40 protein-coding genes and 5 pseudogenes are annotated in these 49,818 nt (G+C 70.2%); 13 read left to right on the top strand and 32 right to left on the bottom strand.

From position 1 onward, the window contains the following. Positions 1 to 348 (bottom strand): DinB family protein (locus ABB07_RS39425; RefSeq protein WP_208903188.1); only part of this gene is annotated, 348 nt, incomplete at its 3' end. Between the two features lie 205 nt (positions 349 to 553). Between ABB07_RS39425 and ABB07_RS42160 the strand changes: the two are divergent. Continuing rightward, a pseudogene (locus tag ABB07_RS42160) lies at positions 554 to 1,622 on the top strand (IS630 family transposase). A 142-nt stretch (positions 1,623 to 1,764) separates the two neighbouring features. On the opposite strand, the gene ABB07_RS39410 reads toward ABB07_RS42160, so the two are convergent. The 21 genes and pseudogenes from ABB07_RS39410 to ABB07_RS39315 form a co-directional block, all read right to left on the bottom strand. Then, entirely contained in the window at positions 1,765 to 2,319 is a 555-nt protein-coding gene (locus ABB07_RS39410; RefSeq protein ID WP_244189705.1) for a hypothetical protein, read from the bottom strand. After that, the gene (locus ABB07_RS41400) at positions 2,316 to 2,489 is read right to left on the bottom strand and encodes a phosphoenolpyruvate carboxykinase (ATP) (RefSeq protein WP_244189704.1); all 174 of its coding nucleotides are present in this window, start codon (positions 2,487 to 2,489) and stop codon (positions 2,316 to 2,318) included. Before ABB07_RS41400 ends, ABB07_RS39410 begins: the two co-directional genes overlap by 4 nt. A gap of 48 nt (positions 2,490 to 2,537) precedes the next feature. Next, positions 2,538 to 2,657: pseudogene (locus ABB07_RS42155) on the bottom strand (IS5/IS1182 family transposase); the annotation flags it as partial. Positions 2,658 to 2,810: 153 nt separating this feature from the next. Further along, positions 2,811 to 5,300: a DUF6519 domain-containing protein gene (locus tag ABB07_RS39400; RefSeq protein WP_208903186.1), complete on the bottom strand. Its 2,490-nt coding sequence runs from the start codon at positions 5,298 to 5,300 to the stop codon at positions 2,811 to 2,813. Next, entirely contained in the window at positions 5,297 to 7,798 is a 2,502-nt protein-coding gene (locus ABB07_RS39395; RefSeq protein ID WP_208903185.1) for a hypothetical protein, read from the bottom strand. The genes ABB07_RS39400 and ABB07_RS39395 overlap by 4 nt, the downstream gene beginning before the upstream one ends. After that, entirely contained in the window at positions 7,795 to 10,422 is a 2,628-nt protein-coding gene (locus ABB07_RS39390) for a baseplate J/gp47 family protein (protein WP_208903184.1), read from the bottom strand. The genes ABB07_RS39395 and ABB07_RS39390 overlap by 4 nt, the downstream gene beginning before the upstream one ends. Next, complete coding sequence (locus tag ABB07_RS39385) at positions 10,419 to 12,923, bottom strand: baseplate J/gp47 family protein (protein WP_208903183.1); 2,505 nt, start codon at positions 12,921 to 12,923, stop codon at positions 10,419 to 10,421. The genes ABB07_RS39390 and ABB07_RS39385 overlap by 4 nt, the downstream gene beginning before the upstream one ends. Then, positions 12,920 to 13,291 carry a GPW/gp25 family protein gene (locus ABB07_RS39380; RefSeq protein WP_208903182.1) on the bottom strand — a complete coding sequence of 124 codons (372 nt, stop codon included), beginning with the start codon at positions 13,289 to 13,291 and terminating at the stop codon, positions 12,920 to 12,922. The genes ABB07_RS39385 and ABB07_RS39380 overlap by 4 nt, the downstream gene beginning before the upstream one ends. Beyond that, on the bottom strand, positions 13,288 to 13,623 hold the full coding sequence (locus tag ABB07_RS39375) for a hypothetical protein (RefSeq protein ID WP_208903181.1): 336 nt from the start codon (positions 13,621 to 13,623) through the stop codon (positions 13,288 to 13,290). The genes ABB07_RS39380 and ABB07_RS39375 overlap by 4 nt, the downstream gene beginning before the upstream one ends. A gap of 54 nt (positions 13,624 to 13,677) precedes the next feature. After that, positions 13,678 to 14,187, bottom strand: coding sequence for a phage baseplate assembly protein V (locus tag ABB07_RS39370; protein ID WP_208903180.1), 510 nt, complete (start codon positions 14,185 to 14,187; stop codon positions 13,678 to 13,680). Continuing rightward, positions 14,184 to 15,302: a hypothetical protein gene (locus tag ABB07_RS39365; protein ID WP_208903179.1), complete on the bottom strand. Its 1,119-nt coding sequence runs from the start codon at positions 15,300 to 15,302 to the stop codon at positions 14,184 to 14,186. The genes ABB07_RS39370 and ABB07_RS39365 overlap by 4 nt, the downstream gene beginning before the upstream one ends. Next, on the bottom strand, positions 15,289 to 15,612 hold the full coding sequence (locus ABB07_RS39360) for a hypothetical protein (protein ID WP_208903178.1): 324 nt from the start codon (positions 15,610 to 15,612) through the stop codon (positions 15,289 to 15,291). The genes ABB07_RS39365 and ABB07_RS39360 overlap by 14 nt, the downstream gene beginning before the upstream one ends. Beyond that, positions 15,609 to 16,265 (bottom strand): hypothetical protein, encoded by a 657-nt coding sequence (locus ABB07_RS39355; RefSeq protein ID WP_208903177.1) that lies wholly within the window; start codon positions 16,263 to 16,265, stop codon positions 15,609 to 15,611. The genes ABB07_RS39360 and ABB07_RS39355 overlap by 4 nt, the downstream gene beginning before the upstream one ends. Before the next feature lie 25 nt (positions 16,266 to 16,290). Then, on the bottom strand, positions 16,291 to 19,581 hold the full coding sequence (locus tag ABB07_RS39350) for an eCIS core domain-containing protein (RefSeq protein WP_208903176.1): 3,291 nt from the start codon (positions 19,579 to 19,581) through the stop codon (positions 16,291 to 16,293). A 317-nt stretch (positions 19,582 to 19,898) separates the two neighbouring features. Then, positions 19,899 to 20,147 carry a hypothetical protein gene (locus tag ABB07_RS39345; protein WP_208903175.1) on the bottom strand — a complete coding sequence of 83 codons (249 nt, stop codon included), beginning with the start codon at positions 20,145 to 20,147 and terminating at the stop codon, positions 19,899 to 19,901. Further along, positions 20,144 to 22,150, bottom strand: a complete 2,007-nt coding sequence (locus ABB07_RS41395; protein ID WP_244189703.1) for an ATP-binding protein — start codon at positions 22,148 to 22,150, stop codon at positions 20,144 to 20,146. The genes ABB07_RS39345 and ABB07_RS41395 overlap by 4 nt, the downstream gene beginning before the upstream one ends. Continuing rightward, positions 22,150 to 22,902: a Pvc16 family protein gene (locus ABB07_RS39335; protein ID WP_208903174.1), complete on the bottom strand. Its 753-nt coding sequence runs from the start codon at positions 22,900 to 22,902 to the stop codon at positions 22,150 to 22,152. The genes ABB07_RS41395 and ABB07_RS39335 overlap by 1 nt, the downstream gene beginning before the upstream one ends. Next, positions 22,899 to 23,717 carry a hypothetical protein gene (locus ABB07_RS39330; RefSeq protein WP_208903173.1) on the bottom strand — a complete coding sequence of 273 codons (819 nt, stop codon included), beginning with the start codon at positions 23,715 to 23,717 and terminating at the stop codon, positions 22,899 to 22,901. The genes ABB07_RS39335 and ABB07_RS39330 overlap by 4 nt, the downstream gene beginning before the upstream one ends. A gap of 47 nt (positions 23,718 to 23,764) precedes the next feature. Then, positions 23,765 to 24,532, bottom strand: coding sequence for a hypothetical protein (locus ABB07_RS39325; protein ID WP_208903172.1), 768 nt, complete (start codon positions 24,530 to 24,532; stop codon positions 23,765 to 23,767). Beyond that, entirely contained in the window at positions 24,529 to 25,050 is a 522-nt protein-coding gene (locus ABB07_RS39320) for a phage tail protein (protein WP_208903171.1), read from the bottom strand. The genes ABB07_RS39325 and ABB07_RS39320 overlap by 4 nt, the downstream gene beginning before the upstream one ends. Positions 25,051 to 25,064: 14 nt before the next feature. Further along, positions 25,065 to 27,119: a phage tail sheath family protein gene (locus ABB07_RS39315; RefSeq protein WP_208903170.1), complete on the bottom strand. Its 2,055-nt coding sequence runs from the start codon at positions 27,117 to 27,119 to the stop codon at positions 25,065 to 25,067. A 722-nt stretch (positions 27,120 to 27,841) separates the two neighbouring features. On the opposite strand from ABB07_RS39315, the gene ABB07_RS41390 reads away from it, so the two are divergent. The 4 genes from ABB07_RS41390 (at position 27,842) to ABB07_RS41640 (ending at position 33,503) form a co-directional block, all read left to right on the top strand. Then, positions 27,842 to 28,612, top strand: coding sequence for an amidohydrolase family protein (locus ABB07_RS41390; protein ID WP_244189702.1), 771 nt, complete (start codon positions 27,842 to 27,844; stop codon positions 28,610 to 28,612). 6 nt (positions 28,613 to 28,618) lie between these two features. After that, a complete protein-coding gene (locus ABB07_RS41385) occupies positions 28,619 to 29,203 on the top strand; it encodes an amidohydrolase family protein (protein WP_425264837.1) in 585 nt (194 codons plus the stop codon). Positions 29,204 to 29,316: 113 nt separating this feature from the next. Then, on the top strand, positions 29,317 to 33,138 hold the full coding sequence (locus ABB07_RS39305; protein WP_208903169.1) for an NACHT domain-containing protein: 3,822 nt from the start codon (positions 29,317 to 29,319) through the stop codon (positions 33,136 to 33,138). Further along, on the top strand, positions 33,030 to 33,503 hold the full coding sequence (locus ABB07_RS41640; RefSeq protein ID WP_208903828.1) for a WD40 repeat domain-containing protein: 474 nt from the start codon (positions 33,030 to 33,032) through the stop codon (positions 33,501 to 33,503). Before ABB07_RS39305 ends, ABB07_RS41640 begins: the two co-directional genes overlap by 109 nt. A 96-nt stretch (positions 33,504 to 33,599) precedes the next feature. Here the strand turns inward: ABB07_RS41640 and ABB07_RS39295 are convergent, their stop codons facing one another. Continuing rightward, on the bottom strand, positions 33,600 to 33,938 hold the full coding sequence (locus ABB07_RS39295) for a hypothetical protein (RefSeq protein ID WP_208903168.1): 339 nt from the start codon (positions 33,936 to 33,938) through the stop codon (positions 33,600 to 33,602). 645 nt (positions 33,939 to 34,583) lie between these two features. Here ABB07_RS39295 and ABB07_RS39290 point away from each other — a divergent pair. Both ABB07_RS39290 and ABB07_RS39285 read left to right on the top strand, forming a co-directional pair. Further along, on the top strand, positions 34,584 to 35,786 hold the full coding sequence (locus tag ABB07_RS39290) for an IS110 family RNA-guided transposase (RefSeq protein WP_208903167.1): 1,203 nt from the start codon (positions 34,584 to 34,586) through the stop codon (positions 35,784 to 35,786). 731 nt (positions 35,787 to 36,517) lie between these two features. Further along, positions 36,518 to 38,359 carry a hypothetical protein gene (locus tag ABB07_RS39285; RefSeq protein ID WP_208903166.1) on the top strand — a complete coding sequence of 614 codons (1,842 nt, stop codon included), beginning with the start codon at positions 36,518 to 36,520 and terminating at the stop codon, positions 38,357 to 38,359. 485 nt (positions 38,360 to 38,844) lie between these two features. Here the strand turns inward: ABB07_RS39285 and ABB07_RS39280 are convergent, their stop codons facing one another. From ABB07_RS39280 to ABB07_RS39255, 6 genes and pseudogenes are all read right to left on the bottom strand, one after another. After that, complete coding sequence (locus tag ABB07_RS39280) at positions 38,845 to 39,009, bottom strand: hypothetical protein (RefSeq protein ID WP_208903855.1); 165 nt, start codon at positions 39,007 to 39,009, stop codon at positions 38,845 to 38,847. Between the two features lie 743 nt (positions 39,010 to 39,752). After that, positions 39,753 to 40,067: pseudogene (locus ABB07_RS39270) on the bottom strand (MFS transporter); the annotation flags it as partial. Positions 40,068 to 40,736: 669 nt separating this feature from the next. Then, positions 40,737 to 40,859, bottom strand: coding sequence for a hypothetical protein (locus ABB07_RS41635; protein WP_279617437.1), 123 nt, complete (start codon positions 40,857 to 40,859; stop codon positions 40,737 to 40,739). Positions 40,860 to 41,312: 453 nt separating this feature from the next. After that, positions 41,313 to 41,537 (bottom strand): glutamine amidotransferase-related protein, encoded by a 225-nt coding sequence (locus tag ABB07_RS41370; protein WP_425264796.1) that lies wholly within the window; start codon positions 41,535 to 41,537, stop codon positions 41,313 to 41,315. Beyond that, complete coding sequence (locus ABB07_RS41365) at positions 41,513 to 41,953, bottom strand: hypothetical protein (protein WP_244189841.1); 441 nt, start codon at positions 41,951 to 41,953, stop codon at positions 41,513 to 41,515. Before ABB07_RS41365 ends, ABB07_RS41370 begins: the two co-directional genes overlap by 25 nt. A gap of 493 nt (positions 41,954 to 42,446) precedes the next feature. After that, entirely contained in the window at positions 42,447 to 42,881 is a 435-nt protein-coding gene (locus ABB07_RS39255; RefSeq protein WP_208903165.1) for a hypothetical protein, read from the bottom strand. 14 nt (positions 42,882 to 42,895) lie between these two features. On the opposite strand from ABB07_RS39255, the gene ABB07_RS42150 reads away from it, so the two are divergent. The 5 genes from ABB07_RS42150 to ABB07_RS39230 all read left to right on the top strand — a co-directional run bounded on the left by ABB07_RS42150 (position 42,896) and on the right by ABB07_RS39230 (position 47,908). Beyond that, complete coding sequence (locus tag ABB07_RS42150) at positions 42,896 to 43,240, top strand: hypothetical protein (protein ID WP_425264795.1); 345 nt, start codon at positions 42,896 to 42,898, stop codon at positions 43,238 to 43,240. Positions 43,241 to 43,496: 256 nt separating this feature from the next. Further along, positions 43,497 to 43,700, top strand: coding sequence for a hypothetical protein (locus tag ABB07_RS39245; RefSeq protein ID WP_208903826.1), 204 nt, complete (start codon positions 43,497 to 43,499; stop codon positions 43,698 to 43,700). 280 nt (positions 43,701 to 43,980) lie between these two features. Further along, on the top strand, positions 43,981 to 44,205 hold the full coding sequence (locus tag ABB07_RS39240) for a hypothetical protein (protein WP_244189840.1): 225 nt from the start codon (positions 43,981 to 43,983) through the stop codon (positions 44,203 to 44,205). 949 nt (positions 44,206 to 45,154) lie between these two features. Further along, positions 45,155 to 45,610 (top strand): DUF4232 domain-containing protein, encoded by a 456-nt coding sequence (locus tag ABB07_RS39235; protein WP_208903164.1) that lies wholly within the window; start codon positions 45,155 to 45,157, stop codon positions 45,608 to 45,610. Between the two features lie 531 nt (positions 45,611 to 46,141). Continuing rightward, positions 46,142 to 47,908: a trypsin-like serine peptidase gene (locus ABB07_RS39230; RefSeq protein WP_244189699.1), complete on the top strand. Its 1,767-nt coding sequence runs from the start codon at positions 46,142 to 46,144 to the stop codon at positions 47,906 to 47,908. Positions 47,909 to 48,113: 205 nt separating this feature from the next. Here the strand turns inward: ABB07_RS39230 and ABB07_RS39225 are convergent, their stop codons facing one another. The 3 genes and pseudogenes from ABB07_RS39225 to ABB07_RS39215 all read right to left on the bottom strand — a co-directional run bounded on the left by ABB07_RS39225 (position 48,114) and on the right by ABB07_RS39215 (position 49,484). After that, complete coding sequence (locus ABB07_RS39225) at positions 48,114 to 48,458, bottom strand: MerR family transcriptional regulator (protein WP_208903163.1); 345 nt, start codon at positions 48,456 to 48,458, stop codon at positions 48,114 to 48,116. A gap of 470 nt (positions 48,459 to 48,928) precedes the next feature. Continuing rightward, positions 48,929 to 49,096, bottom strand: coding sequence for a hypothetical protein (locus ABB07_RS39220; RefSeq protein WP_208903162.1), 168 nt, complete (start codon positions 49,094 to 49,096; stop codon positions 48,929 to 48,931). A gap of 113 nt (positions 49,097 to 49,209) precedes the next feature. Beyond that, positions 49,210 to 49,484 (bottom strand): annotated as a pseudogene (locus ABB07_RS39215) (hypothetical protein). 3 nt (positions 49,485 to 49,487) lie between these two features. Between ABB07_RS39215 and ABB07_RS39210 the strand changes: the two are divergent. Then, positions 49,488 to 49,610: pseudogene (locus ABB07_RS39210) on the top strand (GMC oxidoreductase); the annotation flags it as partial. Positions 49,611 to 49,818: the final 208 nt, after the last annotated feature.

Here is a 49,818-nt window from a genome sequence, read left to right as displayed (position 1 = left end):
CAGCGCCTCGTCAGCGGTCCCCGCGTAGGCGAAGGTCTGGGAGTCGACGTCCTGGCCGCCGAAGTACCATCCGACCCGATAGCCCAGGCACGAGACGATGATGTGCGCCAGCCGCCAGGCAATCGTGGTCACCGGCGCCGGCACCGGGTCAGGGGACGCGAAGTCCATCGTCCACTCCCCCGAACCTGCCGACATCGGTGTGGCCGAAGTGCCACGTGAGCGGATGCTCCAGCAGCCGCGCACCGGCTCCCAGAAGTACTCCTCATCGGTAAGACCGTCCAGCCGCGGCCGCAGGTTCGTGCGCCAGTGCCAGTCCAACTGCTCTGCGAGCCGCTCGCTTCTTGTCATTTCCGCACACTACATAACCGCCCACCTGTGGGCCGACCAGTAACCCCGCCCCGTGCCCCAACCGTCGGGCGTAGCCAGTGCCGAGGCCGTACAGCCGGCCATCACCGCGCACGCCAAAGCCACCGACACCAGCCGCTAGAGATCTTTAACGGTGCGGGTTACGTAGAGTCGTGACGGCTGTCGTGGGCTGCGCTATGCCGGGAGGATGAGGTATCCCGATGGCGGCGGCTTGACGGCTGAGGAAAGGGCTCGGCGTGAGCAAGTCCGGCTCGCGGCCGCCGATCTGATCGAGGCCGGGGCCAGTGACCGGGAGGTGGCCCGGCGGTCAGGGTGACCCGGATGTCGGCGAACCGCTGGCGGCGGGCGTTGGCCTCAGGGGGTCGGCAGGCCCTGGCATCCAAGGGCCCGGGCGGCGCCCGCTGCAAGCTCGACTCAGGTCAACTGCGCGTGTTAGAGACGGTGTTGGATGCCGGTCCGGCCGCCTCCGGCTGGCCTGACCAGTGCTGGACGCTGGCGCGGATCGCCGAGGTCGTGCGCCGTCGGTTCGGTGTCGAGTACACCCTGGCTGGGCTGGACCTGCTGCTGCACCGCATCGGCTGGAGTGTTCAGGTCCCCTCCCGTAAGGCCGCCGAGCGGGACGAGGAGAGGATCGCCGCCTGGAAGGACGAGCAGTGGCCCGTCATAAATAGAGGGCGGCGGACTTGAGCGCCTGGCTCTGCTTCGAGGACGAAGCCGGCCAGGGCCTGAGGCCGCCCAAGGGCCGTACCTGGGGCCGACGGGGTCACACCCCGGTGGTGCGGGTCACCGCCGCAGGCACCAAACGTGTCTCGATGGCGGCGCTGATCTGCACCAAAGCCGGCCACCGGCCCCGGCTGATCTACCGCATCCACCTCGACCGCGGCCCCTCCAAAGGCCGCCGCAAGGGCTTCACCGAGACCGACTACGCCTGCCTGCTCGATGCCGCCCACCAGCAGCTCGGCGGCCCCATCGTTCTTGTCTGGGACAACCTGAACACGCACGTCAGCCGCACCATGCGTGAGCTGATCGCCGCCCGATTATGGCTGACCGTCTACCAGCTGCCGCCGTACGCTCCCGAGCTCAACCCCGTCGAGGGCGTGTGGTCGCACCTGAAGAGGTCGCTGGCCAACCTCACCAAACACGGACTGGACCAGCTCACCGCGTTGGTGAAGACGAGGCTGAAACGCATGCAGTACCGGCCCCGCCTCATCGACGGTCTCATCGCCAAGACCGGGCTCGACTTCCAACCGCCGTAACCTCAGCCGTTAAAGATCTCTAGAGGTGGAGCAGGCCGTGAAGTAGGCCGTGCGGCACGCCCCGAAGGACCCAGCCGACGAGTAGCCGTCGCCGGCCACGACGATCCGCCCGGTTGGTCCGGTCAGCGGGTGGTGGCTCGGTTCACAGATCGGCCGCGAGTTTGGCGAGGAATTCGGCGTTGGCGGGGATGTCAGCACGACCTGGTGGTGCGGGAGGGCGGCGAGCCGGTCGGCGACGGTCGCGCTTGCCACGTCGCTTTCCGCCGCCGTTGATGCCATGGGCGAGACCGAAGTGGTCCGGGTAGCGGTCCTCGGTGCTCCCCCTCATGAAGTCGTCTTCGCCGAGGGTCCGGTCGCCGTCGACCACGGCCGGGACCGAGGCGGGGTCGATGCGAGGGAACAGCAGTGCTGCCGCATGTCCGCCCGTCGCGAGTTCCATGCCGAACCAGGTGGCGAGCTGGTCGGGGAAGACCTGCACCTTCTTCTCCCGCTTGCCGTCCGACTCCCAAGTGGCTTGCGGTGGCCGACCAGGAGCGCCCCGGTGACGTCCTGGTGCTGGGTGGGGTGGAGCTGCTCGCCCGCCTGGAGCCCGGTCGCGGACGACGCCGTACCAGCCGAGCGCGTCGAGCAGGCCCAGTCCGATGGCGGCCGCCGACGGCCAGGGGAGAACGTGCAGCTCGTCACCGACGACCTTCACGAACACCCGGTGTTGGCGAGCAGTTGGGCGCCGCGGCTGGCCAGCAGCAGGGCCGTGGTGGTCTTGCCCGCGCCCTTGGAGCCAAAGGTAAGCAGGGCCCGGTCGTCGCGGACGACGCCGGAGGCCTGCAGGAGTGTCCAGCCGTCACGCAGCAGGGACGCACGGATCATCTCCCGGGCGAACACCGCCGACCAGGCCGGAAAGTCATGGGGCAGCTAGCGCCACTGGCAGCCCGTCCGTTTCTGATAGAAGATCGCGTTCACTACCTTCCGCAGATCGCAGGACCCGGGATCTCCGGTCGCTGACCGCGCCACCCTCTCCTGCTTCCAGGCCGAGATCGATTCGTCCTATCCGGGGGCTCAGCGAGGCGTGCTCGGTCACCGCGGCGAGCCCGGTCGCCACGGCGGCGAGCACGCCGTACTTCGGGTGAGGCCGCTGCCGCGCTGGATGTGACCCTGGACAGGCCCCGTACCTGGCGGGTGGGACGCGGGCTATTGGTCGAGATTCAGGTAGAAGAACAGGTCGAGATCGGCCGCCCGTTGCGGATCCGGCTCGCGGACGAGCAGCTCGCGTCTCGTCGCGCCGGCGCTCACCCCCAGGTGCTCGGCGTTCAGGTACACCGGGCGGCCGGTCTCGGGATCGCGGACCCACACATGGGCGGAGCGGACCCGCAGGCGACACAGGACCGGCACCGTCTCGTCGCTGACCCACCCGCTGGCCTTGACCGCCTCCGCATCGACGACGCGCTGCCCCCAGCGATGCAGCGGCGCGGTCGCCAGGAACGTGCTCGCCATGTTCGACGGCTTCCACAGCAGACCGGGCTCCGGCTCGTGGGGCACGGTCACCTCTCCCGCGAGGCGCACTCGGTGGAAACCGAACGGAGCGGTGATCCCTTTGCCCTGATTGCGCGACGCGCGTGCCCAGTACACCTTGTCGTAGTCCGTCCCCGGGTACGGCAGGTCCAGCTCGACCTCGACAATCGGGTCGCGCGGCTGCGGTGTGGACTCCAGGGGCACGTTGTCCTTCCCCAGGGCCGCGTTCAGGGTGATTCCGGCGGCGAAGGCGTTGTAGGCCACGTCGAGCCCGTTGAGGATGAAGTCGTCCCTCACCAGCTCGACGGCCGTCCCCCGGGGGTCGGTCAGCCGGATCGAGGTGAGCCGCAGAGCCAGGGGTTCCGCCGGGCCGCCTTCATGGGCGCACAGGACGTCGAGCGCCTGCTGCACCGTGGTGGCCTGCTGGAGCAGGGCGCAGTCACCGGGCTGGTAACTGGTGGCCGCGGCCGTCCGGAAGCCTGCCGTGAACATCAGCGGTGGGCCCTCAGGGGTGCCCGTGGCCGATGTGAGGGCTGCCTGCACCTGGTGCTCCTTGTCGGTGCGGCCGGCGTCGATGGCCCACGCGACCTCGCACAGCCCCTGTGCGTCGGTCGTCGTCGTGACGGCGCCGGCCCCGCTCACCGCGGATCCGCCGACCTGGCTCGGGACGCCGCCCGCAGGCATGCTCCAGGTCAGCGAGGCCCCGGCTACCGGGGTACGCCCGCGCATCACCGCGACCCGCAGCCTGCCGGGCAGGGTGACGAAGCCGCCGCCGACAGGTGCCGGAACCTCCTGGCCGTCACCGCCCCGGTACAGGAGCGTGCGGTCGGTCAGCGTGGCGGCGGGCACGCGGCAGTCCTGGGCGGTCGACGGGCCGGTCAGGGCTGCGAGCGGTGCGTACCGGATCTGCGGGCCGTGAGGCGGCTCCTCCCGTCCCGGCGGCCAGTCCACCGATCCGTCGGCGCGGGCGGAGAACGTCCAGTAGTCGCCACGACGGAAGACGTCGTCGCCGCCCTGGCCGAGCCGGATCCGCAGACCGTCGCCCAGGTCGAGGAGCTCCGAGTGCTGTGGGTCCTCGGCGGACGGCTTGGCGGTCGCGACCCCGTTGCCCTCCGGGAAGGCGTCCCACAGCCGAAGGAACCAGCCCGCGGGATTGTCCTTGATCGAACCGGCCATGCCCGCCGCGGCGGTCTCCAGTGTCACGACGACGTCCGTCGCCCGTGCGACCTGGAACAGCCGCTCCCGGGCGGCCGCGTCCCGGGGGTCGACGTCGTCGTGCTTCGACACGAACTCGGCGTAGGCACCTGCGCTGAACCAGTTCAGCAGGTCGAGCGCCGGCGGCTCGACGGTGATGTCAGTACCGTCCACCTTCACCACGCCGGCCAGGACCGAGGCGTTGCGCCTGGACAGCTTGAGGGTGAGCCCGTCCATGCCGAACCGCGGGCCGTCCGCGGTCGGATGGTCCGGGCGCGGGACGCCGCCGTGCACCTCGATCCGGAACAGCAGGTTCTCGGGCCGCGAGTAGCCGCCCTGCGGCATGAGCGAGCAGGGGTCGGTCGTCGGGGGCGCCGTGTCCGGCACCACGGCCAGCGTGCCGGAGGACGGCTTCGCCAGCTTGACCCAGTCCGGGTGCGTCGTCGCCGTGGCGCAGCCGAAGTCCGTGCCCCAGCCGCCGGCCGGAGCGAAGGGGAACACCTGCCAGTCGATCAGCGCGCGACCGGCCGCCTGGGCGTCGCCGAGCGCCGGGTCGGCAAAGGCCTTCTCCTCGACGGGGTCGACGTAGCGGACCAGCGTCTTGAGGGTGAGGAGTACCGGGGCCGTCGGGGTGGTGTCCGTGCGGGGATGCGGCTGGGTGCGCAGCAGGCAGCCCTTGGTGGCGTTCTCCACCAGCCAGCCGCCCTGGAAACCGTGGCCGGTCCCGAGCCCGCAGGCGTCCGGTGTCGGAGCCGGCGTCACCGAGAAGGCGTTCGAGCTGGCCGGGACCACCAGGCGGCCGCCGGCGCCGAGCATGTCGTCGGTCGCCGTCTCGACCCGGTGGAGCAGATGCCGGCTCTGTTGGTCGAGGTCGGCGTCCAGCAGCACCTGCCCCTGCCGGCCGACTACCGAGCGCGGGTGCCGCTCGTCCTCCGCCCGGATCGTCAGGCGTGTGGCGTCGTTGCGGATGGTCATGGTCTGTTCCTCCGGGCTGCGACGGCGCTGGAGCGCGTGTCGTCGATGATTCCGGCCTCCAGGGCGACCGGCAGGTACTCGTCCAACAGAGCCCGTACGTTGGCCGTGGCGATGCCGTACGCGGCGCGGGCGAAGGCGCCCATCTCGACCTCGCCTTCGCCTCCCGAGCGCACGCTGTCGGGGCACAGCGGGTGCAGCATGGCCAGCGTCGGTTCCTCGGCGAAGGTGTCCAGGAAGACGGGCTCGTTCGCGAGCCGGATCGCGTCGGCCTCCTCTGCCGTCAACGGTCGTCGCGCGGCCTCCTCGGCTGCGGCCAGGGCGAGCGCCGGCTGGCACCGGAATGTGCGCGGTGTCGCCGAGCCCGGGGGTACGAAGCTGTACCGTACGCACCCGGTCTGACGACGAGTCACCGCCACCGTCTCGGCGAACACGGTGTTCGTCGCCGTCAGGGAGCGCAGCGACGAGGCCCCGAGCACGGTGACGTCGCCCAGGGTGACGTCGAGGTCCGGGGCGTCGAGGGCGGCGCCCGGCGCACCATCAGCGGTCACGACGCTGTCGGTGACCACAAGCGCGCCGCTCACAGAGATGTTCGTGTCCCCGATCCGCAACGGGCCGCAGATCGCGCGGTCGACCTGGATGCGGGTCGCCACGAGCGGACCGTCCGCGCGCACCGCGACCTCGCCCGGGGCGCGCACGGTGACGTAGCGCAGGTCCAGCTCGGCCACGGCGTCCGCGTGGAGCCGCAGGCCGCGGGTGAGTTCCAGGCCGTCGAGCACGAGGCGGCCGGCGCGTGCGGTGCCGTCTCCGCTCCCCCGCAGCACCCGCATCGGGACGTCCACCGTGTAGCGCCGTTCCCGGCGGACGACGAACCCGCGGAGGGCGGGGTCCGTGTCCGCACCCGGTGCGGTCCGCGGGGGTCGCCACTGGGCGGCGACGAGGTGCACCTCGGACGCGGGAGGCACCGTCACGTCGAGCGTCGCCGAGGCGGCGGGCGCCGCTTCCAGGTCGCAGCGGGCCAGGACGACGAGGCTGCGCCGTCCTGCCCCCAGGGTGGCGACTTCGGCGAGGGCGGCCGCGAGCGTGGGGACCGTCCGGCCGGCCATCTCCGCGGAGCCGCCGGTCGTGGTGGTGGGGTCGACGACCCAGACGAGGTCCTTCGGGCCGCCGGTGTCCCGGATGTCGAACGGCTGGTCCGGGGCGTTGCGGTCCTGGGCACCGGCTCCGACGGCCAGGCCGGCGGCCGTGGCACAGGCCACCCGGACCTCAACGACATCGGGGAGACCGGAGGCCTCGGGCACGACGATCCGGCCGGTCACCGGATCGACGGCGCAGGCGATGGCATGGGTGCCGCTCCTGCGCTGTGGAGCCGTGGTCCCCGGCTCGTACCAGGTGTGGGACACCTGGGCGGCGGGCCGTGCACCTGGCGGAGTCGGTGGCGACTCCAGGTTCACGATGCGGATCTCCTCGGGCGGCACCCGCCGGAAGGCGCTCTCGCCGTCCCGTCGCAGAAAGACGGTGAACGGTGCACCGGTCCGCTGGTCGAACCAGCGCCGGTCGGGCAGCCGGGGCGGCCGCTTCTCCAGCTTGGCGGCGCGCAGTTCCGTGGTCTCCTCGTGCAGGGGCAGGCGGCGCAGCCGGTCGGGCAGGTCGACCTCCCGGAGCCGGGTCCCGGCGGCGTCGGCCCGGCGATCCGGATTGAACAGGCGCAGTGCTTCATTTGGCTGCTGGGCCAGCTGGAAGTACCCCGGCAGCGCCGTCCCGTCGGCCTCCCACGGCCGCGCCAGGGGGACGCCCGCCAGGTCCGCCGCCGGGACGGTGGCGGGCGCCGACACGGTCTGGGCGGCCGGGGCGGGGAACCCCACCACCAACGGCCGCACCAGGTGGACACCCACCGAGGTCGGCGCGTGCCGCCCGGCGGGCCGGCCCGGGCGGGTCCGGTCGACGCGGCGGACGTCGAGAAGGCGGGGCAGCCGGTCGAAGGCGCCGCCGACCGACGACGCGGTCCGCCCCGGGACGAGACAGGCGGTGGCGGGGCGGTCCTGACGCACGTTCAGCAGGTGGGCGCAGCCGGCCAGCCGCTGGTAGTACTCGACCGCGACCGCGGCCAGACCGGTGACGTCGCCGGCCATCGCCTCGATGACGCGGGCCGTCCCCTTGCCGCGCCGGTAGCGGATCGTGTTGGCCACGAAGGCACGACGGCCGATTCCGGTGTCTCCGGGGACGGGGTGCAGCGTGGGCGCGGCGACCAGGGCGGCGATCGCGTCGAGTGCCGCGTCCCCGGCCGTCTCGACGAAGAGCGCGTCGTACCACGCGTCGATCTCGGCGTCGATCTCGGCGCTCGCCCGGCCCAGCACCCCGAACAGGGCCCGCAGGGAGCCGGTGGCGGCCAGATCGGCCTGACGCACATGGGCGGGCAGCAGGCCGTACAGGGACGCGGCTACCGCCTCGATGCGGGACTCCGGCAGTTCGGCCCCGCTGTCCGTCGTCGGGAAGCTCATGCGGTCAGCTCCGTGAACGTGATGTCCGACGCGGCGACGGACAGGAGCCGGGCCGGCTCCAGACGGGTCAGGCCGGTGTTCCGGTCGGTCACCAGGGTCGGCCCGGGGCAGGGGAGTCGTCCTTCGGCGTCCTGTGTCACGCCCGGCGCGGAGAAGCCGGTGAGCACGACGGCCGTGACGCCTGGGACGTGCTGCGCCGTGGCGATGACCTGTGAGCGGTGCACGGCGGTGCCGAAGGGCCGGGCCGACTTGCCGAAGTCGCGGACAAGCGCGGCCCGGACGGCGGCCTCCACGTCCGGCCTGGGCAGGTCCGGGTCGGACGCGAGGGCCAGGGTCACGGTCATCGGCAGGTCGACGAAGCCCTCGATCCGCACATGGGTCCCCGGGGGCGCCGCCGCGACGAGCGCCGCGTGCAGTCCGGTGACCAGGTCCGAGCCCGCCGCGGGCGGCTCGAACGAGGTGCTGGCGACGGTGACGCACACGATCCGCCGCAGCCCCGCCCGCAGTTCGACGGCCGAGGCCCTGCCGACTCCGCGATATCCCTCGGCGAACGCCTCGAAGTCCGCCAGGGACACGGCTCGGTCCAGGGTCCGGATCGCCTTCGGCGCGCCGGTACGCATCTCCTCGATCGTCTCGGCATCGCTGCCCCCGTCCGCGGCCAGGGGGTTCGTCACCGAGGCGACTCCCATCACCGGGGTGACGATCTGGGTCAGCCGGCCGCCCGGGACGTTCCCTGTCGCTCCACCACCGGTGCGGTACAGGGCGACGACGTTCCCGCTCCCGCTCGGCAATCGCCCCGCGAACTGCACTTCGGACCCACCGTCGGGCCGCTCGGTGACCCGGAACCGGCGGCTGTCGGATCCTTCGCCGTACAGGGTGTCGGCATCCTCGTAGCGGCGGTCGTCGACCCGGACCTCGATCGCCGGGGCGTAACCACGCGGCCCCGGTGCGGCGACATGGGCCAGCGGTGACTGCTTGAGCGGGAAGCGTGGCAGTGCGGTCGCCGGATCGCCGGACCCCAGGGTCTCGGCGCCCGAGGCAGGTGTCTGCGCGTGCGAGGACGGGACGACGTTGGCGAGCACGGTCAGCGTCGCGCTGGTCCATCGGCCGGACAGGGGCCGGTCGAACACGACGAGCGTCGCCCGGTGCGCGTGGCCGGTGCGTGTTCCGGTGCGTGTTTCGGTGCGCAGCACCGTCGCCGCCTCGGACACCGTCTCGCCGTCGGCCGTCCGCCCGGTGAGGATCACGCGCCGCCCCGGTGGCAGGGCGGTCTGTCCAGCCAGATAGAACCGGTCGGGAAGGTTCTCCGGCTCGAAGTCGGGGTGCTGCGGTGGCGCCGGCCGGCCGTCGGGTCCCGGGTCGGTGACCGGCAGGACGCGCTCCTCGGGGCGGGCGACGAGCGTTCCCCGGGCGGTCTCGAGGTGGATCGTCGTCTGACGGACCATGTTGTTGAAGCCATCGGCGAGCGCGGGCCCGAGGGTGACCAGGGTGCAGCGGGCGGACAGGCCGTAGTCCGAGCGTGCGGTCTCCCGGGCCGCGGTGATGCGTGCGGCGCCGGGCGTGGAACTTGCGGATCCGGTCTCGAGTACGACGACACGGCCGGGCGCGGCCTCCGGGTGCACGGCCTCGAGGTGGATGTTCCAGGTGTCGCTGGAGACGGCGCCCATCACGAAGTTGTCCCATTCGGTGGGCAGTTCGGTGCCCACGTGCTTGCCGTGCGCGTTGCGCACCGCGTCCGGCATGAACGTGATGTCCGGTGCCGTCGCGCCGAACGCCTGCCCACGCTGCCCCAGCAGGATCACCGCGCCCGGACCGGCCGGCGCCGTCAGGGTGTCGTCCACGGTCAGCAACTGCCCGCCGGAGACGTCGAGCACGGTATGCGCCGGCTCGGCGGAGGCGGCGACGTCCACGGCCGTGACACGGGCCAGAAGCCAGCAGGACTTCCCCGCTTCGGCCGTACCGGCGTGTACGAGCACCCGGTCACCGACCCGGGCACCCAAATCGACGCCCGCGACCTCGACACTCGGGGTCGCGGCCGAGACGTGCGGCAGGGCCAGCGCTCGCAACGGCCGGAGCGCGTTCCACGCGGTACGGGCCTCGACGGCGCCGTCCGTCTCGAAGGTCACCGGCTCTCCGCCCTGTTCGGGCACCGAAGCCACCTTGAGTCCCTGGGGGATCGTCACGACGTCCGGCAGGCCCGGCAGCGCGGTGCCGTCCGGTGCGCCGGGGAGCGTGCCGACCCGGAAGGCCAGCAGGGCGTCGGCGGCGATCGCCGGCCGGGGCACGTGCCCCAGCATGGCGGTCAGCCGGGCCAGGGCCGCGCGGTCCTCGGTGCCGGGCAGTGTGGAGTCGACCGCGAGCCGGTGGAGCGTCCAGGCCAGCACGTGGTGCGCTCCGGCCGCCGCCGCGAGCAGGGCGACGGCGGGATCGTCGGGCGAGCGTCCGAGCGCCGCCAGTGGCCGGCTGTCGAGGGCCTCGGCCCGCGCGATCCTGTCGAGCAGACGCTCCAGGATCGCGCCGTAGCGGAAGCGGACCGGATCGCCGGGGAGCTGCCCGGAGGTGCCCGGGCCGGTTCCCGCGCACGATGCGGCGTCACCCGCGCCGCAGCCGCACGTGCAGCTCATCGGCCACCTCCGGTACTGATCCGAAGACGTCCTCGCTCCGGGAAGCTCGGATCGTCGCGCAGTTCCAGTACCTCGGTCGGCGCCGGGCGGATCACCCCGCGGTCGAGCTCTCCCAGGGCGAGGCGCCCGAAGCGCTGGAACACCAGGGGCGTGACGCTCTGCACCCCGGGCACGGCCAGCACGGCGGCGAGGAGCACCGACAGGTACAGGGCGGTGCCGAAGCCGAACCGGTCGGGATGGAAGAACCCCGGAGTGCCGTGGCTCCCGGCGGGCGACAGGGCGGCGCGCACCCGTCGCCCCACCTCGCTGCGCAGCTCGCCGGGTTCGGCGCACACCGCGAGGCTGATGTCGAGAGGGATGGCACGGGCCTCGCGTACCGCGACGTCGAAGCCGGCCAGCCGGAACGACTCGAGGTGGGCCAGCAGGCCTGTGCGGAAGGCCGCGTCGACGCCGGCTCCGCCCTGCCGGTCGACATGGACGATCACGGTCTGCCATGCGCCGGTCCAGCGCGACACGGCGACGGCGTCGGCGACGCCCGGGAACCGGCGCGCCGCCTCTGCGTAGTCCGCGGGCGTGACGGCGCGCTCCTGACGGCGGAACGCCTCCGGGGCGGCAACCCGGACCGCGGCGTCCTCCTCCGGCGCCGCGCCTCCCGACGCCGCGACCGGGTTGGTCACCGACGAGACGGGCACCCTCCGGTCGGCATCCGGCAGGACGACATGGCCCAGCGCGTCCGGGCCGAGGTTGCCGACCGGGCCGGTGCCGAACCGTCCGCTCACACCGAGCGAGTCACCCACGGTCGGGGCCAGCCCGTGCGTGCCGTCGCCGAACCGCAGCTGCGGACGCCCGTCCGGCCCGGTCTCCACGACGAAGTCCCGGGCGAACCGACCGCTGGCCAGCAGATCGCGCCGGACGGTCCAGCTCGCGAACGCGTCGTGGAGGGTGATCTCCGGAAGGCACCGGGCCGCGTCGACGGCGGTGAGGGCGCGAGCGGACGGCGGCCCGGGGTCGGCCGGGCCGTGCTGCGCGATCCGCGACAGCGGACCGATGCCGCCGCTCACGACGGGACGCCAGGCCGCCCCGGGCTGCGGGGCGGGCGGGGACAGCCGCGGGGCGAGCGCCTCGCCGGCCGACGGCGGCAGGTTCAGGTGCGACGGCGGCGGCAGGGTGGCGCCGTGCTCGGCGAGTACGACATTGCCGCGCGCCGCGGCACAGACGACGCGCTGCGCCGGGCCGGACGGCTGCGGCACCTGGGCGGAGACCGGCAGGTCGAAAGGCAGCGCGTCGGACGCGTCCCACTCGATGTCCAGCAGTGCGCCCGGCGCGAGGACGTCCTGCACCGGTGTCACCCGGGTCAGCCGGACGACGTGCCGGTGCCCCGGATCGACGTCCTGGGCACGGCCGGTGTCGGGAGCCGCCGTTTCCACCAGCAGGAGGAAGTCGCCCGGTTGGAGCGGCCCGGATCCCTCACTCCCGTCGACGAGCGTGGCCGCCGTCGACCCGGCCGGCAGCGTGCAGCGCTCGTCGCCCCAGGTGTGCAGTGCGATGTCGTTGCGCCACCGCCACAGCCACAGGTCGGCGAGCGTTTCGAAGACCACCGGCTTGGACGCGAGCACGGCCGGGTAGTCCGCGGCCGGCACGACGGGGGCCAGCGCCTCCGAGCGGGGCAGGACCGGCGTGCCCGCCGGCAGCCGGTAGCCGTCCTTGCTCGCGGCACCCGGCGTGAGGGAGAGGCTGACGAATGTGCGTGCGGAGGCGCCCTCGCCGGGCGTGTAGTCGAGCAGCCGGGCATGGCGGGTCACCGACGCGCGGGTGCGCGCGGTGTCCAGGAACGCCTCGGTCCCGATCCAGTCGAGGGTGTAGCTCTGCTGGTCGGCGCGGAAGGCGAGCGCCTCGACGATCGTCGTGGTCAGGTCGACCGGGTCGTCCTCGCGGAAACCTGGAACGAGCACCGACATCCGGTCAAGCATCAGGCGCCTGAAGCCCTCCCAGTCGCGGGTCCGGTAGTCGAAGTGCGGGTCCGGCGGCGCCGCCTCGGGCAGGCCCGGGCAGCTGGGGGCGCAGTCGCCGTCCGCGGCACAGTCCACGGCGAACGAGAAGTCGACCGCGGACAGACGTGGATCGATGAAGTCGGGCGGAGTGTCCGACCCCGGCCCCTCGACGATCGCGAGCCGGTACGTCGAGAAATCGGTCGGCTGGCCGCCGGGCACCGTGACCGTGTACCGCGACACCTGTGTTCCGCCTGGCTCCGCACCCACGACGGGTTCCACCCCGGGCGCCGGGAACCGCACGCCTCCGGTGAGGGCGATGTTGTCGCCGGTGAGCGCGGCGTGGGGCAGCGGAAGCGGTTTGACGAGCACGATGTCGATCCGGGTCGGCTGGGCGACCGTGCCTCCTCGGTGGACCTCCACGTAGTCGATCCCGGAGACATCCGCCGGCCCGGACGAGGCCAGCGCGGCTCGGCGGCGCTCGTCGCAGCAGTGGTAGCGGGCGCCGGTCACGGGAGGTCCTTCCGTACGCGTAGCTCGTCGGTGGTGCCGGTGGAGCGGACCTCGTAGGTGACGACGATCTCGAGCACTCCGCTACCGGTGACCTCCACCGCGACGTCCAGCAGGGTGAGCACGTCGCCGAGCCACTGCTGGATCGCCGACTGCAGGGCGGCGCCGAGTGCGACCGTGGCGGGACCGTCCTGCGGGCCGAACACCAACTGGCGTGCGGGGCTGCCGAGTTCCGGGCGCATCACCCGTTCTCCGGGCAGGGTGAGTACCAGCAGTTCGAGCATCTGCCGTACGTGCTCGTCGCTGCCATAGGTCACCTGGGCCGAGCGACCCAGTGCGGTGACGGTGAACGGGAAGGCGAGCCTGCTCATGTCGCCACCACCCTGGTCTGGCTACCCGAGACGATCGGCGGACCAGCAGGGAGCTGGTCCGCGGACAGGCAGACCGCCCCGACGGGGTTGATCAGCAGCGGCTGTCCGGAGGCGGTCACGCGGGTGGCTCCCGCGAGCCACTTCGTGCTGACGCAGGGCTGGGGCTTCGAGGGCGGCACGGTGAAAGGGCATCCCGTGACGAGTCCCTGGTCGGTGAGGACGGCTGCCTGGGCGCCGGACACGGTGACCCGGGGACCGGCGGCTACGACGTTCAAGGGCGCGCCGTGCGGGCAGGTCACGGTCGCTCCGGTGTGCAGGACGGGCCCCGGCATCGAGGGCTCCTTCCGCGGTACGTGGGGACGGCGGGCTGTGCGGGGGCGGGCGGCTCAAGTCACCACGAGCGCACCCCCGTTGATGATCACCGAGGGTCCGGAGAGCACGATGGACGCCTGCCCGTTGCTGATGCTGATGCCGGCGGAGCCGATGACGACCGACGCCCCCGTGGGCGTGAGCACCTGCACCTGGGCCGCCGGGAGATCGGAAAGCGTGACCGAGACGCCGGTCGTGGTCTGGAGGTGGATGTTGGGTGTGGCGGGGGTACCGGCCATGGCGAGGGCCGGGACGCCCGCCGGGTCGGGCCAGAAGGCGCCGGTCCAGATGGGGCAGTCGGGATCGCCCGCCTCGAACTCGACCCAGACCGCGCTGCCGGTCTGGGGCAGCGCGATGACACCTGCCGCGCCCTTGGCGGCGAACGGGACCGCTGGAAGGGCCCACGTCGAGGGGAACAGGCCGTAGCGATCCGACAGTTGGACCTGGATCCGGCCCTGCACGAGGGGGTCGGTGGTGCTGAGCACGGTCGCCCGGTACTTCCCGAAGTACTTGGGTCCAGCCGTCATGGCGCCACCTCCGTGACGTTCGATACGAAACCGTCCCGTGCCAGCTGGAACGCCTGCTTCCAGCTCCCCCGCCCGAGCGTGTGGGTCACCGAGCGCACGAACCACAGTCCGTCGTGCGCCCGCCCCGCGCCGCGCACCCCGACCAGGGACCGGGCGTCGAGCGGCTGCCCGTAGCGCACCAGGTCCATCGACCCGGTCGCGGTCAGCGGATCCGCCGTGCCGCGTGCGGCGAGCAGGGTCATCAGAACCTCCGGCAGAGGCATCCGGTCGGTCTCCAGCAGTTTCGTGCGGGTCGGCACCAACGGCCTTGCGGCGAGCAGCGGTTTGAGCAGCGTCACCTCCGGCGCCGGAACCGGCACGGAGACGTTCGCGACCTTGACGTGCGCGTAGGGCAGGACCGCGGCGTTGCCGTCGGCGGAGAAACTCAGGCCGTCGAGGTTGGCCGCGGCGTCCATGTCGACGGTGAGGGCGGGCTGCACGGCGCCGACGCGCACCTGCGGTCCCCAGTAGGCGGTGTTCGTGCCGGGCGCCGGTCCGGGGATCACGTAGAACTCGTGACCGGCGTCCTTGGCCAGCTTCGTGGCGTACTCGAAATCGGTCCCCTGCTGATGGGCGTACTTCTCCACCGCAGCCGTCACGGGCTGGAAGGGCGGAGGGATCGTCACCGGTACGACGCCGAACGGGGCGTACTTGGCCATCATCGCCGCCACCCGGGCGAACGGCGGCATCCCCAGGAACGGGAAACCGGTGAGGTCGGCCACGTCCATGTAGCCGGAGACGTCGTCGCCGGTGACGACCAGCCGGTGTTCGCCGGGGCGGCCGGTGGCGGTGACGTCCTGGCGTTTGATCGGCCCGTCGGCGAGCACCTTGGGCACTCCGCGCAGCGTCGCCACGAGCACGACGCGCACCATCGGGTCGAAGAAGCCCATGGGGAGCAGGGACGTCGCGATCGGCGATGTCTTGGAGTAGGTGAAGCTCAGCTGGAACCCCGAGCGCGTCCCGACCGCATGCGTCACCGTGGCGCCGTCCAGGGCGTCGACGACCGCCTTCGGCGCGGGGGCGACGGCGACCGGCCCCATCAGGACGGTCAGCGTGACGGTGCTAAGCGCGGCCATGGTCGGCGATCTCCAGGGGGAGCGGAATCATGACGAGCCGGCCCTCCGAGCCGGTCAGTCGGGCCGGGTCGGCTTCGCCGCTGGCGTCGACGATGCGCCACCAGAGCGCGGGGTCGCCGTAGGCGTCATGGGCGAGGGTGTCGGGCCGTTCCGCACCGCCCAGCCGGCGGTACCCGAGCGGGACGTGGCGATCGGGCGCCGGCAGGATGCGGCGAGCCAGGTAGACCTCGGTGGTTCCGTCGTCGCGGGTGCGGCTGACGACGGGCACCGAGTGGTAGCGGCTGTTCGGCGGGAACGGTACGGCGGTCATGGCACCCTCGACAGTCCGACGCTCTGGAGGCCGGCTCCCCGACGGGCGGCGAGCCGCTCGCGGCGGCGGGCAGCGGTGAGAAAGAGCTCGGCCCCCTTGGACCCCGGTGGCAGGTCGTCGAACGACAGCACGCGCACCCCCAGCCCGAGACGGGCGAGGATCGGGTTGAGCCGCGTGTCGAAGGCCTCCTCGGTGACGGTGAACTCGGTGATCCGCACCGGCAGCGTGCGGTTGACCCCGAGGACGAGCAGCAGCAGCGGGGAGGGAAGCGGGAGGATCTCCAGCGTTCCCCGCCCGGCGAGCGCCTCGGCGGCCACCAGGTCGTCGGTGGCCGGTGAGATCATCGTCTCCAGCTCGGCGAGGTCCGCGGCAAGGCCCTCGGCGACCGTGGTCGGGTTCTGGTCGGGCTTCTCCAGCCGGTCGGTGGCGTCCAGGACGATCTCGAGTTTCATGGTCTCCACCGGCGGCCCGACGAGCCGGAGCGCCTCGAGGCGGTCGCCCGTGTCCGTGGCCGCGCCCCGCGGGGTGAGGGTCCGGGTCAGGGTCTCGGGGTTGTACTGGAACGGGATGGTGCGCACGACCGCGCGCCCGTCGCCGTCCATGACGACGAAACCGCCTCGCACCGTCCGCGGCGAGCCGGGGAACGTGGTCATCGCGGTCCTCCTCTCCGCATGCGGGTCATTTCTCGACCGCCTTCCCGCGCCCGAGCATGTCCTTGATGACCTGCACGGGGTCGATGGACTCTGGTTCGACCTTGATCTGGGACAGGCTGGGCCAGGTGATCTCGCCGTTCTTGGCGTACGCGATCCGGCCCAGGGTGAGTTTGAGCTCGGGTCCGATCCGCGCCGACACGGAGGCCACCTCATAGGTCCAGCGATGGGAGAACAGCCCCCAGGCGGCGTAGAGTTCGGCGGCGAGGAGTACCTTCGCGCTCGCCGTCAACTGCCCCTTGGCGTAGGCCTCGGCGTCGAACGAGAAGCCGTCCTTGTCGTAGTCGGCGGCGATCGTGACGCCGCCTTCACCGTCGATGCGCAGCGACGGCGTGATGTCGATCCCGCCCTTGGCGCCGACGGCACCGAGGGCGACCTCGGCCCCGATATAGGCACCGAACGTGCCGGACAGTTCGGCGTAGGCGGGCACCGCGAAGGCGCCGGTGAGTTTCGCCGCCACCTTCGGGTCGTCCTCGAACGGGTAGAGCTCGCCCTTGAACACGACGGCTTTCAGCACGACCGGGCCCACGCCGTAGCCCAGTTGCAGCGAGCCCCGCAGTTCGAGGTAGGCGGTCACGGCCGGGACCGGTGTGGGGAAGGAGAACTTCGCCCCGATCCCCTTCAGCAGCGGCACCGTCCCGCCTTCGGGGGACGGCCACTTGCGCACCAGGACGATGTTGCCGACGGTGACCTCGCCGGAGAGCTTGATCCGCTGGTCCTTGGTGATCTCGACGCCCAGCACCGGACGCAGGTCCTTGGTGACCTGGTAGCCGATGCTGCCCTTGCCCCAATAGCGGCCCTTCTCGTCGAAGTTCAGGCTCAGGGAGCCGTCCGCCTTCTGGGTCTTGACGGCGATCGTGGCCGCGCCCGAGAACCGCCCCTCCTCTTCCTCCTCGGTCCGGTTGTACTCGACCTTCATCGTGGCCCTGAACTGCTTCCAGACGATGTCGGCATCGCCCTGCAGGAACAGGCCGCGTTCGCCGTACCGGCCGGCCAGCTTCACCGAGTTCACCAACGGCAGGGGTTTCTCGACCGTCACCGATCCGTGGTAGGTGAGGGCGCGCCCCTCCCAGAGGGCGCCGAGCCTCAGCTGGGAGTTGCGGATGGTCGTGGTGATCGCACCGGTCGCGTACGGGTCGAATCTGCCGGACTTGGTCGTGAAGCCGATCTCGACGTTGGCGGTGGACTGCGGGCGGATGGAGGCCGAGTCGGCCGTGAGCTTGCCGGACCACCCGGTCTCCGAGTTCCACTCCACGTGCCCGGCCGCCGCGTTGACGCCGGGCAGCTTCCCCGCCGGGGTCAGGTCACCTGCGGCGACCAGCGCGCCGTTGCGCAACGTCACCCTGAGGGTGCCGAGCATCACGGGCTTGGCGGCGGGGCCGACCGAGAACGTCAGGGTTCCGTTCGGCACCAGCGCCGGGGAGAGCTGCAGGGCCAGTTCACCGCCGGTGAACCGGAACGCTCCGGGCAGGGGCGAGGCCAGTTGGGCGGCGGGGAGGGGTGCGACCAGCTTCAACTCGTCCTTGGTGTAGACGACGTTGAGGTTGCCCAGGAACGGCACCGAGGAGTGGATGATCCCTTCTCCGGTGAGGTTGCCGTGCTCGTCGAGGGCGACCTTGGTCAGCTCGCCGGGGCTCAGGTACGGGTAGAAGAAGGCGATCTTGGGGTTCTTCGCCTTGTCGAGCCTCAGCTGCCGCACCTCGCCCGGAGGCGCCGCGGTCGGGTCCGCCGTGGTCTCGGGGCCGGCGGCGGTGGCGGGGGCAGGAGCGGCCTCAGGCACCAGTTCGGCCTCGAGGGTGACCGTCGAGCCGGCCTTGGTGCTCGACACGGCGCGGCTGTCGAGCGTGCCCAGGACGGTGTCCCGTGTGGACTTGGCCCCTGCGGCGGCGCGCTTGTAGGTCTCGATGCGCATGCCCGGCACGATGCGTCGGGCGAGGGTGTCCAGCGGCGTCTCGCCGGTGTCCCGCACCAGCACCGTCTCCCCCTGGCCGCCGGCCATGAGTCTGACGGGCTTTCCGGCGGCCTTGGCCTTCTCCGCCTCCGAGCCACGCACGGCACCGGAGCGCAGCAGGTTCTCGATCTCATAGCTGGGGTCGGGCTGCCCGGTGGGGACGGTCGCCTTGGCGATGCGGATCTGAAGCTTGCGGACGCCCGGGCCGCGCATGGCCGGGTCGCGGATCTGCTTCACGACCTCGACGAGGGCCTGGTAGGTCTCCCGGCCCGAGGCCTGGTTCTTGGTGCTCGTGAGCAGTTGGAGGTTCGAGGGGATCGAGGTCCCGCCCAGCTGCTTCTCGACGATGTGGTCGATGTCGCACTTCGACTGCTTGAGGCTCTTGCCCAGACCTTTCACGACCTCCTTGACAGCCGGATCGGCCAGTTTGGTGCGCACCGTCTCGTCGCTCGCCGCCGCTGCGGTGATCGCGTCGGCGAGCTTCGTCGTGTTGGCGAAGCCGAAGGCCCCGAGCCATACGTCCTTGTACTTCTCGCCGCCTTCCTTGTACGCGGCGACCGAGTCGTAGTTCGCGGTCGAGTTGCCCTCGATGAGGGGGGTGAAGACCAGGCGGCCGCCGGCCGCGGCGTCGTCGTACGCCTTCTGCACCCAGGGACCGGCTCCCTTTTCCAGGGGGAGGGTGAAAGCCGGGAGTTCGACGACCAGTTCGGTGGTGCCGAGACCTGCCGGCTCGTCGGTGATCACCGTCAGTCCGGGGGGCAGCCGAAGCGCTGGGCCCGCGGCCGTGCCGGGCTGGGCCGCGGCCTCCTTGGGCGCGGCGACGGTGCCCGGGGCGGACGCGGGCGAGGTCGCCGGGACGGCCGGCGGCGCGGTCCCGCCCTTGCCGGCCCGGCGGATGACCGGTGGGCCGGGCCGCGGCTCGATCACCGGGCGCCCGCCGTCCGCCAGCGCCTGCACGGCCCGGTCGGCCTCCGCCTCCAGCCGGGGATCGTCCACCACGGCGGCGTGCGGCCGGCTATCGGCGTGGGCCTGGAGCACGTGCGCCAGTTCGTGCGCGATGAGGCCGCGTCCGCCGGGAGTGTCCGGGCGGTACTCCCCGGCTCCGAAGACCAGATGCGGTCCCAGGGAGAAGGCCCGGGCGTCGAGCAGGGACGCCGCACGCGCGGCCGACGGGCCGTCGTGCACCCGGACGTGGGAGAGGTCACGACCGAACCCGGTCTCCATCTGACCGCGCAGGGACGGCGGGAGGGGACGGCCGGGCTGATCGATCGCCGAGTGCACGTGTTCGGTGCCGCGTCGCCGGGTCACTGGGACCGGTGGTGGCGAGCTGGATGACGGAGCAGGCGGTGCGGGCGTGGGTCGCGGGGCGGTCGTGGCCGGGGGCGCTGCGGCGGCCGACGAGGTGAACGCGGGTGCGGACCCGGGCGCGGGACCGATCCGTGCCGGCGCCGGCTCGGCGACGGGGTTCGCCGACGGTACGGACGACGGTGTCGACCTCGTCGCAGCGAAGGACGGCGCCGACGTACGCGTACCGGCGATGTGCCCGCCGACGCCCTGCCGGGTCCCCGCCCCGGAAGGCGTCGCGTGTGCGCGCCGGGCAGGGCGCACGGCCTGTGCCAGTCGCCTCATCGTGGCCCGCCACCGCCGAGCCGGGTCCGCATCGTTTCGACGATCGCCGCGGCCACCTGATCCGCCCTGCGGGCCCCGGTGTCGGAGCGCCCCAGGACAGGTGCCGCCGGGGCCGGCCACGACCACAACGCCCGCTCGAGCGCCGCGGGCAGGGCGTCGGCGAGCAGCCGCGCCTCGGTCGCCGAGCCGGCGGTCACCCGGAGGGTGCCCACCCGGATCCGGACCGCTGGAGGGAGTGCGCTCATGCCGTCTCCTCCCAGGTCACGTGAGGGACCGGAAGGTTGTGTTTGCGCAGTTCCTCGGCGAGTTCGGCTTCGAGCATCGTCCTGTCCACCGGACGTCCCCCCGCCGCGGCGAGGAAGGCGGCACCGAGCGCGACGTTGCGGATCGAGCCGCCGGTGAGCGGGAGCGAGGCCAGGGCGTCCCAGCGCAGGGGTTCGACGGGGGTCTGCGGCGGGAACGCAGACCGCCACAGGCGGCGCCGTTCGGCCTCCGACGGCAGCGGGAAGTCCACCACGAACCGGAAGCGGCGCAGGAACGCGTGATCGATGGCCTGCCGGAGGTTCGTGGTGATGACGGTGAAGCCGGAGAAGGTCTCGATGCGTTGGAGGAGGTCCCCCACCTCGGCGTTGACGTGCCGGTCCGTTGCCGTGGCCACGCCACCGCGGGTGCCCCAGACGGCGTCTCCCTCGTTCCAGACCATCATCGACCCGGAGCGCTCGGCCGCTTCGAACACGGCCGCGACGTTCTTGGACGTCTCGCCCACCCACTTGGAGATGATCTGGCTCAGGTCGATCACCATGACCCGCAGGTCGAGCGCCGAGGCGAGCACCTCGGCCGCCATCGTCTTCCCCGTACCGGACGGGCCGCAGAAGAGCGCCGCCACACCTCGCCCGCGCCAGCTGCCGCGCCCGCCCACGCGCGCGGCGAAGCCCCAGTCGTCGAACACCTGGGCCGCGTGGCGCACATGCGACTCCACCCGGCGCAGCGCGGCCTCCGTGGCGGGTGGGAGCACGATGTCGTCCCAGTCGTAGGCCGGCTCGACAAGGCTGACGCCGGGCAGCGGGGACGGGGTGAAGGAGCGAGCAGCGACGTGCCAGAGCGCGGCCGTCGCGCTCGTGGAGTCCGGGGCGGCGTCGACAGCCGCGGCGGCCCGGGCGGCCGCGGTGGCGATGCCCTTGGCGTCGAGCCGGAACTGCGCGGCAACTCGGTTCACTCCGCGCCCGAGCCGGGCCGCGCGGTCGGGCCCCAGCGCTTCGGCCCACCGTCGGACGGCGGCGGCGGGACTGTCCCCCTGGGCCGGCACGACGTGGAACCCGCGCGTGAGCCCATCGGGCACCTGATGCCCGGTCAGCAGCACATGACCGAGCACCCGGTCGGCGAAGGACGCGACCGGTGTTCCCGGCGGGCACCCGGCGGTGTCGATCACCAGGGCCGCGGAGTCCAGCATCGCCTCGCGGCTCCACCGTGCGGCGAGGCGATCACGCGATTCGGCGTCCTCCGGGATGTCGCTCCCCGCGATGCGCCACGGCGTCAGCCCCAGACGGGACAGGGCCCGTGCGATGTCGTCGAGCGCAACGTCGGGCAACAGTACGGCCGGCGGCAGGCCGAGTGGGCCCTGGGAGGCGAGGGATCGTGCCAGGGCGGTCGGCAGGTCGCCTTCGTCGCCAAAAGCGGCCGCGGGCGCCGTGACCGGTCCCATACGGTCGGCCACGAGCGGATCCCGGACGGGCTGGCCCAGAAGTCGGTCCAGCACCGGCGCGGTCAGCGTCAGCCGGGCCTCCACCCGCGGCGTGGGCGGATCCACCTCCACGATGTCGAACCGCATCAGCGGCAGCGCCGCCGCCAGTATCGAGGGATCCAGGTCTCGGACGGCGCGGCAGGCGAGCCACACCGCCAGACCGCCGCCCCCCACACCGCCGTTCGCGGTCGCCGCATCGGCCGCGGCGCGTGCGACCGGCTCCGAGGTGCTCGCTGCCAGCAGCAGTACGATCAGCTGGAGTTCGGCGGCAGACAGGTCGAAGCCCTCGGCCATGCGCCGCAGCGGGGATGCGGGTTCGGCCCGCTCCAACCACTGCCGCAACGGGGCGAACGCGTCCGCCGGCCGCTCCCCGCGGGCGAGGCAGCCCAGGGCGGACAACGACATCGACTCGGCAAGTGCGGCCAGGTCCGGCTCGTCGGCGCGGGTGGAGGCGTCCTGGTGATCGGGGCCGGCTGTGGCGGTGGTGCCGGCCGACGGCGTCGGCATCAGGCACCGCCCGTAATCGTCACAGTGTCACCCGGCGGCAGTGTGTTCGACCTGTGCGGGTCCGGCCGCACGCCGACCTGAGCCTTTTCCACTTCCTTCGTGGTGGAAGGGCTGTCGCCGAGGTCGAGGAACACGGTCGTCACCAGGAAGTGCGCACAGGGTCGCATCGGTGACTGCAGTGACGACCAGATCTTCGTCGACAGGTCGACGTCGACCGGCATCTGCGACACGGTGATCTGCTGCGGTTGACTGTCGGGATCGTGCAGCGGCTCGGCAGTGAGTTGGTCGAGCAGGCGGGTGGCTGGGTGCGGTACCGCGATCCCGCTGAGGATCGACCGAATGAGCGAGCGGGGGACAATTCCGCGCCGGTTCAGTGCCGTGATCCCGAGGCCGAGCAGCACCTCGCGCTCGAGGTCGGCGCCCGTCGCCGCGAGCATGTAGTGCAGGTCGACGGCCAGCGGGGAAGGACCAACCCGTGGCCCCTCCGTCGTCCCCGGCTCCTCCGGCTCCAGGCGCACCTCGTGCATATTGCGCCAGGCCGCGTTGAGTGCCACGTGATGGAGAAACAGGTAGAGGCCCGCCGGTTCCGGCTGGGAAGTGGGGGCTGTGTTCGCAGGCGTCGCGGGCGGGCGTGGCGGAGGCTCGACGGAGACGGTCGGTGCAGGGAAGTTGTTGTAGGCAGCCGTGACGCGACGCTGGATGATGTCGCGCAGCACGAAGGTGGTCGCCGGAATGGCGAAGTGCGCGGTCATGATGCCCCCCGTCCTGCGGCACTGCCCAGGTACTCGTCCAGGGTCGGGCCGGTCCTGGGCCGGGTCCTTCGCTCGCGTGGCGGCTCCGAGGGCCGGTCGGGAACCACCCTCACCTCGACCCGCCCGATCTCGACGACCACCGGGGTGAACTCCGCCTGGAATTCGGCCTGGGGCTCCCTCGGCTGCGATTCCACGGGCACGGGCTCGGCACGCACCACGTCGGACGCCGTTGCAGCCGGTGCGAACGACGCGTCGTCGGCGGGGACGGCGGCCGTACGGGCCGGCGCGGCACCATCGCCGTCGACGTGGGGCGGCGGCACGTGCACAGGGGCAGGTGGTCGAGGAGTGTCCACGGGCGGTGTATCGGGGGCCTGTGGCGGCCGGCCGGTGTGTGTCATGGTCATCTCGTCCGTTCCTGCCCCGGCCGTCGGGCCGTCGGCCCGCGCAGGATCGCTCGGACGCGCGGTAGGACGGGGATCCACCACGTCGGACCGCGGCCCGGACAGCGGGCTTTCGCCGTTGCCCACGGGGGCGTACGACCGGGACGAGCGCGGCTCGTCGAGCGCGGGCCGCTCCGCCCACGGCCGGGGAACATCAACGGTGATCTCGCCGACGCCCGGCGGGTCGGGCGGGCGCGACCCGTCCCCCCAAGGCCGACGGGCCTGCTCGGACGGGGCCATACCGGGCATGTCCTCCTCAGGGAGCGGCAGCACGTCGACAACGGCCTCCTCCCAGGTCTCCTCGAAGGGGGAGCGTGGTCTCGGCTCGGCGGCCACGGCGGTGGCACCGGCGTCCTCGGCGGCCGTAGCCGCCATGCCTCCGGCGCGCCGGAGCGCTTCCCCGTACGCCGACCGCCGCGCCGTCATCGGACGGCCGCCGCGCGGCGGGCCGGGGAACGCCCCTCGACGATGAGTTCCACGTAGCGGCGGCGGCGCGGGGCGGGCATCACCAGGATCGCCTCCTCCGACCAGCCGTAACTGCCGGCGATCACGTCGACCTCGCGCATCAGTTCGTCGACGAGCAGGTCAAGGTCCCGGGCCACGAAGTCCGCGGGGTCGGCGTCCGCGGCGATCTCCCGCCCGCACCCCGCGCACGACAGGTCGACGCGCAGCGAACCGGCAGGGTCGAGGGCATCCCAGGCATCGGCGAGCCGGTCGAGATCGTCCGGATCCAGGTGCGGGATCCGGGGTGCCAGGCAGGTGTCGCAGGCCAGTGCGTGCAGGCTGTCGGCCGAGGGGCTGCCCCCCGCGGGGGTCAGATCGGCGAGAACCGGCAGCCGGAACGGCAGTTCCACGCCCTCCACCCACAGGTGCGCCACCGCATCGGCCTCGGCCTGCGGCAGCTCGGCCACGGCCTGCACGGGCAGCGCGAACTCGTTGTCGGACCCACAGGAGGGGCAGGTGACCTGGGCCTCGATCGGCCGACGGAACAATGCCTGGTGCACCGCGAGCAGGCGCTGGTTACGGCTCCCCAGCGGATAGCGCAGCGCTGCCGGTCCGTCCAGCGCGACAAGGAGGCTGACGACGCGTTCCCCCGCGGGGCGGCGCCGCGACAGCGGCCAGAGCCGGACGACGTCCTGCGCGCTCGGCACGGGGGCGGGGTCGGGAGAGGGGTTCACGGCCAGGCTCACGGCTCGACGAAGCTCGGTTCTTTGGGCTCCAGGACCGCGTAGTCGCGCTCCCAGCCCTCGTTCTCGAGCTTGAGCTTGGCGATGGCCACGGCGTTGGCGTTGGCGTCGAGATCCGGCAGCGCCTGGTACTCCGACACCCAGCACCGGTAGACGGCATAACTGAGCACGACCTGACCGGCCTCGTTGAGCAGTTCGATGATGATGTCCTTGCGGAAGTCGGCGAGGGACACCTCAGCGCCCAGGGCCGAGCCGAAGTTCCACGTCTTGTTCGCCCACTGCTCGAACTCCTGGTCATGGGTGACTCCGCGTTCGAGTGTGATCGCGTCGTACTCGGTGCGACCGGGAGCCTTGTAGGACGTCGAGGGATCCCCGCCGGAACGATGCTTGACGACCTCGGTGGTCCGCTTCAGCAGGGAGACCTTCGAAACGCCGGCCACGTAGCGGCCGTCCCACTTCACGCGGAACTTGAAATTTTTGTACGGATCGAGCCGTTGGGCGTTGACCGAGAACTGTCCCACGATGTGCTCCTGTCTCAGACGGCCGGCTGCACGATCTGCTTGAGGCTGATCACCACGAACTCGGCCGGTTTGAGCGGCGCGAACCCGATCACGATGTTGACGATCCCCTGGTCGATGTCCGCAGGGGTGGTGGTCGACGCGTCACAGGCGACGAAGTAGGCGTCCCGCGCCGAGAGCCCCTTGAACGCGCCCTGGCGGAACAGCCCTTGCATGAAGGCCGTGCAGTTGACCCGCAGCTGGGACCACAGCTCCTCGCCGTTGCGCTGGTGCACCGCCCAGCGCAGGGACTCCGACAGCGAACGCAGGATGTAGCTGGCCGTCCGGCGCACGGGGATGTACTTCCACTGGCTGGCCAGCGCGTCGGCGCCGTCCACGGTGCGCGAGCCGAACGCGACGGTCTGGTAGAGGGGGAAACGCCGGATCACGTTGACCCCGAGCGGGTTCACCAGGCCCTGTTCGGCGTCGGAGACCTCGACGGAGGGACCGTAGACGCCGGCCAGGGAGGCATCGGTGCCCGCCGGCGCCTGCCAGACTCCCACCCGGTTGTCGGTCCTGGCGATGACGCCTGCCACCGCCCCCGACGGCGGATGCGACATGATCGTGCCCGGCTGCAGCGGGTCGTCGACCCTGATGTTCGGGAACCAGGCGCCGGCGTGGGGCGACCGAAGCCCGAGCTTGGTGGACTTCCACGCGGCCGCCGTCCCGATGTCGACGACGTCGGGCGGAGGGTCGACGATGAGGAAGGCGAACTTGTCGGCGCACACCCGGGCCGCCTCGGCGTACACCGTGAAGGCGTTGGTGTGGTGCAACGCCCTGGGATCGGTGGTCTGCGGCCGGACAAGGTCGGGCAGGCACAGGAGGTTGAAGAACGGGTCGGGCACGTCGAGGGCGGTGACGGCGTCCTTGAAGTCGTCCGAGTCCGGCTGGCCGGCGTCGTCACCGTCCGCGGCCTTCTGGCTCTGGGAGGCCTGTGCCTTGTCGTAGTCGTACCGCTGGCCGAGACGGTAGCGCGACGGGTTGGCGACCTGCTGGGTGATGGCGTATTCCGCCAGGAGCGAGTCGGTACCTCCCGTCGGCGCCTCGATCGTGACCTTGGCGTCGTGGACGCGCTCGGCCCCGGGCACCGCGGTGGGCCGACTGACGGTCAGGCGCAGGAAAGCGCCGCCCTCGTGGAGGGACCCCTCGACGGACGCGCCGGCGAGCTTGCCCAGGGCAGCCGCGTCTTCTCGGATCGCCTCGTTGAGCGCCGCCACCAGGCGGGTCACCAGCTCGAGGCGACTGGCCGGCCTGGGATCGTCCTTCTTGAAGACGGGCACCAGCAGTCCCTTGACCGACGTTCCGTCGTCGGTCTTGCCGTCGTCGGGCTTCCACCGGGTCACCGACAGATTTACGGCGAACGCCTTGTCGAAGGTGCCCGCCGCAGGTTCCTTGCCGATCTGGTAGACGGATCCGGTGGCTTGCGGTCCGTTCTGCCCCATGCCGTCCGCCGTCAGCTTCACCTCGACCAGCCGGGAACCGGTGGCCTGATCATTGACAACCGAGTCGACCGTCCGAACGTCGCCCGCCAGGGACGTGAGGTCCCCGAAACGCTCGACCAGGCCCGTGACGGGATCGACGATCGTGAGGTTGAAACGCTTCTTGTCGTGCGGCGGCGAGGTCGAGTACGGGTGCACACCGATGTCGAAGGGGTCGATCTCGACAAAGAGCGTGCCGCTTGCGGAGCCCGAGCTCAGCGCGGTCACCTTGAGGGAAGTCTTGGTGTCGGAGCCGTCCTGCAGGACCGTCGACGCGGCGGCGTGGGCGTTCTTCACCGGGAGCCGGATGACCACCGCCTGGCCTCCGCCGTTGGCGAAGAAGTGCATCACGGAGTACGACAGCGAGCTCTTGGCATGCAGTCCGCCGAAGTTCCGTTCGAAGTCGGCGAAGCTCAGGCACGTCACCGGCCGTTTGTCGATGCCCGTCCGGGTCGGCCCCACGAACAGCGCCACCGAGGTGGGTGCCCCGGTGACGGTTCGTACACCCGAGTCCAGCTCGCGGGTGTACACGCCGGGATAGGTGAGGTTGAGCATCCGATCGCCTCCGTGGGCCTGGACGTCCCGGCAGTGACAGCGGCTCGCGGCGACGAGTGACGTCGAGAGTGCACAACCGTGGGAGGCATGCGCAACGCCCCATCAGCTCGCGGCCTGCCGCCCAAGGCTCCCATCGGCTCAAGGCCACTGTCGATACGGCAAATGGTTGATCCACGTGCAGCGATATAGCTGAGACCTGGCTGGTGGCACTCCCAGGGCACACGCGACAGTGCGCTCACCCGCCTGCGGCCATCGCGCTGCGGACGCCACGTGCTACGCCGTGAACGAAGTACGGCCACAGCTGGATGAGCTGCTGTTCTCCTCGGTAGCGGGCGTTTCCGTGGAGTCGGTCGACGTGGCTGACACGGTCGTCCGGGTGGAGGCTCGGACGATGGCCAGCCGGGCGGCTTGCCCGGGCTGCGGGCACTGGTCTGGGCGATTACATGGCTCCTACATCCGATTTCCTCGTGATCTGCCGACGACCGGCAAGTTCGTCAAATGGGCCGTGCCCTCTGTCATCTCCCGCAGGGAGACGAGGCGGTCGTGTGACTTTATCCACGAGAACCGACGGCAGATCGAATGGATGCATGCCGGGCTCCTACTCCATGCGAGCGATCGTTGATGACTCAGGGTAATTGGTGGGTGGCCTTACGGTATTTTGCCTGTTAGGTGGCGTTCACCGGTCAACGAGCCTCGGCGGAGGTCGGGTGAGGGGACGCCAGATGCCGCGTGGAACCGACGAGCCGACTTCTCGCTTCGCCTTGCAAGGCCGCCTCATCACCGTCGACAGGCACGACAAGGTCATCGATGACGGTGTTTTGTACGTCGACGGTGGCCGCATTGCGGCGGTGCTCTCCGTCGGCGCTCCGGCCCCGGCAGGGTTCGAGGACGTCGTGCCGATCGTCACTGGCGGCACGGTGTATCCGGGGCTGATTGAGCTGCACAATCACCTGCCCTACGACGTCCTGCTGTTGTGGGCGGTGCCCAAGAAGTACAGCAACCGCTCCCAGTGGAATGGCAGCAGCAACCCGGCCTACCACACCCTGGTGACCGGCCCCATGACGGTGCTGGGCCAGGACCCCGACCTGATGCCCGCTGTGGTGCGGTACGTCGAGGCCGAGGCGTTCGTCAACGGCACCACGACCACGCAGGGGATCGCCCTGTTCAGCAACGCCGGGGCGCGCCGGATGTACCGGGGAATCGTCCGCAACGTGGAGGCCACCGACGATCCCCAACTGCCGGAGGCCGCCTCCCAGATCGCCGATGTCGCGGCTGAGGACGCCCAGAAGTTCCTGGCCCGCCTCCAGCAGCCGCGCCGGCTGCTGCTCTACCTGGCCGAAGGCACCGATCAGGCAGCCCCGGACCACTTCCTGACCCTCAAGCTCGCCGACGACCGGTGGGCCATCAACGAGAACCTGGTCGGCATTCACTGCACCGCGCTGAGTGCGGAGGACTTCAAGATCTTGGCCGGTCACGGCGGGTCGATGGTGTAGTCGCCGCTGTCGAACCTGCTGTTGTACGGGCAGACCGCTGGCATCGCCGCCGCCCGCCGCGCAGGTGTGCTCGTCGGTTTGGGGTCGGACTGGTCCGTCTCCGGCAGCAAAGGGCTGCTGGGCGAGCTCAAAGCCGCCCGGCTGGCCGCCGATGCCCGCGACGTCGGTCTCAGCGACCGGGACCTGGTGGCCATGGCCACCAGGGATGCGGCCCGCATCCTGCGCTGGGAGCACACCCTGGGTTCGCTGCAGCCTGGACTGCGCGCCGACCTGCTCGTCACCGCCCACACTTCCGGCGACCCCTACACCGCGCTCGTTAAAGCCGTAGACAGCGATATCCGGCTGGTCGTCATCGAGGGCACGGCGCGCTATGGCACACGCGACCTGGTCAAGGCCGCCGCCCCGCAGGCGACAGTCGAAGCGGTGCCGTCCACCAGGGCGGACGAGCGCGTCGTCCATCTCCACGAGGTGAACACCGACCCGATCGTAGCGGGGCTGTCCCTGGCCGAGGCAACCCGGCGGCTGGGCACCGCACTGGCAGCACGTTTCGTTGCCCTTCCCATATGGCACCCGTGTTGCAACTGTCGCTAATGGTGCTTCCATGGAGAGAGGAATATGCCCACGGGCACAGGAAAGACCCGTGCCGACGACAGGCCACATCGCGTAGGCTGCGTCCGGCACGAGGGTGGAGGGAACGGGGCCTCATGACCAAGGTCGTTCGCCATCCTGAAGGCAAGGAACGCCCTCGAGACGCCCCCTGGTACACGCTGTATCCGCGGCGGTGGGCGATGTCGGTGGTCGCGGCACTGGGCAGGCGCTGGCGTACGTTCAGAACCGGCCGAGAGGCCCGCAGAAGTATCGTGCCCAATCTGAGCTGGCGAAGGTATTTTCGACTCAACTTTGCTCGGTTCATGCGGGTGTACGCCTATCTCTGCGCGGCCTTGCTTGTTGCCTGGCTGGGCCTGGGCATCTACTATTCGCATTCGCCTCCCGGAAAGCAGTCGTGGTTCCAAGCCATGCAGTCCAGCACCTGGTTTGCCACCGTTAGTCGCTTTCTGGGGCCGGTCCTGGTGGCCGGGTTCGTGACGAGCCTCTTCCTGCTCTACTGGTACCACAGGACCAAGGAACCCATCGTCGACAAGGCGAGATACTCGCCGCACGACCTGGTCCCCACCGCAGGAACGCTCATCGACCGGATCGTCGGCCGCCGGGAGCTCTCCCAGGTCATAGCGCAGACCCTCCGTAATCGTAGAACCCGCAGACCGTATCTCCTTGTTGGCGGCGTGGGCGTCGGGAAGACCGCCGTCCTGGTGGAACTCACCCGGATGCTTGCCCAGCAGTCCGCCGTCCCAGTCCCGCTGCACTTGCGCGACATGGACGCGGACGGCGAACTCGATTTCGAGAAGATGGCCCGGCGCCGTTTCGCGGAGGAGGCGGATCAGGGGGTACTGGCCAGCGGTCAAATCGACAAGACATGGCGGCAGCTTCGCCTCGACGACAAGGCCGTTGTCCTCGCCGACGGCCTGGAGGAGGCACTACTAGACGACAAGCACCGGGACGACCGCGACAACATCATCCGCCGCGCCATAGACCGCGCCGACCGTCAGAAACTCCCATTGGTCATCGCCTCGCGCCCGCATGCTCCCCTGGAGGGCACCCGGGCCGTGATCGCCGATCTGGAGCCGCTCAGCGAGGAGGCGGCGCTGGAATATCTAATGAGGGAATTCGGGGAGGTGGACGAGCGCCGCCTCGACTGGATCGTGGAAACGGCCGAGGTCTCCGAGTCTCCTATCTACCTGCAGATCACCCGGCTGCTTCAGCAGCGCGGACTGCTAGAACACATGACGCTACGCGAGGAGTCCGACCGCCTGGATACCCGCAGCCACGACTGCTCCACCCTCAGGCTGTGGTTGCTGGAGACCTATCGCAGAGCGCTGGAAGACGGCCGCATTCACGACAGACTTGTCATGGACCGGGAAGAGCGGCGGCGGACAGTCTGGGTGGCGTCGGCACTGGCCTGCCTGGGCCTGCTGCAGGACAGCCTGGAGGTCACGTTCGACGACTTGATCAGGACCTACGCCGACGACCGGGCAGACGACGAGTCATCACGACGTTCCAGAAAGGCAGCAGCACGCCCCGAACCCGCATCCAGCGCCACCCACGGCAGTCGGCTCACGGTGTCCAAGGCGCAGCGCGACGCGATCTGGCGGGTGCTGCGCCGCCAGTTCGGCGAGCCGACCTGGCTGAACGCCAAGGACTATCCGAACGAGTGCCAGACGGAATTCGCTCGCTATGCCGCTAATGGGCAGCTTCTCGGACTGGTGAAGGGCTACGAGAGGAAAGTTCGGTTCCCGCACAGCATCATCCAGGCGTATCTCGGCTATCGCCTTCTGGACGACATGGACACCGATCAGATCTGCGAGATCGTGAAACCAGCGCTCCGCAGCCCCGGCCCGTCCCGCGAATTGCTCATCGCCCTGGTCCTCCTCTCCCGCCAGCGGGCCGCCCCCCGGGGCGCAGCGGTGGACGCACCCTATGCGGCGCCCGGGCGCCAGCCAGCGCCCGCGTCCCCCGGCCGGGGGCCTTCCGCGAGAATCCCCCAGCTGCTCCGTGCGGAGGCGCAGTGCCGCCAGGACCCCAAGTTCTTCGACCTCTACGCAGCCGCTCTGGAAATCGACAGCGTCCACCCAAAGACCGAACAGGACGGCATCGCCCGCGAGCTCGCCGAGCTGTGGCTGAACAAGGAGATCCGGGGCGATCACCGGACCTTGGAGGACGCCAAACTTCGCCTGGTGCGTCGCTTCGGCGCGGCCCTGCGCGAGCGCGAGGACCGCAGCGTGGAAAGAGCACGGCTTTCCCCCGGGCGGACACCGCAGCAGCCCCTCCTCCGCTACCGCGCGGACTCCAAACTTCGCCTGGTGCACAAATTCGGAGCAGCCCTACGTGAGCGGACCGGCCGGACACCGAAGCGGCCGCTCCTCCCCTACTGGGAACTTTTCGACATCGGCACCCACGAGCCCTCCCACCCCGTCCGCACAGCCATTACCCACCAGATCGCCGCGGGTGGCGACGGCGCCTTCTACGCCCTGCGCCGGGCCTTCCCGCTGGGAAGCGACCCGGTGCTGCAGTACCTGCGGCAGACCCGCGAGGCCAAGAAGCACATGGACGACGCCTATACCGCCTGGCTGACGGAAGAGGACACCAATCTCCCAGCAAGCCGGCAGCAAGAAGAGGACAGACGGCAACAGCACAGGAAACTGGAGGAGGAGTTCGAGAAGAAGCGTGCGGAGTCATGGCGGTACTTCGCCATGCGGGCCTGGCTCGTCCCCATGTTCGTCGGCTCGGTCTCCGACACATACCGCGACGAGGCGAAGGAACGGCTCGCTATCTGGCTACAGCACCTCGTCCCCGCCGCCCGCCAGCCCAACCCGCTGATGCCCCGCGCCGCACGCGGCGAGCCGAACTTGCCGCTTTCCATGGAGAACGCCCTCGCCCAGGGCTTCAAGAACGCCGCAAACCGTCGCAGGCGGCACCCCAACGCCTGCGACCAGACCCGGCCCTACCTGGTCAAACAGGCTGAGAAGATGCTCACCTGCAGCCGCTATTGGTACGCACAACTGAGCCTGCTGCACGCTCTGTGCCTGTGGGCACTTCCCGACTGCATCCGCTGCGCACCGGCGCCGACCGAGACGGACAGACGCCGGCGCATCCACCGCGCACGCACGTCCACCGCTCCCGACGGCGTTGGGGGAACGGCGCAGCCCCGCCATGCGACCGACCCTGTGCAGTCCGTGGGCCGCTGGCTTGCGATGGCGGGCACCGCACACGACACCGACCCGCCAGGCGGGGCCGCTCGGGAACGACGGGACAGGCTCCTCCACCCGTTCGTCGCCGAAGCGGGCGACTTGGTGACACTGGCCCTGGAGACCGGGCATCCGGAACGGTTCATCTGGATCGATGAGAACGGCGCCAACGACAACGTCGGCTCCACCCCCGCCGACCCTGAACGCTACCGCAAGCACAACCTGTGGATCGCCCCCTCCGTCGGCTGGAGCATCCTGCACCCGCGCGCGCAACGCCTGCTCGCCGACGTCCTCATCATGATCAACCTCACCGAGCGCAACGGAAGCCCCGATGACATCGAGGAACGCCTTAAACGCGCCAACAAAGCCACCCTCCCGCCCTGTCTCACAAAGGACCGCACCCCCCTACACCCGTTGAGCAGCGTCACCACGGCCGACAGGGATGAGTCCGGGTCCACATGCCTGCCCACCTGCCAGTTCCGACTGTGCCCGTACCCGCCCAAGACCGGGAAGACGCAGACAGAGATGGAGGAGCCGTTTTGCCGCCAACAGCAGCAACTCCTTCACAGCGGTTTCCGGCTGCGCCGCCCGACTGTGATCCGGCACACCGCCCCCTGGGTGAGCATCCCTGTCCGGGAACTGCACGTCTTCTGGGAGGAGATGGCCAACCGAAATCGCAAGACGACCGCGGACAACACCTTCTCCGACCGCGATCCGCCCTGATCCCGCCGCCGTTAAGACGATCCCCACCGTCCAGCCAAGCATGGTGGACTGGCCGTGATTCCATTACAACGTCAGCCGGCAGCTACGACGGCACGGTACTGCTGCGGGACCTGCACACTGGCCAAGTCCGAGTCAGCCTCACCGGCCATGAGGGGGTCGTGAACTCGATAGCGTTCAGCCCGGACGGAGACACCCTGGCGACCGGAAGCGACGATCACACGGCGCGGCTGTGGAACGTTTCCCTGCCCGACCCATACGAGGCGATACAGATGATCTGTCGAGCCGTGCATCGCGATCTGACGCCGCAGGAACAGTCCCACTACCTGCCAGGTCAGGCGCGCAGCCCCGTCTGCCCGGACAAGTGAGCAGAAAGGGAAGGCGGCCTTCGTAGTACTCGCCGGAATCGTGGTCCGCCGACGTCCGCCGACCCCCTTCGCGGCGGTCGACGCCCGCCGCATCCTTTACAAGAAGAGGTTCGGTCTCAGCGGCGGGTGGGCGCCGAAGGACAAGGCGCCGGTCCCGGCCGGGTTGCTCGCCGGTCGTACGGGCCGAGGTGCGGCAACGGACCGGCTCGGGCTGCCGCTGACGGTGCTGACGACCGGGTCGGCCGGCTCGCAACAGCGGACGTTCAGCTTCGGACCCAGGTCGACGTTGACCGGGGAGTAGGGGGCCTCGTGGTGAGGAGCCTGGGCGTCGGTGGTGGTGACGGCCCCGGGGGAGTCGATGACCCGCTCCCAGTTCCGCGTCGTGCCCAGGGTGGTGACCTGCGGGGTGCCTCCAGTGGAGGTGCAGGTCCGCACGTCTCGTTGAGGGTGGCGACGCCGAGTTCGGCCGCTGCGACCGTGGTGGACTCCAGTGTCAGAGTGACGTGATTGGTCCACTTGTGCCGGTTGCGGTTGTCGAGTTGGACGCTGGACGTCCACGCGAAGTTGGCGCTGCCCTGGTACCGGTGCTCGGGCTCGATGTGGAAGTCGACGCGCAGGCCGCCGGAGGCGCACGAACTCGTGCGGTCGTCCCTGACCTGGCCGACCGTACACGTCACCGAATCGACGCGGCGTGTCGACAGTGTGGTGAGGTGCGCGACAGCGCTGTGACGGGGCTTCGGAATGGGGGCTGCTTGCGCATCCGCAGCGAACATGGCACCGACCGCCACACAAGCGGTCAGGAGAGCCGCCCCCCCCCGTTATGTTTTCCGCGGTCCTGCAAGAGGGCCGCTGGCCTCCGGGCCCGGCATGACTGTTCCCCCCCTGTCGAACGGATGACCTGGGGGGTGGTGTCACCGGGCCTGGGAGGCGCCGTTGGAGACGCTGATGAGAGGTCCGACTACCGCCTGGCCTGGCGCAATGCCTGGCCGCTTGCGGGCGGCAGGTCTGCATAACGTGGATGCGCGCATACGACGCCAACGCCTTGGCCAGCACCGCACGAACCCTGTTCGGGAGGATGGGTTGGACGACATCGACGACGTGGGCGTCTTCCTCGGCCTGGACGTCGGCAAGAGCGCCCATCACGGGCACGGCCTCACCCCGGCCGGGAAGAAGGTCTTCGACAAGCAACTGCCCAACAGCGAGCCGAAGCTGCGGGCCGTCTTCGACAAGCTGGCCACGAAGTTCGGCACCGTGCTGGTGATCGTGGACCAGCCCGCCTCCATCGGAGCCCTGCCCCTGACGGTCGCCCGGGACGCCGGCTGCAAGGTCGCCTACCTGCCCGGCCTGTCCATGCGGCGGATCGCCGATCTCTACCCGGGCGAGGCGAAGACCGACGCCAAGGACGCCGCGGTGATCGCCGACGCCGCGAGGACCATGCCGCACACCCTGCGCTCGCTGGAACTGACCGACGAGATCACCGCCGAACTGACCGTGCTGGTGGGCTTCGACCAGGATCTCGCGGCCGAGGCGACCCGCACCTCCAACCGGATACGCGGCCTGCTCACCCAGTTCCACCCCAGCCTGGAGCGCGTCCTGGGCCCGCGCCTGGACCACCCCGCCGTGACCTGGCTGCTGGAACGCTACGGATCCCCAGCCGCCCTGCGGAAAGCCGGACGGCGCAAGCTGGTTGAGGTGATCCGGCCCAAGGCTCCGCGCATGGCCCAGCGGTTGATCGACGAGGTGTTCGATGCGCTCGACGAGCAGACCGTCGTGGTCCCGGGCACCGGCACCCTCGACCTCGTGATCCCCTCCCTGGCTCGTTCGCTCGCAGCTGTCCACGAACAGCGCAGGGCCCTGGAAGCGCAGATCGGACAGCTGCTGGAGGCTCACCCTCTTTCCGCGGTCCTGACCTCGATTCCGGGGGTCGCGGTCAGGACCGCCGCCACCTTGCTGGTCACCGTCGGCGACGGCACCAGCTTCCCCACCGCCGCCCACCTGGCCTCCTACGCCGGTCTTGCCCCGACGACCAAGTCGTCCGGGACCTCGATCCACGGCGAACACGCGCCACGAGACGGCAACCGGCAACTGAAACGCGCGATGTTCCTGTCCGCGTTCGCCGCACTGCACGATCCCGCCTCCCGCACCTACTACGACCGATGCCGGGCCCGCGGGAAGACCCACACCCAGGCACTTCTCCGCCTGGCCCGACAGCGCATCAACGTGCTGTTCGCGATGCTCCGAGACGGCACCTTCTACGAACCCAGAACCCCACACCTCGCTTGACGAAAGACATAGAGGCACCCCCCCGTTTGAGCATTCTCACGAGGTGATCCTTTCGCTGTTTTTTGGCGGACCATGCTTCGCGTGCGCTTGACGGGGCGTCAACGCCCTATGTTTATCTGACCTGAACGCTCGGCCGGGGCGCACGGTGGTCGGCCGCCGAGGCCGGCACGGCGATCGCCGCGGTCACGGCCGCGGCGGACAGCGCGGCAGCGGTCAGGCGGCAGGCAGTCGCGGAAACGGTCACAGGATCCCCCTGCATGGTGCGGGCACCACCCGGCCCTGCGCCCGCGCAGGCCGCAGGCGGGTGGTGCGGTTTGCTGGGGCGGGGCCCGGTCGGCAGCGCACCCACACCTTGGCCTGCCAAGTGCAGACAATGCGGGTGAAACGTGGACGACATTACAGAGCGTGCATATCTGCGCAACCCTTACCTGCAGCGTCCATTGCTGTTTATGCGCAGCGTTGACGGGCCGCCAAGCCTACCGTTACAGGAACTGACCACTGACACACGCTCGCCAGGCTGCGCCCCCGACAGCGACCAGGCCATCACCCGAAAGAGAGTAACGACCGCTGTTGAGGCTCTCCGCCGAATATCCCCGTCCGTTCTCGGGTTGTTTCCCAGGCTTGCTCTTGTTCCCCATCCTGCGAGGTAGACGGCATGCCATTCCTCAGGGCGGCGTGAACGGAAGTAGCGTTTGGTTGCACAGCATGCCCTGGTCGTTCATGGAGCGGACATGTACTCCCGCTGGATGTCAATGCCCCCGGCCCAAGGCTCACGACTGGACGCGCTCCTCAACGCCGCGAGCCGCTGGGTGATCCAGGCGAGCCAGCGAATCGAACAGCAGCGCGGGATGCCGGCGCGGTGGAGTCAATATCTACTCGCATCCGCTGCGAGCGCCATCCTGACTGGGGCCACGTTGCACGGCTTGCTGCTGCTGACTGGACTGCACGGAGCGCTCGGGTGGGTCGGTCTCGGCTCGGTCATTGCCGTTGCAACGCTCCTCCTCGTGCTCCTTGCACGCAGCTACCATCTGATGAAATCCGAACAGGAAGATCGGCGGCCGTTCGTCCTCTCACTGTTCGTCTTGTCAGCTGCATTCGCGGCAGCAGTGGAGGCACTCGCCGGACTCACAGTCCTGGGATCCCAGTACGGCATCTTCTCCGCGGCCCCACTGCCCCTGTGGTCGTGTGAGCAGACGTACTTGTGGCTGTCGGCAGACTCCGTACCGCTACTAAAGATCCCGCAACTTCTCCGCTGGGCCGAACCCGGGCCGCTGCGGAGCGTCTCCAGCGGGATTCTCGTTCTGGCCTTCAAGTTTTTCTTCACACTTCTGCTGCTCCGCACGGTGGTGGTTATCTTCCAATTGGCCGAGCAGCACCGGCGCAGCGAGCGGAATCTTGAGTTCTCGGTGCAAAAGCAGCTACGCATCAATGGCGCACGCCTGCCCTTGCAGTCCGTATGGCCCAGGGCGTCGGCGATGGCAGCGGCCGCGTCCGTGTTCTTGGTCTACTTCACCGTGGGCGCGGACTCGCCGGTCCGTACGTGGCTAACCGGACGCGTCCCAAGCCTCCATGTTCCCGGCCTCACTATCCACGCTGGGCCTGCGGTGTCCGCCGTGCCGGAAATTCTCGCGATCGTGGTGATCGCCAGGCTTGTGTGCATGGTGCCCCGCGAGGGATGTGAAGTGGACCGTTTCACGTTCGTCGAGGAAGCAAAGGGTGCGCTGCTGGACTGCATCGTGATGGCGGTGGTGATCCTGACCGCGGCTGCGGCGGCTCTGGTCGTCCTATATGACTTCCACCTGGCGGGCCTGGGGGCGCCCGGTGTCGACGGGGGGACGACGAGCGGGGCGGCCTTGCAGGTGGTTGCTTGGCACCTGGCCGACTCGTTGCCGGGACCCAATATTCCCGGGACGGTGCACTGGACGCTGCAGAAGGACTTTACGGGACCGTGGGCTGGACTGGTCATCCTGGGCGAGCTGTTGAGCGTGTTCCTCCTGCTGACCTTTCCGGTGTCACGGGTAATCGCGCGATGGGTGGACTTGCGCAGCGTCTGGGTCCTTCCCGATCCGCCGCTGGTGGAAGTGCCCGGGAAGGTGAAACGTGACCTGAACAGGGCCGTTGCATTCTTCGAACGCGTCAAGGGAGGCGAGGGTCTTGCCATCGTCAGGCGGTACGGTCAACTTCCACCGTACCGCGATACAGTGCCGATCGCACAACTACCCGACACCAAAGAGATCAGTGTGGAGATGGTAAGGGTCCAGCTGTGCCTGTACGAGCTGCAACGATCCCGGCGTGCAATGTGGGACCTCTTTGGCGACGGACCGGTCTACGCAGCTGCGGAGCAGGCCATCAAGTTGGTGGCCCAGTGCTATGCGGTGCTCACGACACCGAGGCCCACGACACCAAGATTCCGCCCCGCCGGCACAGGGCGTCTTCTGCAGTCGCTCCACCGACAGCAACCGGAACCCGCTGACGCAGTCCGGATGGCAGCGGATGCCGTGGCGGTCTACGGGCACCGGCTTGCCGCGCACTACCGGCCGCCGTCGCCCCCCGAAGCCGGAAGCCGGCCGTGACGTGCTGTCGCCACTCAGCCCCCGCCCGGGCTCAATCAGGGGTCGCCCAGTGCCCAGCCCCTGCGCTTCATCCGCCACGATGAACGGCAGCCCGACCGCGGCGAGCTTCGTCTGGAGGTTGAGGGTACGGGGCCGCGGACGCAGAACACGACGGCGGACAGCGGTAGCAGTACCACCGGCGCCCATCTCGCCGTGTCTCCGATGCCCGGCCCGGTAGCCGACCCAGGCCAGAGCCACACCAGGTACAACAGCACGGCAACTGACGGCTGGCTGGACCTGGTGAGCGAGCATGGTGGAGCGCTTCGGCTCGCCACTGCGGGAGTGGTGGGTCTTCGCGGCCCTGACGTTCACTGCGCTGACGTCCGCGTGCAGTGTGGTCGGGAACGTGCCTCACATTCGGTAGAGAGTTTCTCGCGCTGCATGCGGTCCGGCAGCACGGGCGCCGCATGGAGAGGGACGCCGGGCTGCCGGGGCGGTGGTGGTGGTCAGTGGTAGGCGCTGACGCCGGTCCGGTACAGCGCGCAGGCTGTGCCCGTGGCGCTGCCGCCGATCAGTACGGCAGGGTGCGTGCCTGCGCGCCAGGCCGTGAAGGCGGCGGCGCAGCCGATGTACGGGGCCATGGACAGCGCCTCCCACGACGGAGTGCGCACTTACCCAGGATCGCGGCATGTCGGTCTGTCGAGCGGCTCGGTAACTTTTGCCTGATCGAGCCTTCTGTCGCTTATAGTCCTGGCGCGCGCTGGATGAGTTACTGGGTTCATGGTCGGCCGTTGCACGCTGTTCGCTACCATCCCTGCACATGACAATGCGGGGGTGGCACCTGGGCGTCGTGGCGGTGCTGGCGGCGATGTGTGCCTCCGGTCTCGGACAGCCGGAAGTCATCCGTACGGCGTCGGACCTTGGCCCGCTCCCAGCCGACCGCTACGAACTCACGCCGCAGGACTACCAGCGAGCGCAGCAGGCATCGGCGTTGCTGGTCCGGCAGTGCATGGCAGAGCACGGCCACCCGGACTTCCCGCTCGACCCCCGCTACCCCAGCGATCCCATCGTCGCCACCGCGGTAGGCACCGACTACGGTGCCCTGGATCTCGCCGCCGCCCACCGCTGGGGCTACGGCTGGGACCCGGCAAAGTCCCGGGCTCTTCGGCCGAAGGGCCGCCGGATGACTAACGCCGAGTACGCAGACTTCCCCGCCTGCAACGCGGAGTCGAGCCGGCGGCTGATGCGCGGCATCGACGTCAAGCGCGACTGGCTCTACGCAAGTGCACGGACGATCGAGGTCGACAAGGCCGTCAAGCACGATCCGCGCCTCCGTAAGGCGTGGGATGTGTGGTCCCGCTGTGTGGCAGAACAAGGATTCACGCGCTATCCCGACCCCCAGGCGGCGTACACGGACGCCGGCGACCATGGCCACCGTGGTGCCCGACAGCAGCACGGCGAGCGCGCGCCCCTTCTGGTCGGCAGGGACCAGTGTGGCGGCGGTCGTCAGAGCGACGGCAAGGAACCCGGCGTTCGCGAGCGCTGCGACCACCCGGGGCACGAACAGTACCGAGAAGCTCGAGGTGGCAGCGCCCAAGGCGCGGGCTGCCAGGAACACGAGGCCGAACCCAAGCAGGCTCGATCGTCCGGGCCGCTTACGGGAAAGTGCAGCCATGAGCGGGGCACCAACGATCATGCCGATCGCGCATGCCGAGGTGAGCGTGCCAGCTCACGTTTGACGGTTTCATGGCCTGCCCGGGACGACGTGCGATGGGGGGCCCGAAGCTCCGGCTCCTACTCTGCGGGAAGGCCCGGCTCGGCGCTTGCAGGAGCGTTCATGCGGCGTGTCAGCGTCGGCGGGCGCCGTGCCGTCGCGGCCGGCCCGACGTCTCGAGCCCGAGCAGCTGTCGGGCTGGAGGAGGGAAGGGCAGCCGATCACTGGACCGCCATCTGGCCGTCGCAGGCATGCGGCACAACGCCCAGGTTCGGCTCAGTTGAGGAGGCCGGCAACGGGGGAGGCGAGCTCGTCCGGGCTGGTGAGGCGGAGACCGAGCTGTTCGGCCTTGGTCGGCTGTCAACCGGAGCCGCCGCCCGCGACGACGAGTCCACCGAGGCGAGCAGGCCCTCACCCAGTGCTTCACGATCGGCACCGCGCCTGGGCCTCGATCACGGCCGCGTCCGCCGCGCCGATGGTGTCGGCGCGATGGTAGTCCTCGTCCACGTGCACCTGGTTCCAGGTCGGCGCTCGGTGCCGTCGGCCACGTAGAAAGGCGTGGTCCGCCGCCACGGGGGGAGTAGCGGGCCCACCTGCCTTCACAGTGTCACATCCGTCCCCGGCGTGCGCGGTCTGCGCGGAAGTCTCCGCAGGAGAAGGCGACTTCAGTTGAGCGGGGCTGCGTTACGTGCGGGCCCGCAGCAGAGCGAGGACGGCGGCCGCGTACGCGCGGGACCGGTCCCAGACGGCGAAGTAGTCGGAATGCAGCTGGTCGAACTCTTCGTCCCGGCCGGGCTGGACGCGCATGCCGCGGCCAAGGAGAAGGTTGGCGCGGCGGCTCCCCTCCGGGCTCAGACCACGGACCCAGGAGCGTCAGCGCGGACCGGTAGGGGCCGATGGCCTCCGGGGGGAGCGCCGCTTCGAAGACGGACAGCATCTGCCCGAACTTCATGGCGCCGCCCTTGAGTTCTCCGAGCATGCGGAAGAGGTGGTGGCCGGTGCGGTGCTGCAGTTCGCCGGTGATGAGGTCGACGGGCCGGCCCAGCAGCCGATGCCCGAACCGCAGCGCCGAGCGGCCCGCGTAGCCGATCGGCAGCGAGGCCAGCCGCGCGCTGCACGCGAAAGCCGATCGCGGAATGGGCCGGGCGGCGGCACCGTCCCGGTACCGGGGCGGTATGGCCCGCTCGGCCCCGCCGTCCGCCGCCGGGCCGGTGCGCGCCACCTCGGCGGTGTGCTCCGGCGTCCCCTCGGTCCCGGTCATCACACACCCCCGGCGTTCGCCCTCCCGCTCGCACCCGCGGTCACCCGCGCCAACACGGCGGCGGGCGGTGATAGGCGGCGGCGCAGGCCCGTGACGGCGTTGCCGATCAGGGTGTGACCGGCGCCGTCCGTCATCGTCATGATCGACTCGGGATGGAACTGGACGGCGGCGATCGGTAGCGTGCGGTGCTTGATGCCCATCACCGTGGCATCGGCCGTGCGCACGGTGACGGCCAGCGCCTCGGGGAGGGTGCGCGGATCGGCGTACAGGGAGTGGTAGCCCGGACCGCGCGGAGCCCGATCCGGGCCGCCGGGCGGGACCGGGGCACGCTGGACCGGAACCGCTCCTTGGCCCGGCGTACGAGATCCGCGTACGCGCCGGGTGCGTGGTCGCGGTGCAGCCGCGGTTCGGCAGGCGGTGCGCAGGGCGCCGGGGGCGTGGCGCTGAAGAGGCCGTCGGTGCCGCGGCCGGCCCAGGAGAAGTCGTAGATGAGCAGGGCGGCGGTGCCGCGCCGCCGGTCCAGGTGCAGGACGCGGTCGGGCAGGTGCAGCACCAGAGTGCGGTCGTGCGGTGCGCGTTCCTGGCGCAGCGGCACCGGAACGAAGCCCAGGACGAGGCCGTAACCGAACGCCCCGTACAAGCCCCCCAGGTCGTCCTGCGGTCCGGCTCAGGGCGGCGACGAGGCGGCGCAGCACACAGAAGGCGCAGGACCGGCGGGTGCGCTCCTCCTCGCTGACGGGTCCGCCGCCCGCGGTCAGCTCCCCGAGGCCGGCGGTGACGGTGCCCGCGGGCTCGCCCACTGCGCGCCAGCCGGGACCAGGGCGACGGCCAGTGCGGGCAAGCAGGACCCCACCGCGCTCGTTCACGGCACACAGCCGTACGCCGCGCAGGTCTGCGGTCACCTCGACAGGCGGGGCGACATGGCAAAGATCGTGCAGCCGGTAGCGGCCGGGCTGATCGCAGCGTCCCGACAGCAGCAGGCCACGCCGCGTGTCCAGGGCGTCCTCCAGACGGGCCAGTTCGGCCTCGGCACGCCGCGGATCGAGGGGTTCGGTGCGGCGGGTCACCGCCAGGCGGGGGGAGCCTTGCGCCCGCCCCGCTCGGGGCGGGCAGCTGACCAGGTCGAACGAGTCTCAGTCAGCGAGGTCTCTCGCTTCGTAGCTGGCCAGCCCCAGGGCAAGCAGGGGCGGCACCAGTGCGTTCAGATACCAGGCCATGTCCGTTAGGGCTGGTGCTCCGGAGAGGCTCCGCCGGTCGATCGTCGGGATGAAGGAACAGTGCGATCGGCCAGCATGAAAAAGTAGTTGGCCACCGGTTTCCGCAGTTGAGTGATAGATGCAGACGCCGACGTGGTGGTCGACGTTGGCCCGTGAATCGACCAGGGCCAGGACCTCAGCTTCCTGGTCGGTTGCAGTCGACTGCCAGTCGACTAGGTCGTCGTTGTTGACCATGTAGGAGATACCAAGCGGTTCCTGCAGCGACCACCCCTCACCGGCCAGAGATCGCACTACGGCGCCCACGGTGACGGCACGTGCGAACGCGAGATCGATGTGGGCGGTCCTGGACATTCGCGGCTCCTGCGGTGGGGTTGATCGATGCCGGAAGCGTTTCACGTGTTGCATCGTCATGGAGCGAGGAGCACTCGTTTCCTCAGGAGTGCGAAGCCGGCTCGGCCGAACATCTGGCATTTGAGCATCTTGATGCGGTTGACGTGCCCTTCCACGACGCCCAAGCTCCAGGGCAGCGTGAGCCCGGCGATGACCGCGGCCCGGTCACGATCGATGCCAGCGGCGAGGGTATGAAGACCGGGCAGGTCGTCCTGGCGGACTGCGTCGAGCCACTCGGGCAGCCGTTGGCCCTCTCACTCGGTGAGGATCTGGGCGAAGGACGGACATGCCCGGCGGGGGCTTCCGGAACTGAAACCTGATGGATATGCACCCCGCGCTGCTTCTCCAACTGGCAGCGTTCGGGGGCCATGAGTGCCCCCACAGTCGGCGCCGCTCTGCTGCCTCGGCGGCCGTGACGGACCGTCTGGACCGTTCAGTGCCTCACTGACGGATTTGCGCGCAACGAGGGAGCCGCTCCTGGCTTGAGGTGCAATTCCGCGCAATCTCTCTGCGCGCTCCCGCTATCCGCCGCATTCTGGGGGCTCACCCACGGCACGAGAGGGAGAGGCCATGGCCATGCAGCTCCGCATGCTCGGCACCACCAGCGAAGACGGGAAGTGCCCCACCTTGTACGAGGACGTCGCGACCGGCGACATCGTCGTGCAGGGCTACACCGTCACCGATCCCGAGGACGTCGCCCAGCTGCAGAACATCCTCGCTGGCGAGTCGTTCGTGCGGGTTCCGCGCGAGCTGCTCACCCGCTTTGCCCCCACGGAGTAAGCGGCGTGCCGGAGTTCATTAACGACGACACGTTCGGCTCGTACTTCGAGGCCTTCGAGCACACGGCCTGGCGGCTGGAAACACGGGACGGGCCACCTCAACGATCCCGCGCTCATCGCCGCGGCCTTCGGTCCCGGCGGCTACCGCACCGAAGCGGGGCCCGCGCATGACGCCCGCCGAGACCAGGGCGCTGGTCGACATCCCCGCCTAGCTCCTGCCGCTCATCCTGCTGCCGCCGCTGGAAGTCCTGCCCGACGCCAGGGCGCGCGGCGCCGAGTGCGTGTGGGGCGGTGAGCTGCTGTCCACCGCGACGGCCATCGACCTCGGCGAGCGCGAGACCGACGGCGGGCACTGGTTCCCCCGCGCCTGCCGGCCCTGCACCCGCCGCGCCGTCCTGGCCTCGCGCAACGACCACCCCGGCCGATGCGAGCAGTGCGCGGACGACGCCACCCTCTGTGAGACCCGCCGCGCCCTGCACGCCCTCGCCCTGGAGCTACGCCGATGATCTGCACGCGTTGTGACGAGCCGATCCGGCAAGGCGCACCGCCCGAGGAGATCCAGAACCACGGCGCGAGCGCCGCCGGCGGCTCCGTCGTCGTACCCGCACGGCTCTGCCAGCGCGCTCCCCAGCAGACGGCGCCGACGCGCCCTGATGCTTCCTGACCTCGTCGGCCACGACCCGCATCCCCGGCCTCCACCCCCGCCTCACCCCTTGGTCGGCCACAGCACCGGGAGGGCATCACCGGGGCGCCGACGACTTCCCTCCTGGCTCCGCCGCCGGGCTGACGGCGGCGAGGCGCGGCGGCCCCGGCCGACGCGCAACCGCCTGAGCGCGTCCCCCCGGCCGCGGCCGCACCGCCCATCCCGCCCGTCCCTTCCTCCTTCACACCAGCCAAGGGACATGGGCAGAGCAGCCGCAACGGGGATGTCAGCAGGCCGACCACGGCAGACCGTCGTGGTGACCTGCACGGACCCGGGACAGTCCTGCGGGCCGCGCAGCACCTGGCGCAACCCCCAGCGCAACAGATAGGCACAGCGCTTGCCGCAACCTCGTGCTCCTGACCGCCCGGGCCGACCGGTCACGCGGCCCGGGCGGCGGGATTGAGGGGCCTGGGGAGGGCAGGTTGCTCGCGCCGAGCTGGGGGAGTTCGACCTCACCATCGACAATGCGGATGTCCACGCGTCGCGTCTCAGGGTGCCGCTTCGGGGGAACCCATGCGGGGGCGAATGCATCTCCCTGGCCGGGAGGCAGGAGCGGTGGCACCCGGCCTCCGCAGGGTCGCTTCCCAGGGGGAGTCCTCGTGACACGGCGGACAGCGGCAGTCTCCGCTATCAGCCTGACGGTAATGGTGGCTGCTGTGGCCTGCGGTCCAGCGCATCCGGACGCCAGGAAGCCGAGCACCGGGCCGTCCTCCCGGGCGACGGCGGCGACTCCCGGCGGGGGACGGACAAGTGTGTCCCCCACAGCCTCGACGGGAGCCGCATGCGGGACCGCGCAGCTGCGATGGAAGCTGACACTTCTCGCCGACAAGCCGAGCAAGGCGCCCACGGCTCTGCTGAGCGCGACCAACACCAGCGCCGCGCCCTGTGCCTTCGATGGCTATCCGAAGGTGCAGGCGTACGCCGGCAAAGGCCCTGCCGTCTGGTCGGAGCCGAAGGTCAAGGCGCCGGTCAGGCTGGTGTTGAACCATGCCAAAACGGTGGACTTCCCGCTCTTCTACCCGGCATCCCCTTCCGCGGACGGCTCCTGCGCCATCCCGGTCGACGACGCCCCGCGCATCGAGGTGCTGCCACCGCACCCCGCGTCCACCGACTATGGCGCTTCGCTGCAGATCACCGACCCGCACGGCCGGCATGTGACCCCGGTGTTCTGCGACACCATTCACGTGGGCGCACCCCGTCGGCGGTAGACGGCGACAAAATCTGCACATAGGTTCGATTGTTGTGCGATCATGACGACAACGGTGACCGCTGACCATGGTCTACCGGGTGCCGTCTCACGGGGCGGCAGGGGGAATGCATCGGGGGGTGCGCTGTGCGCTGGACTGGATCATGGGGCGTCCCTGCCTGTCCACACGTGAGGGCCCGCGCGTCGGACGGCCCGAATCGGGCGGTCTGCCGAGCCTGTCATCTGCCATGACGCACGGTGCACCCGAGCGGCGACCACGATCAGCCGCCACGGCTGAAACGCCGACACTCCGCTCCGTGGCGAGGAACTGAACTTCCCGCCGGCAAGACCTGGCCGCGCACTCCGCGCCGGCCGTCCATTCTGTGCGTGGCCCGGACTCGTCGAGCTCTCCGGCCTGCCTGACCTGGAGCAAATTAACTTGCATAAGACACGAATAAGCCTGGGGAGTGTGTTCGCGTTGTGCGCCGCACTTTTGCTGGGCAACGCCGCCGTGGCCAGAGCCGCCACACCTGCCCCGGCCCCCACCAGACACGTGACGGCCAAGCCGAACCGCACCGACCACACGACGGCCGTCGCGAGCCCTTCGATGTCCGTCACGCCTCCGTCGACCAACAGCGGCAGTTGGACGGTTCAGGACGCCATCCAGTTCTGGACGCCCCAGCGCATGGCCTCGGCCACGGACCCCTCGGGTCGCATCGCGCAGCCGCAGGGCTGGACGGCGCCGCACCGGAAGCGATCCGTCGCCACCGGGATCAACGGCGAGCACTTCGGCGGCATCAAATCCGTCGGCACACTCTTCACCACCACGGGCGACATGAAAGCCCATCACTGCACGGCCAGCGTGGTACGCAGCCCCGGGCGCAACCTCATCCTCACCGCCGGGCACTGCCTCGGCAGCAACGCGGCGTTCGTGCCCAAGTACGACCACACCAAGTCGGCGGGCGACCAGCCGTACGGCATCTGGCCGGTCGGTGAGTGGTTCCGCGACTCGCAGTACGCCTCGGACCGGAGCACCAACTCCGACCTGGACTTCGCCTTCGCGAGCCTGAAGGAGAACGGCGGGCGCAACGTCCAGGACGTCGTGGGCGCCAACACCCTCGCCCGGACACCAGGATTCGTCAACCAGGTGACCGTGATCGGCTATCCCATGGTCAAGTACGACTCGCAGGACCGCGCGTTCCACTGCCAGAATGTCTGGACGACGCCGCTGCCGGCCTACAACCAGATGCAGATCGACTGCGCCGGCATGTGGGGAGGAGTCTCCGGCGGACCGTGGTTCTCCAAGTTCGACGCCTCCGGCGACACCGGCGAGATCATCGGCAACGTGGGCGGCTTCCTGCAGGGCGGTCCCGATGTGAAGACCGACAATCCGCTGTACAACCGGATCACCTACAGCCCGCTGCACGGCGACCGGTTCTTCCAGGACTACGACGACGCCCAGCAGGGCCTGCACACCGACCACGGCCCCTACCACCAGCCGCCCCTGCCCTACTCCATGGGCAGCGGCACGACGTGGGAGCACGCCAAGCTGATGGCCGCCGGCGACTTCAACGGAGCCGGCCACAGCGACCTGATCGTGGTCTGGACCGACGGCGAGGTCACCCTCTACACCAACGACGGCGAAGGCCACTTCATCACCGAACGCCAGTTGGTCGTCCCCCACTCCATCTGGACCAACGCGGAGACCATCACCGCGGGCGACTTCACCGGATCGAACGAGTTCGACCTGATGGTCCGCTGGTCCGACGGCGAGGTCACCCTCTACGGCGACGTCGGCGCCAACGGCCTCAACGTACCCGGCACGCAGATGGCCAAGCCCCACACCATCTGGGAACACGCCACCCAGATCGCCGCAGGCCGCTTCGGCTCCTCGACCTACGTCACCGACCTGATGGTGCGCTGGTCCGACGGCGAACTCACCCTCTACACCAACGTGGGCGCCGGAGGCTTCGGACAGGAGCACCAGCTGCAGAAGCCCAAATCCATCTGGACCGACGCCACACTGCTCACCGCCGGCGAGTACTCCGGCACTCAGAAATGGGACCTGATGGTGCAGTGGTCGGACGGCAAACTCGACAACTACGTCGGCACCACCCCCTCCGCCCTCGGCACCGAGGCACGCATCCAGAACCCCAACGAACTCTGGACCCACAACACAGTCATGACCACCGGCAACTTCACCCCCAACCACCGCACCGACGACCTCATCGTCCGCTGGTCCGACGGCGAGACCACGCTGTACGCCGACACCGGCACAAGCACCCTCGGCACCGAACACAACCTGGTTCCCAAAGCCTGAGGAACCGCTCCGAGCCCACGGAACCGGTTGAGCGCGGTCGGCGCCATCCGCCGCGCCGTGCCCACCGGGACCTGTCAGCCTTGGCAGTCCGAAGGGTGCAGGACGATCGCGAGCACCGCTCCGTAGGCCTCTTCCAGGCCGGTCGGGGAGCCGATCAGAACGTGGCCGCTGAAAGGCCGCATTGAGGTCGCGACCGGCGTCCTTGTCAGGCTGAGGTTTTCGGTTGCGGCTGGGTGGCTTGGGCGCGCAGTTGCTCGTTGATGCGCTGAGCTTCTTCGAGCTGATCTTCGAGGATGACGATGCGGCAGGCGGCCTCTATGGCGGTGCCCTGGTCGACGAGTTCGCGGGCACGGGCGGCGATGCGCAGCTGGTAGCGGGAGTAGCGGCGGTGGCCGCCTTCGGAGCGCAAGGGAGTGATCAGGCGGTGTTCGCCGAGGGCGCGGAGGAAGGCGGGGGTGGTGCCGAGCATCTCGGCGGCCCGGCCCATGGTGTAAGCAGGGTAGTCGTCGTCGTCGAGGATGTCGGCGGGCCGGGTACTGCGAGGGGGCATAGACCTCTTCTTTCAGGGGATGCGTCGGGGGGCCCGGATGCCGTACTGGCACCCGGGCCCCGAGCTTTCAACACCATCTACTGGCCGACTGCGCCGGCCTTCTTTGTCCGCAGCTTCCGCCTAGGAGGGCGGGGCTGCGGGGATCGCGTATGCGTGACCGGGGACCACCTTCCAATCCGGGGCCTTGCGGTACCCGGGCGGACTGCTTCCTCGCCCGGGCGATCCTGATGGCGTTCTGCTCCTTACCTTCGGTTACTCGGTTGTACTGCTGGATACCGCGGGTACTGCTCGCGACGCCTTCGGGTCGCGTCCTGCTTGACCTGCATGCACGGCAGTTCCTGTCTGCCGTGCCCACTTCGACTTCCTGGGTACGGTAGAAACCGTAGCTCTATGGATGACCAATGTCTACCTCAGACATGACAGATTTCCTCCGTTACACCTGGAAGAGTGCCTCACGGCAGGTTGTGGCTTCAAGCTCGGCTGTCTTGGTGGTTGGACAGTGCCAGCAGGCCGCGCACGGGCAGTGAGCCTCTGCTGGGATGGCGGAGGGTGCCGTCCACGGCGCCTGCGAGGAACACGACCAGGTCGTGGTCGCTGGGGGCGGTGCCGAGGACCTCGTCCCGGCCCTGATGGTGCACGGTGACTCTCCGGCCCACCCGGTCCGGCGGGCCGATGCATGATGATCAGTGCGCTGGTCACGCCTCCCACGTGCCTTTTACGGGATCGCGGGGCGAGTCGGCCAGCGGCACGGTCAGGGAGTGTCGCCGCACCAGTCCCAGGCGGGTCGAACCGGAGGGGCGCGGGTCGTACAGCGCCCGCTCATCGGGGCCGAACTGTCCCAGCTCGGCCTGGAGGGAGACGCCGGCGTCGACTTCCGTCTGCGTCCAGCCGGTGATGTCGAATAGCAGGCCGTCCAGTGGCCCGCCGACCAGCTCGGCGTAGTGCCGGTCTGGCCGCAGGCCCCCGGTAGTCGTAGTCGGCGCCATAGACCCGGCAGCGCAGCAGCTGCTCGTCATCACGGTCCATCCGCGAGTACGGGGCATCGAAGTCCTGCGGGTCGCCGACGCCTCCGTGATGCCCGCCATCGTCTCGGCGAACACCAGCGCAGCCGTCCTGGGCATCGCCGAGCGGGCCGTTCAGCTGGTGCGCTGAGACCGGCATCCCGTCGGGGTGAGCGGGACGGTGCCAGGCCGTACCGCTCAAGCGCCCGCCGCAGTGCTGTTCAGCAGCACCTGCGCATCTTGTGGAGGGCGTCTGTCGAAGCGGCCATCGCCAACGCCTGGGTGTCAGAACTGCTGCGCGCGCCCGATCCCAAGATGGCCACCGAGGACATCGCGCTCGACTACAGACAACACCTCTC

The sequence above is a fragment of the Streptomyces incarnatus genome (genome assembly GCF_001027185.1).
GTDB classification, from domain to species: domain Bacteria; phylum Actinomycetota; class Actinomycetes; order Streptomycetales; family Streptomycetaceae; genus Streptomyces; species Streptomyces puniciscabiei.
Note: the sequence above shows the minus strand (reverse complement) of the source record. Positions and strands in the feature narration are given on the sequence as shown.

Coding starts and splice junctions, on each gene's coding strand:
- ABB07_RS41400 (WP_244189704.1), bottom strand. CDS start 2,489: ATGATCCGTGCGTCCCTGCTGCGTGACGGCTGGACACTCCTGCAGGCC.
- ABB07_RS39400 (WP_208903186.1), bottom strand. CDS start 5,300: ATGACCATCCGCAACGACGCCACACGCCTGACGATCCGGGCGGAGGAC.
- ABB07_RS39395 (WP_208903185.1), bottom strand. CDS start 7,798: ATGAGCTTCCCGACGACGGACAGCGGGGCCGAACTGCCGGAGTCCCGC.
- ABB07_RS39390 (WP_208903184.1), bottom strand. CDS start 10,422: ATGAGCTGCACGTGCGGCTGCGGCGCGGGTGACGCCGCATCGTGCGCG.
- ABB07_RS39380 (WP_208903182.1), bottom strand. CDS start 13,291: ATGAGCAGGCTCGCCTTCCCGTTCACCGTCACCGCACTGGGTCGCTCG.
- ABB07_RS39375 (WP_208903181.1), bottom strand. CDS start 13,623: ATGCCGGGGCCCGTCCTGCACACCGGAGCGACCGTGACCTGCCCGCAC.
- ABB07_RS39370 (WP_208903180.1), bottom strand. CDS start 14,187: ATGACGGCTGGACCCAAGTACTTCGGGAAGTACCGGGCGACCGTGCTC.
- ABB07_RS39365 (WP_208903179.1), bottom strand. CDS start 15,302: ATGGCCGCGCTTAGCACCGTCACGCTGACCGTCCTGATGGGGCCGGTC.
- ABB07_RS39360 (WP_208903178.1), bottom strand. CDS start 15,612: ATGACCGCCGTACCGTTCCCGCCGAACAGCCGCTACCACTCGGTGCCC.
- ABB07_RS39355 (WP_208903177.1), bottom strand. CDS start 16,265: ATGACCACGTTCCCCGGCTCGCCGCGGACGGTGCGAGGCGGTTTCGTC.
- ABB07_RS39345 (WP_208903175.1), bottom strand. CDS start 20,147: ATGAGCGCACTCCCTCCAGCGGTCCGGATCCGGGTGGGCACCCTCCGG.
- ABB07_RS41395 (WP_244189703.1), bottom strand. CDS start 22,150: ATGCCGACGCCGTCGGCCGGCACCACCGCCACAGCCGGCCCCGATCAC.
- ABB07_RS39335 (WP_208903174.1), bottom strand. CDS start 22,902: ATGACCGCGCACTTCGCCATTCCGGCGACCACCTTCGTGCTGCGCGAC.
- ABB07_RS39330 (WP_208903173.1), bottom strand. CDS start 23,717: ATGGCGGCTACGGCCGCCGAGGACGCCGGTGCCACCGCCGTGGCCGCC.
- ABB07_RS39315 (WP_208903170.1), bottom strand. CDS start 27,119: ATGCTCAACCTCACCTATCCCGGCGTGTACACCCGCGAGCTGGACTCG.
- ABB07_RS41390 (WP_244189702.1), top strand. CDS start 27,842: ATGCCGCGTGGAACCGACGAGCCGACTTCTCGCTTCGCCTTGCAAGGC.
- ABB07_RS39305 (WP_208903169.1), top strand. CDS start 29,317: ATGACCAAGGTCGTTCGCCATCCTGAAGGCAAGGAACGCCCTCGAGAC.
- ABB07_RS39285 (WP_208903166.1), top strand. CDS start 36,518: ATGTACTCCCGCTGGATGTCAATGCCCCCGGCCCAAGGCTCACGACTG.
- ABB07_RS41635 (WP_279617437.1), bottom strand. CDS start 40,859: ATGCGCGTCCAGCCCGGCCGGGACGAAGAGTTCGACCAGCTGCATTCC.
- ABB07_RS39255 (WP_208903165.1), bottom strand. CDS start 42,881: ATGTCCAGGACCGCCCACATCGATCTCGCGTTCGCACGTGCCGTCACC.
- ABB07_RS39245 (WP_208903826.1), top strand. CDS start 43,497: ATGCAGCTCCGCATGCTCGGCACCACCAGCGAAGACGGGAAGTGCCCC.
- ABB07_RS39225 (WP_208903163.1), bottom strand. CDS start 48,458: ATGCCCCCTCGCAGTACCCGGCCCGCCGACATCCTCGACGACGACGAC.